The sequence below is a fragment of the Paenibacillus lemnae genome (genome assembly GCF_012933385.1).
Classification (GTDB): domain Bacteria; phylum Bacillota; class Bacilli; order Paenibacillales; family Paenibacillaceae; genus Paenibacillus_AQ; species Paenibacillus_AQ lemnae.
Genome location: NZ_JABBPN010000022.1, coordinates 1 through 57671, shown reverse-complemented (window position 1 = coordinate 57671; position 57671 = coordinate 1). Strand labels below are relative to the sequence as shown.

The window sequence follows — 57671 nt, the reverse complement described above, 5'->3', positions numbered from 1 at the left end:
CCCCTAAACAAGAAAGAGCCCTGCACTTGGTGCGGGGCTCTTTCTTTCATGTATTATTGCCAGCTTAGTCCAGCGAACGGTTACGCATATGCGGAAACAGCAGCACGTCGCGGATGGACGGTGAGTTGGTCAGCAGCATGATCAGACGATCGACACCGATGCCCAGTCCGCCGGTTGGCGGCATACCGTATTCCAAGGCGCGTAGGAAGTCCTCGTCCATTTCATGGGCCTCATCGTTCCCCTGCTCACGTTCTTTGATCTGTGATTCAAAACGCTGGCGCTGATCGATCGGATCATTCAGCTCCGAGAACGCGTTGGCATGTTCACGGGCTACGATAAACAGTTCAAAGCGATCGGTGAAGCGCGGATCCAGATCATTCTTCTTCGCGAGCGGAGAGATTTCTACCGGGTGCCCTGTCACAAACGTCGGCTGAATCAGCGTCTCTTCTACAAACTGCTCGAAAAATGCATTCAAAATATGTCCAAAAGTCATATGCTTCTCAACAGGAACCTTATGCTCCTTGGCGAGTGCATGTGCTTCTTCATTAGACATTTGCACACCGAAGTCGACTCCAGTCACTTCTTTTACCGCATCCACCATGGATACACGACGCCATTGCGGTGTAAGATCAACCTGCTGGCCCTGATAATCAATGACCTGGGTTCCCAGCACTTCTTGGGCGATATGCGCAATCAAATTCTCCGTCAATGCCATAATATCCTTGTAATCCGCATAAGCTTCATACAGTTCAATCATCGTAAACTCCGGATTATGACGCGTTGAGATCCCTTCATTACGGTATACCCGGCCGATTTCATACACCTTCTCCAGGCCGCCGACAATCAGGCGCTTCAGGTGAAGCTCAATGGCAATACGCATATACAGTTCCATATCGAGTGCATTGTGATGGGTAATAAAAGGACGTGCCGCAGCGCCGCCCGCAATAGCGTGCAGTGTCGGCGTCTCCACTTCAAGATAACCATGGGAATCCAGGTAGCGGCGCATCGACTGAATGACCCGGGAACGGGTGATGAACGTTTTCTGAACATCCGGATTGATGATCAGATCGACATAACGCTGACGGTAACGGAGTTCAACATCCTTCAAGCCGTGGAATTTCTCGGGCAGCGGATAAAGAGACTTGGAGAGCACTTCAAGGTTCTTGACCTTGACCGTCGTTTCTCCGGTTTTGGTTTTAAACAGCGTACCCTTCACTCCGATAATGTCACCCAAATCGAGAATGCTGAATGCTTCATACTTATCGGCAGGCACGGTATCCTGGCGCACATAAATCTGAATACGGCCGCTCAAGTCCTGGATATGGGCAAACGAAGCTTTTCCCATTCCGCGCTTGGCCATAATCCGGCCGGCCAGATTGACCTCAACCTGCTTCTCCTCCAGCTCTTCCTTGCTTAAGGCTTCGTATGTTTGCAGCAGTTCCCCGGCATTGTCGCTTCGCTCATACTTTCCGCCAAACGGATCGATACCGAGTTTGCGCAGCTCGTCCAGCTTGGCACGCCGGATCTGCAGAAGCTCGCTCAGTTCCTGTTCCTGCTCGTGTTGATTGTTTTCTTCCGTCATCGTAACGCTCATCTCCTTCATTCTCATCAATAGCGAAAAAAGCTCCCCGGAGGAAGCTTTCACGCACGCTGATCCAACTTACTTCTTAATATCCACAATTTTATATTGAATAACACCGGCCGGTACGCTTACATCAACGACTGAACCTTTGGCTTTGCCGATAATGGCCTTGCCGACAGGGCTCTCATTGGAGATTTTATTGTTGAGCGGATCGGACTCCGCGGTACCAACGATCGTATATTCCATCGTGTCGCCAAATTCCATATCCTCTACAATAACGGTATTTCCGACACCTACAGCGTCTGTATTAATATCATCATTATTGATAATGCGGGCATTGCGGAGTAATTTTTCCAGCGTAATGATACGGCCTTCGATAAAAGCTTGTTCGTTCTTGGCATCCTCGTACTCGGAGTTTTCACTAATATCTCCGTATCCAATAGCAACCTTGATACGCTCTGCGACTTCACGCCGTTTAACGGACTTCAGGTTCTCGAGTTCGTCTTCCAGCTTTTTCAGACCATCCTGTGTAAGAATGACTTCCTTATCGCTCATCTCAACCGATTCTCCTGTCATGTAAAAAATTTAAACCACCATACCACCATACTATATGCAAATCTCCGGGGATCAGAACTTTCCCTCCCCTGATGTCTGTACAATATCCAGGCGAATTTATACTGAGAAATTATATGGGAACCATTAAAAAAAGTCAATGAGCGTTACGGCTCCGGCTGAAAACGCTCTCCTCTGTCAGACAGATTCCAAACGTTACAGCACACAGGCCGTGCACGCACGCTATAAAATTACATGGCAGAAATGGCCTGCGGGTACGCACTTTCTACTCCCACTCCGCTTGGATCCAGATTGCGAATAAAATCATTCAGCAGACTGACCATTTCGTCACGTTTGGTTTCTTCCATAATGATATCCTTGATCCGTGCAGATCCTTTTAGGCCTTTCAGATACCAGGCCAGATGCTTTCTCATTTCACGTACAGCCACACCCTCACCCCTGAGGGCAATCAAACGGTCCATATGCAAAATGGCAATCCGGATTTTCTCATGAGCCGGCGGATCCGGCAGCAGCTTACCTGTCTTTAAATACTCCACCGTGCGGTAGAGCATCCATGGATTGCCCAATGCACCGCGTCCGATCATCACGCCGTCGCATCCTGTCTGCTCCAGCATACGCTGCGCATCTTCAGGAGTAACAACATCACCATTACCAATGACCGGAATGGATACCGCTTCCTTCACCTGCTTTATAATGTCCCAGTCTGCATGACCGGTATACAGCTGTTCACGAGTGCGCCCGTGCACACTTACAGCCTGACCGCCAGCACGCTCGACCGCCTGGGCATTTTCCACGGCATATATGTGGTCACTGTCCCATCCGGTTCGCATCTTGACCGTTACGGGTTTGTTGACCGCATCCACGACCGCAGCGACCATTTCGTAAATTTTGCTCGAATCCAGCAGCCAGCGGGCACCTGCATCCATCTTCGTCACCTTTGGAGCCGGACAACCCATGTTAATATCAATAATATCTGCATTGGTCTGCTGGTCCACAACCTTGGCTGCTTCCACCAGCGCGTCCCGGTCTCCTCCAAAAATCTGAAGGCTCAGCGGTTTCTCACGCTCATCCACGAACAGCATTTCCTGTGTACGCTTGTTGCCGTGAACAATCGCCTTCCCGCTCACCATCTCCGCACATACCAGACCGGTGCCAAATTCTTTGGCAATCAAGCGAAAAGCCGGGTTGCACACACCCGCCATCGGGGCAAGGACAACCTGGTTTTTCATCTCGATATTTCCGATTTTGAGCATCCGTAAAATCACTCCTTTGTTCGTTCGAATGGGTACTCCTGTTTCGTTGATCGATCATCTATACCATCAGCCGCGTTTGGCGAGTTCTTCAATCGTAATTCCCAACACGTCTGCAATATGGTTCAAAAGCGTCTCGTCCGCCCGGCGGTTACCCCGCTCGACCGCTCCCAGCACAGCCAGGGACACCCCGATTTTTGAGGCAAGCTCCTGCTGGGTCAGGCCTTTTAATTTCCTGAAAGCGCGGATTCGCTGGGCCAGCTGCATGTTTTCCAAAGCTGAATTCCTTCCTTTCCTTCCAGTCTTTCAAGCGCTGTCTTCACCGTAGTATGCAGACCTGAAGGTTCACTGCCGGGTACAACTTCAGCCAGCGGCATGAGCACAAATGCCCGCTCCAGCATTCGGGGATGGGGCAGTACAAGCTTTTCCGTATTCATCGTGCAGCCTTCCATCCACAATAGATCCAGATCCACCGTCCGGGGACCCCAATGAATCATTCGTTTTCGTCCCAGACGGTTCTCAATGGTCTGCATGACGGACAGCAGCTCAAGCGGCGGCAGGCTTGTCGATATGGCGGCTGCCATGTTGAGGAACATGGGCTGGTCCACATAACCTACCGGCTCTGTCTCGTATATACCGGAACAGCGCAGAACATGAATGTTCTTATGCTGATCCAGAGATTTTAAAGCTTCTATAAGTGTAGCTTCACGGTTGCCCAAATTAGCCCCTAAAGCAATATAAGCCTCTGAGAAGTCAGAGGTGGCGTGTGTGTTCATGTTCGGTCTCACTTTCTGGTCCGGTGCAGCTCGATCGTAACACCCTCGAAATGTATATCAAATGGCGGATGCGGCTTGGTTACCTTCACGGTTAGTGCAACGATACTAGTATAAGTGTGCAGCACTTCGGATGCAATATGCTCCGCTAAAGCCTCAATCAGCTTAAACTGCTTATGATGCATAATGTTCTGAACCAGTTCGTGAACTTCTGCATAATTTACCGTTTGCGTCAGATCATCACTTGTACCTGCACCGCTTAGATCAAGTTCCATTTCCAAGTCAACATAATAGCGCTGTCCCAGCTTGCGCTCCTCTTCAAATACCCCGATATAACCATAATACTCCATCCTGCGCATGATCATCTTATCCATTTCACACTGCCGCCTTTCCTGTTGTGGTTATGTTGTCGATCCCTGAATGGTTACCCTCTTCAACCCGGGTGCAGCGTACAGCATCGCATCACTCATCATGACCGTTCGTTTGATTTCTTTGACATCATGCACACGGACCAGCTGACAGCCCTGCGCAATACCGAAGGCGACCGTCGCGGCCGTACCTTCTATAACATCATCAACCGGCAAATCAAGGGCCGTGCGAATAAATTTTTTGCGGGACGTAGCGAGCAGAATAGGGTATCCCAGACCCGCCAGCTCATCCAGGGACATCATGACTTTCATGTTCTCCGTGTAATCTTTGGCAAAGCCGATGCCTGGATCCAATATAATCCGGTTTGCATTAACGCCCGCACTCCGGGCAAGATGTACGCTCTCCATCAAGTCGGATTTAACGTCCTCCATTAGATTACGATAATCGCGGTTTGACCGGTTGTGCATTAAAATAATGGGGCAGTCCAGCTCAGCCGCTACCGCCGCCATACCCGGATCAGCCTTGCATCCCCAAACATCATTGATGATATGGGCTCCGGCCATCAGTGCCTGCCTCGCTACCTCCGCTTTATAGGTATCAATGGAGAGTGGAATATGAGGCGCTTCACGATGGATTGCCTGTATAACCGGAAGAACACGCTCCAGTTCTTCGTCCGCGCTGATACTCACATGTCCGGGACGAGTAGACTCACCGCCAATATCGATCAGGTCGGCACCCTCGGCAGCGAGCTGAAGTGCATGCTGGACCGCACGGTCCGTATCGTTGAAGCGTCCCCCGTCCGAGAACGAATCCGGCGTTACATTCAAGATGCCCATAATGAGGGTGGATGTACCGAGCTTCAACTCACTATCCCCGCATTGGTAGGTCTGCTCATAGATCGTTGTCTTCATGACTCATCCTGCTTTCTTCCGGTCAGCCTGCGATAGGCATTCCGTAATTGTTCCGTTAGAGGTCCCGCTAAACCGTGCCCGACAATTACAGGACTAGCTTCTGGTGCAAGAAGGGTGGTGATTGGCATCAGCTCCTGCACGGAACCGGTAGAAAATACCTCTTGTGCGTCCAACAGATCCTGCCAGCGGTAACGTCCCTCTGATACGGTAATTCCTTGTTCCCGTGCCAGTTCCATGACGACTGCACGCGTAATCCCAGGCAGAATCCCGGTACCCAGATCCGGTGTGCACAAGATGTCATCTTTTATAAAAAACAGATTACTTACAATCCCTTCTGCCAGTTCGCCGCTCCCGGTCAGCATGCAGCCTTCAGCCTGCAGGGCACAGGCTTCGGGATAGGATTGAAGCTCTCTTTTGGCCATAATATTGTTCATGTAATGCAGGGACTTCAATCTCCATTGTGTCTCAGGCGTGTTGCGGGGTGTCTTGAGCAGCTGCAGGGCCTTACCTTGGCGGTATACAGAGTCCGGAATCTCCGGCAGCGGCTTTGCGAGTATGAGCTGCTGCGGCTCTTTGTATACACCACCCGGCAGACCCAGTACATCCGCCCCCGCTGTCACGGTAAACCGAATATATGCCTCTTGCCAGCCATTGGCTTCAAGCAGCCGGCTGATCCATGATCTGAGATGGGCTATGTCCGGCTCGTACTGGATGCCAATCAGGCGGCAGCTCTCTATCAGCCGCTCGACATGCCGGTCCAGCAGAAAAGGTGTTCCGCCATAGGTACGGAAGGTTTCAAACAGTCCCATGCCGTACAGCAGACCATGATCCATAATGGATACCGTCACCTGATCTGCCGGAATCACTTCTCCGTTGATACCAGCATAAATCATGCTTTGGCGCCTGCCTTGTTGTTCAGGAAATTACGAAGCATTTGATGTCCGTGGTCTGTAATGATGGATTCCGGATGAAACTGGACACCTTCGATAAGATATTCTTTATGTTTCAAGCCCATGATTTCGCCTTCTTCCGTCCAAGCGGTAATCTCCAGGCATTCAGGGAGACTTTCCTTCTCCACGAGCAGGGAGTGATAGCGCGTTGCGATAAACGGATCAGGAAGCCCTTGAAACACTGAGGTTCCATGATGGTGAATCGGTGAGGTTTTACCATGCATCAGGCGTTCGGCGCGGATCACTTTACCGCCGAATACCTGTCCGATCGCCTGATGTCCCAAACACACGCCAAAAATCGGAATGCTTCCCTTAAACCGCTCGATGATCTCAAGACTGATCCCTGCTTCATTGGGCGTACAAGGACCGGGGGAAATGAGAATATGATCCGGTGCCAGTGCTTCAATGCCGGCCGTATCAATCTCGTCGTTACGGAATACTTGAATATCTTCTCCCAGCTCGCCAAGGTACTGAACCAGGTTGTACGTAAATGAATCGTAATTATCAATCACCAGAATCATCGTAGATCTCCCCCTAGGTTAATGCCGCAGATGCGGTCTCTTCTTCACTGCACATGACAGCTGCAATCAATGCTTTGGCTTTGTTGTGGCATTCACGGTATTCCCGGTACGGATCAGAGTCGATCACGATACCGGCGCCTGCCTGTATATATCCAATGCCGTCCTGCACAGCCAAAGTCCGGATGATGATGTTTAATTCCATATCTCCATTATAGTCGATCCACCCCATAGAGCCTGTGTAAGGTCCCCGGGTGACCGGTTCCAGCTCTTCAATAATTTCCATGGTCCGGATTTTCGGTGCACCGGTAATGGTCCCCCCAGGAAATGTCGCAGCAATGACATCATAAGCCTGCTTGCCGCAAGCGAGCCGGCCCTCCACCTGAGATACCAAATGCATCACATGCGAATACCGTTCAATGGTCATCAATTCAGGTACATGAACCGAGCCGTAAGCCGCAATGCGTCCGATATCGTTGCGTTCCAGATCGACCAGCATAATATGCTCCGCACGTTCTTTTTCCGTATGCAGCAGCTCCGTTTCCATGGCGGCATCCTCTTCCGGGGACGCTCCCCGCCGGCGTGTTCCTGCAATCGGCCTGGCGGATACACGGTCACCAGCCAGCTTGACCAGCAGCTCTGGCGACCCGCTCGCAAGCTTGAAGTCCGGTGACGTGATATATCCCATATAGGGAGAAGGATTGAGAATCCGCAGCCATTCATACACATCCGCCGGATCTGACTTCAGACGGAGTTTGCGCCGCAGCGATAAATTCACCTGAAACACATCTCCGTTCCGGATGTATTCCTGAATGGATCTCACTGCCTGTTCAAAAGCTTCCTGGGAAAAATCGCTGTCCAGCGCATCCCATCCCGCGACATCCGGTCCCAGCAGGGACTGTGCTTTCAATCTTCGGGAAGATTGATCACAAGAGTCTCTGCCTTCATTGACCGCACTGTCCATAAAATCATCCCATCGGGAGAGCATATGGTGCAATCTGTCTTCCGCTTGATGATAGAGCCTGGTCAGTGTTTCCCTGTCAGATGGATGTTCATGATCCCATGGACTGTGTACCGCGCAATAGAGTGCCTGTTCATGGTGATCGTAGATCCAGACTTCCTCCATGCGCATCCATAGATAATCCGGAAAGCCTGCATCATCACGGGCCAAAGCCGGGAGCTGTTCCAAGGTACGGATCACGTCGTAGCCGAGAAATCCGGCACAGCCGCCTTGAAAGTCCGGCCATCCCGGGACACGCGGTGAACGATAAGGTTCCATCCACTCTTTCAGCAAATGAAGCGGTTTGCCCTGCAGCTTCTGAATGTCCCCGGTCATGAGATTTCGTACTTGCCCTGCCGTCCCCTTGCCGGTCAAGACCGATACGGGTTCCAGTCCAAGATACGTATACCTGCCGCCTTTTCCGCTTTCCAGCACAAACGAATAGGGAGAGGACGTCTGCCACGCCTTTTTCCATGTTTCAGGCAGTTCCGGGTAAACCTTGGACGACTTCGCCAAAAGCGGCAGCATGGTCCAGCCTTCCTTCACCCAATGCAGCCAATCATCTAACATCACTGTATTTTCCATGCCTGTCCTCCCTATCCGTAAAATGCGCTCTGTTGCCTGTCAGTATACTGCATCCCGGGAATCTTGAAAACCCCGCAGTGAAAGCGATGAAAAACTTTTCCTATAGAGTGTGGCTTTCTGAGAACAGCAAAGCCTCCAGTGCAAATTGCATTGGAGGCTTTGCCCGCTTATTCTAATATGTCCACCGCAGTGAATTAAGCTTCAAAATTATACAGCGGTGTGCTGAGATAACGTTCGCCGTTGCTTGGGATGATCACAACGACACGCTTGCCTTTACCGAGCTCTTTCGCAACTTTCAGAGCAGCATATACAGCAGCACCTGAAGAAATACCGGCCAGAACGCCCTCTTCTTTCGCTACACGGCGCGCAGTTTCAAATGCATCATCATTCTCGACATGGATAATTTCGTCATAAATCTCTTGGTTCAGGATTTCAGGAATGAAGTTAGCTCCAATCCCCTGGATTTTGTGAGGTCCTGGTTTTCCGCCGGCGAGAATTGGCGAAGCTGCTGGTTCAACCGCATAGATCTTCACATCCGGGAATGCCTGCTTCAGTACTTCACCAGCTCCGGAGATCGTTCCTCCTGTACCGATCCCTGCAATAAACGCGTCGAGCGAGCCTCCGACAGACTCGATCGCTTCCACGATTTCAGGTCCTGTTGTTTCACGGTGAATTTTAACATTCGCCTGGTTTCTGAACTGTTCAGCCATGAAGTAGGTCGGATTCTCACGAACCAGTTCATCCGCTTTCTTCACCGCACCGTTCATGCCTTCCGATCCTGGAGTAAGCACCAGCTCCGCTCCATAAGCACGAAGCAGGTTGCGGCGCTCCAAGCTCATGGTTTCAGGCATTACGATAACAGCCTTATAACCTTTCGCTGCGGCTACCATCGCAAGGCCGATACCGGTATTCCCGCTCGTCGCTTCTACAATCGTATCGCCAGGATTCAGTTTGCCTTCCTTCTCCGCTTCTTCTACAATACTAACCGCGATCCGGTCCTTCACGCTTGAACCCGGGTTCTGGTACTCCAGCTTCAGGTAGATTTCTGCGCTGTCCTCTTGAGCAAGACGGTTCAAGCGAACCAGCGGTGTTCCTCCGATCAATTCAGTTACATTGTTGACGACTTTAGCCATGTTAAAAGGCCTCCCTTTATAAATAATAACTGCCGTGTTCATTATGAATAATCTGTTGATTCTGGCTGTTTCTGTATTGATCTTTTATCATTTTTAATATCCGAGTAAAGCGCTGGGATTTATATTGCTATCTTAACAAGCTTACAGACCCATGTCAATACGCTAATCCTGGACCACAGCATGTAATCAAAAAAAGTGCAGCATAAAAAAGCAAGCCTTGGCAGCCGGGGAAACATTCGCTGCAAAGGCTTGCTTTATTGGCGTGCTCCCGGCGTTTCCAGTACACCGGCTACAATGCGGGCTGCATACTTATCCCGCAGCCGCTGCTCCAGTTCCGACAGCGACTCGGAGCGTTCCAGCGCCATCTGCCTGCGCACCGTTTCACGAACAAGCTGCTCATCTTCTTTTTCCGGCACCAGAATATTTCTGACATAGACGATGATGTATCCGTCTTCCAGGACAATTGGACCTGCGATATCGCCTTTACTGAGCTCGCTTACCGCCATCATCAGTTCCTCCGGCTGAAAAGGATCGTCTTCTTCAATCAAGCCCAGCCGGCCGCCGTTTTCCTTTGTGTACTCATCAATCGATAATTCTGAAGCCAGGTCAGCAAACGGCTCACCGCGCTCAAGCCGATCCATGACGTCATCCGCCAATGCCTCATCAGCCACCTTGATGATAGAGAGATCCAGCTGTTTCTTGGGACGGAACTGATCCGGGTGTTCGGCTAAATAATCGTCGATTTCAGCCTCTTCGATCTGGATGTCTGCCGTCGCTATTTTTTCAAGTTTCAGCCTGTATTCCGTTTCCGCCCGCAGCACATCTTCTGACAATCCCAGCTGCTGCTGCATTTCCTGCAGGAAAATCTCCATGGAGCCGTATGCCTGCCCCATCCGCTTCAGCTCGAGGTCAACCTCATCCATGGTCATTTCAATCCCGGCTTTTTGTGCCTCCAGATCCACCACTTGACGGTTCATCATCGTCATCAGCACTTCACTGCCGTATCTCTTCTTAAGTTCCTGATTCCATTCTTCTTCCGTTATCGCTCTGTCCTGCACCGTTGCAACGGCTGGGGAGTCGGCGTTTGAGCGTGGATCTCTCTGCTCTTTGAACAAAGCGCCCGAGAACAGCATCCAGCTCCCCAAAAACAGCAGTGCCACTGACAAGGCCATGACGGTCGTCCAAAGTGCCTTCTCTTGTCTCGTCATTGGCTGTTCATTCCAATACTTTAAGATTTGGCCCGTTGTAAAACGGCTCTCAGATCCTGCTCGTTAAAAGTATAAACTTCATTGCAAAAATGACAGGTTACCTCTGCCTTGCGGTCCTCATCAATCATCTGCTGCAGTTCACTTTCACCCATGCTAATCAGCGCGCGTTCCACCCGTTCCTGCGAACAATCACAAGAAAACCGAACCTCGGTCTCTTCCAGAATCGTCACATCCGGCAGCAGACGCTTCAGGATGTCCTCCAGATCAAGGCCTTCTTCCAGCAGTGTAGTGATCGGTGGTATGTTACCGATCGCTTTTTCAATCTCACTGATCTCATCATCGGTAATGCCAGGCAGCAGCTGGATGATAAAGCCTCCTGCATTCGCCACCGAGTAATCAGGTGAGACCAGCACACCCAGGCTTACTGCAGAATTGGTTTGCTCTGATACGGCAAAATAGTACGTAAAGTCCTCTGCCAGCTCTCCGGAAATGATCGGCACACTCCCCCGATACGGTTCCTTCAGGCCAAGATCCTTGATAACGTGAATGTAGCCCGTGCTGCCGACAGCAGCTGCGACATTCATCTTGCCGGGCCGGATATTGGTCATCTCCACATGAGGGTTATTCACATAACCTCGCACTCCTCCATGAGCATCGGCTTCGGCCGAGATAAGGCCGATGGGGCCGTCACCACGGACCTGAATGCTCAACCGCTCTTCCCCTTTCATCATGGCGCCCATCATGGCTGCAGCGGAGACCGTGCGTCCCAAAGCGGCTGTTACGACGGGAAATGTGTCATGTCTGCTCCGCAGTTCCTCCACCAGATCCGTGGTGCGCACAGCAAATGCACGGACCTTGCCGTTCATTGCCGTCCCCCGGAGGATGCGGTCTTTGTGGTTATCCATCTTACAGCCTCCTTTGTTCCTAGTGTGTATGGTTAGTTGCGTTCATAAATAATTCTTAAGCCTTCCAGTGTCAAAAGCGGATCAATCTCATCAATGCAGCCAGTCTCACCCGAGATCAGCTCGGCCAGACCGCCGGTTGCCACAACCTTGACTGTATCTGTTCCCATTTCTGCTTTAATGCGCTTCACCAGGCCTTCTACCTGTCCGGCATATCCGAAAATAATGCCAGACTGCATAGCGTGCACCGTGTTTCGTCCGATTGCCTTTTTAGGCTTCTCCAATTCGATACGGGGAAGCTTGGAAGCCCGCTGAACGAGCGCCTCAGCTGCAATGCCGATCCCCGGCACAATCGCTCCGCCGAGATAGCTGCCGCTGGCATCAATGCAGTCGAATGTCGTCGCAGTGCCGAAATCCACCACAATCAGCGGACCCTCGCCATATTTTTCTACAGCAGCCACGGCATTGACGATTCGGTCTGCACCCACTTCGCGAGGGTTCTCGTTCCGCAGATTCAGACCGGTCTTAATGCCTGGGCCAACAATTAGCGGATCTCTTTTCAAATATTTCAGGCACATCTCCTCCACCACCCGAACGAGCGGAGGAACTACGGAAGAAACGATAACACCTTCAATGTCGTTTACCGATATCTGGGACATTTGAAACAAATTATGGATCAAAACACCGTATTCATCCACCGTAGACTGGCGGGAGGTGCTGATCCGGAAATCGTGAAGCAGCTCTTTTCCTTTATAGACACCCAGCACGATATTCGTGTTGCCCACGTCAACAACGAGAATCATCCTGCCACGCTCCCTTTTTGGGCATTGAGATCCAGGCTGATATCCAGACTGCTGAATGAATACGTCAGCCGCCCTACCGAAATAACATCGACGCCGCTCTCGGCAATACCGCGTATGGTGTCCAGGTTAACATTGCCTGAAGCTTCAGTGATTACATGCGGCGCCTGAGATTTAATCATAGCTACCGCTTCCGCCATCATCTGCGGTTTCATGTTATCCAGCATGATAATGTCCGCACCAGCTTTAATGGCTTCCTGCACCTGTTCAAAATTTTCGGTTTCCACTTCAATTTTCATTGTATGAGGAATCTGCTTCCGAGCACGGGTTACGGCCTCGGTAATGCCCCCCGCTCCCTTGATATGATTGTCTTTAATCATAACAGCGTCATACAGTCCAAACCGGTGGTTTGCACCGCCGCCGACGGTCACTGCATATTTCTCCAGCATGCGGTGGCCCGGCGTCGTCTTCCGGGTATCGACCAGCCGTGTCGGCAAGCCTTCAAGGACATCCACATACGTGCGGGTTGTGGTTGCGATCCCGGACATACGCTGCAGCAAATTGAGGGCAAGCCGCTCACCCGTTAAGATCCGGTGGGTGCTTCCCTCGACCTCGGCCAGAATATCTCCTTTTTCTACCCGCTCTCCGTCCTGCACCATTGGCCTGAACAAGAGCGCGGCATCCACGATCTGAAACACGAGTTCAGCGGCAGGCATACCTGCCACGATTCCGCCTTCCTTCGCGTGAATGACCGCTTTGGATTGGTGTCCCTGGGGGATCGTATACAAGGTGGTGATATCTCCGGACCCGACATCTTCTGAAAGCCAGGACCGGATATCCACCGCCAGATTTTCATTATATCCATTAAACATCATCACTAATTTCCTCCGTCATCCCTTGATCGCGGACATGAACGATATGCTTGCGCCATACTTCATCATCCCGCTGCGGGAAGTCTTCCCGGTAATGAGCTCCCCGGCTCTCCTCACGATAAAGAGCTCCCTCAATAACTAGCAGGGAGACCGTGAGCAGATTGGCAAACTCATACTCCTCCCGACGGGTCAGCACCGACTGAAACAGCGGCAGCTGACGGTTCAGTTCCTCCAGCGCGCGAAGGAGCGTACCTCGGCTGCGTCTAAGACCCGCATACCGGACCATAACTTTTTGCAGCTTCAGTCTTCGCTCTACAATCGCCTGAGACGGAACTTCCTTTCGTTCCCAGCTGAAGGCGGTCGGCATTTGGGCTTTCGACACGGGCGGAAGCTCTCGAATTTTATCTGCGATACGCCGTCCGTATACGAGTGCCTCAGTCAGCGAGTTGCTCGCGAGGCGATTCGCGCCATGCACACCGGTTGAAGAAACTTCACCGCTGGCAAACAGCCGGGAGATACTGCTCTCTCCCTGCAGATTTGTTTTTACCCCGCCCATCATGTAGTGCGCAGCCGGAGATACCGGAATCCAGTCGCTGGTCAGGTCCAGGCCAAACTGCATGCAGGTTTGGTAGATGGTCGGAAAGCGGTGTTTGATCATATCTGAAGACTCATGCGTTATATCGAGATAGACAAACGTAGAACGGGTCTCTTCCATCTCACTGACAATCGCTCGGGCTACAATATCCCGCGGTGCGAGCTCCAAAAGCTCATGGTACCGGTGCATAAAGCGCTCACCTTTAATATTGCGCAGATAAGCACCTTCTCCGCGGACCGCCTCCGAAATCAGAAACCGGGGGGCACCCGGATAACTGAGCGCCGTCGGATGAAACTGAATAAACTCCATATCCCTTATCTCCGCGCCCGCCCGGTAAGCCATGGCCACACCATCTGCCGTAGCTACTTCCGGATTGGTTGTATATCGGTACAGCTGTCCTGCTCCGCCTGAGCATAGCACAGTCGCCTCTCCGCGTACAAACACGCGGCTGCCATCCGGCATCTGAACAACAGCTCCAAGGCACTCCTCATTCCAGGTCACTAGATCGATGACGAAATGATCATCCCATACCTCAACCTGAGGATGCTGTTCCACTTGCGAAGCAAGCGCTCTGACAATCTCATGGCCTGTGGCATCCCCGTTTGCATGAAGAATACGCCGGTGACTATGGGCTCCTTCTTTCGTCAGCGCAAGTACACCGTCTTCCTCATCAAATAGGGTACCCAAACGCATTAATTCTCTCACACCCCGAGGTCCTTCATGCACAAGTACGTCCACGGCAGACGAAGAGCATAATCCTGCACCCGCCATCAGCGTGTCTTGACGGTGATACAGCGGCGAATCCTCTTCTGCCGTCACGGCCGCGATCCCGCCCTGTGCATAACGGGTATTGCTCTCAAGCAGTGTTTTTTTGGTGATCAGCAGCACACGCCGATCCTCAGCCACATCGATGGCTGTATATAAACCGGCAATTCCGGAACCGATGACAATGACATCAGTGGAAACGACGGGAAGCTGGGTCCAGTCGATATCAATCAGGTACTGCGGTATCACGGTGGTCTCCCCTGTCTTTTAGCAAAAGAGTAGCGCCGCCTGCTATTTTACCTGCAGCATGCGCTCTAATGAAGTGCGGGCCTTCTCAGCGACGGTCGGCGGGACATAAATCTGGGGCTTCATCGTCTCCAGGCATTTGACCAGCTTCTTCAAATTGTTTACTTTCATATTCGGGCATACCAGAAACTTTGTTGCAAAATGGAAGGTTTTATCCGGACTATCTACCCGCAGCTGGTATCCGGTGCCGTCTTCTGTACCCACGATAAATTCCTTAACCGAAGATTGTTTGCAGTACTCCAGAATCGCGGTCGTGCTGCCCACAAAATCGCCCAGTTCAACGACCTCAGGCCGGCACTCCGGATGTACCACGAACTCGGCATTCGGATATTTCGCTTTCATCTCCATGACATCTTTGACGGTCAGCATATCATGCGTGTTGCAGTAACCTTCCCAAATGATCAGTTTTTTGTCCGTATGCTGCTGGACATAATGACCGAGATTCTTATCAGGCACCCATATAATTTCATCCGAATCTACGGATTGAATAACTTTTACTGCATTTGATGACGTACAGCATATATCGGTTTCGGCTTTAATCTCGGCCGATGAGTTAATATAAGTAACCACTTTCGCATTCGGATGCTGAGCTTTTAATTTTCGCAGTCCATCGACATTGACCATGTCTGCCATGGGACACCCTGCACGCTCATCCGGAATGAGAACGGTTTTATTGGGAGCCAGTATTTTAGCGCTTTCTCCCATAAAATGCACCCCGCAGAACACGATCACATCGGCATCGGTCTGTACGGCCTTTTGAGCCAGCAGAAAGGAATCCCCCCGAAAGTCAGCCACTTCCTGAATTTCGTCCCGCTGATAATAATGAGCTAAAATAATTGCATTACGTTCCTTTTTCAGTTGGTTCAGACGTTCGCGCAGTTCCCGGTTTTGTTCCGCTTTACGCTCCAGCGCTAAAGCTTCCACAAGCGACCCTCTCCCTTTATGTATTACGGCCGTATTCAGCCGCGGTAAACTTATTGACAAGCATTTCAATACCTTGTGAAAAGAAACACCTGTTAGTTAACACTTAATGTACACAAGGTTCGATGGACTGTCAATGTGATAAGAAGCACAAAAAGAACCGGAAAACAAACGATGTTCTCCGGTTCTTTCTTTTTATATGCTTATAGCGGCCTTTTTGCCTGTTTTTAGGTTAATTTGGTGCCGCCGTTGTCTGATCCGCCTGGAGGCTTGGTATCATCGGAATCCTTGCGGTCCGGTTCCTGGTCATCCATCGGATTGTTCGGAATTTCTCCCGGTGCATGATCACGCTCTTCATCATCTTTGCCTTGAATGCGCACACGTACATCTCCAATGTTATCAATGACTGGTTCGCCGCTCTCGGATGATCCGCCCTCTTCGCCTGGTTCAGTAACAATGGTGCCTGTTTCAATCAATTCCTTGATTTGATCCAGTTCCAGCGTTTCTTTCTCAAGCAGGGTATTCGCGATCAGATGAACCTCTTTCGCATGATCGGTAAGGACCTGACGGCATTTCTCGTAACATTCACTGATGAAACGCTGCATCTCCTGATCAATCAGATATGCGATCTGATCACTATAGTTCTGCTCGTGACCGATGTCCCGGCCCAGGAATACCTGCCCCTGGGAAGTGCCGAACTGCATCGGGCCGAGCTTCTCACTCATACCGTACTCTACAACCATGCTGCGAATGATGCTTGTTGCTTGCTGGAAGTCGCTGTAAGCACCGGTCCCAATCTCACCGATGAACAATTCTTCCGCCATACGCCCGCCGAGCAATCCGGTAACACGATCCAGAAGCTCCTGCTTCGTAACCAGCATCCGGTCTTCCTTCGGCAGCATAATGACATATCCGCCCGCACGTCCGCGCGGAATGATCGTAACTTTGTGAACCATATCGGCATGTTCCAAGAAATATCCCACAATGGTATGACCTGCCTCATGATAAGCGACAATGCGCTTCTCACGGTCACTGATCACGCGGCTTCGTTTCTCCGTACCCACGATGACGCGGTCAATGGCTTCATCCACCTCACGCATGGAGATGTCCTTACGATTGCGGCGCGCAGCCAGCAAGGCCGCTTCGTTCAACAGATTTTCCAGGTCCGCCCCGGTAAATCCGGTTGTCCGCTTCGCAATGACGTCCAGCTTGACGTCTTTCGTCAGCGGCTTGTTGCGTGCATGGACTTTCAGAACCTCTTCACGTCCTTTTACATCCGGACGGTCCACGGTAATCTGACGGTCAAAACGTCCTGGACGCAGCAGGGCCGGATCCAGAATATCCGGACGGTTGGTCGCTGCGACGATAATAATACCTTCGTTGGCTCCGAAGCCGTCCATTTCAACGAGAAGCTGGTTCAAAGTCTGCTCGCGCTCGTCATGGCCGCCGCCAAGACCGGCGCCGCGCTGACGTCCGACCGCATCAATCTCATCAATAAAGATAATACATGGTGCATTTTTCTTCGCATTCTCGAACAAATCCCGGACACGGGAAGCACCGACACCCACGAACATTTCCACGAAGTCGGAACCCGAGATGCTGAAGAAAGGTACGCCAGCCTCACCGGCTACTGCACGTGCCAGGAGGGTTTTACCGGTACCCGGAGGACCCACAAGCAGCACACCTTTCGGAATGCGTGCACCTACCGTGTTAAACTTGCGGGGATCTTTCAGGAAGTCAACCACTTCGACGAGTTCCTGTTTCTCTTCATCCGCACCTGCCACGTCCTGGAACGTAATTTTCTTCTTCTCTTCGTTGTACAGGCGGGCTTTGCTCTTGCCGAAGTTCATAACCTTGCCGCCGCCGCCTTGAGCCTGATTGAACAGGAAGAAGAACAGCGCGAACATGATCAAGAGCGGAATGAAGGAGGAAAGCAGCGTCAGCCAGATGCTTTGGCCTTCCATCTTCTCAATGCTGAATGCAATGCCGTTCTGTTCACTCGCAGTGACCAGTTCCTCCATTGCAGCGTCTGTTGCTGGAATATACGTCGAGAAGTCTTCAAACTTCTCCTCGCCTTTAGGCTGTTTATATTTACCGGTCACAAGGTATGCGTAACCGTCAAATTGAGCCGTGACTTCCTCAATGTTATCGGCCTTGATTTCCTGCCGCAGCTGATCATACCTAGGGGTATCGGCTACTTCATTACCGTTGGTAACAAACTGTACGATGCCCACCACGACTAAAAATAAAATCAAATAAAAACCAGAATTCCGGATGAACCGATTCATCCCCTACCTCCTCTCAAAGACACATAAGATATTTTAACACAGCCAGTATAGCCATCTCAACAAAGGTAAAGATGGCGCGGAACCCGCGAAATCGCCGCAGTCATTCAGTTGCTGTAAATCTCCGGCTTCAGGATCCCGATATAGGGGAGGTTACGGTAATGCTCGGTATAATCCAGGCCGTATCCTACAATAAAAGCATCCGGAATCACAAAGCCTTTGTAGTCTGCTTCGAGCTCCACCGTACGTCCTGTCGGCTTGTCAAACAGCGTAACCACGGATACCGATTTGGCCTTGCGGTTTTCAAGCAGTTTGATCAAATAACTGAGCGTGAGGCCGCTGTCGATAATATCTTCGACAATGAGCACGTCACGACCTTCTACAGACTGGTCCAGATCTTTGATGATTTTGACGACACCGGACGATTTCGTGGAAGCCCCGTAACTAGATACAGCCATGAAGTCCAGCTCGATCGGTACTGTGATGTTCTTAACCAAATCCGCCATAAAGATAAACGCGCCCTTGAGAACACATATTACCAAAGGATCGCGGTCTTTATAAGCTGTGCTGAGCTTCTCGCCCAATTCCTTCACTTTTGCCTGAATTTCTTCTTCACTGATGAGTATTTCTTGAATGTCATTCTGCAACCTGAGACAACCTCCTACGTGTTTATATCATGAAGACGAAAAACGGACCTAGCCCTCCTTTACGCCTTCCCCGCATCCAGTAGTCTCATACGCAGAATACGGGTAGTATGCTGCCCAACGGCAGCGTGAACAGAACGTCTTACACCCGGGATCCATAGAATGCGGCCGGTACCATCACACACCATAGGAATATCGGCACGGACGGACGGCGGGATTTTCTCATGAATGAGAATATCTTTGACTTTTTTGCTTCCGTTTAATCCCATTACCTTCATCTTGTCACCCGGCTGTCGGGAACGTATGCATAGAGGGAATTTCAGATCATCGGCGTCAAAGTAACACTCTGTATCCAAAATCCGGGCGTATCCCTTCATTTCCCGGGCATTCCCATACTCCAGCATCAGCACTTTCCCAATCTCCGTCAGCGTCAAATCCAGTTCTTCCGGAGTGTGCAGCTCGTATATGTAGTTCTTTCGTAACACAGGGGGCTGGGACGTAAAGAGCACCTTATCATATTCACGAATACAGCAGATGCCATCCCCCAGATCCAAACTCCAGGAGCTGTGGATCTCCTGCGCGATACGTAAACGAACACTTTCGATCTTGGAAAAGTCCGAGATCTCGCGCTCTGACGACAGGTAATTTAATATTAGTTTAATCAAACGCCGTTGTAAAGCGACATGTAAACCCAAAAAGGAAGGCGCGTCCACAGCGCTCCCTCGGCTTGTCTCCCGAACAAGGGAGGCATACGCATCCTTTGCAGCAAGTTCCATGTAATTGTCCTCCGCCCCGCTGACTTCGGCCAATTGAATCAGCGAAGAGGAAATCTGCGGATTGTACTTCGCCAGAAAAGGCAGCACTTCCAAACGGATCGCGTTACGATGGTACTTGGTCTGCAGATTGCTGTCGTCTACCGCATAGATGAATCCGCACTGATGGCACAGTGCGATCAAGTCCGCCTTGTTCATACGTAAGAAAGGACGGATGAGTTTCACATTTTTTTGGACCCGCTCCATTTTCATACCGGCAAGGCCTGAAGGTCCGCTTCCGCGCAGCAGCCGCATCAGGACCGTCTCGGCCTGATCGTCAGCATGGTGCGCCAGGGCGATGGCATCTGCTTTGTATTTTTCCGCCGTCGCGAATAAAAATGCATACCTTTTCTCACGCGCTGCATCCTGGGCGCCCCTGCCGCTGCTTTCCATAAAATCAGGCACATTCACCCTGGCCATCTCAAATGGAATGGACAGGCTCTCGGCGAGCGTCCTCACCATTTCTGCTTCCTGGTCTGACTCCTGCCGGAAACCATGGTGAACATGAGCACAGACAAGCTGAAGCGGCGCAGCGGTACTGCTGATATGATGGAGAACATGAAGCAGGGCCACAGAATCCGGTCCGCCCGATACGGCGACTACCACCGTGTCCCCCGGTGACCAGAGCTTGTTCTCTACAGCCGTCTGTTCCACATATTCACTCATCCGTCTCAATTCGTACCGCTCCAACATTCATTTCCCCTTTTGTGTGCGTAAGGCCTTAAGAAGATATTAACCCGATTTGACCTCATTGATTTCTAAGTTTTCAAAAACAAGTATAATGCGGCACCCGCAAACACGATTGAAAGAAAAAAAGAGCGCTGAAGCCAGCGGGGCGTCTTATTCCTTTTTCGCGGTACAGCCCGTGCATATACCCCTTTCTTCCATGCGTTCAGCGCTTCCCGTGAATTTGCGAATCCGCCCCCAAGGGCACGGCCCAGCCAGGCGGCGTAAGGCTTTAACTGCGAGCTTTTTCGCAGTACAGCCTCCAGATCCTGAACGCTCCTGATCTGAGGGAGCTGTGCCGAAGCTCCCCGAAGCGATTCTTCATCCAGCAGCTGTATACACATCACGGCAAACGAGAACAAATCATACGCCTCATCCCCGGTGCGAGAACCGGCGTTCCAGTAACCGCGGTCATACCACTCCGTGAACTGCTTCACGCTTCGCCCCGGTGCACTGACACCGCCATAGTCGATCAGCTCTACACTGCCGTAAGGCGATACCATGACATTCTCCGGCTTCAAATCTCCGAAAATATAACCAAGGCTGTGCAGCGAAGAGAGCCGCTCCAGCAGCTTCAGGCCGACCAGACCCAGCCACTCCCGGCCCCGGGCCCGGATAAACTGGTGGAGCTGAACCCCCTCAACATATCGCATGACATAAAACGCGGCTTCTCCGCTGACGCTTTTATAATCGTCGGCTTCGATGAAATACGAGCTTGGCAGCTGACGATTCAGCGCACGGAGGATATTCACTTCTGATTGCAGCTCCAGCGTATCGTAGCCGACCTTTAAGGCATAACGATCCGGATGACCACGGCGGTAAACCAGATAGACACTTCCATTCGCTCCCCTGCCTAATAACCGTTCCACAATGTACTGGTTCTTCTGCCATTTACCCGTGATTACGGTGCCGGGCGGACAGACGGTCTCAGACGACGTAGTCACCGAGCATCCCTTCCTCTTGGCCGGGAAGTTCCCGCCATGATTGATTATGTTCCAGTGTACCACAACGGTATTCATCAATCACCTTCAGAAGGGCAGGCCCTGTAGGCGTAGCACCCTTCATCTGAAGCCGGCCGAACAGGCCCCTCACACCGTCCAGATTCTCCGTCCAATCTACGTCTTTTACAAGATCTTCGCCGTGACCCCGTCCCGGAAAATGATAGACAGACAGCCGGCTGGTTCCAGCTCGGGCTTTCAGGCTGAGCATCAAATCCCGGATAGCTTCCTCCACTGCAGCAAGCTTGGGCTTCATGCTGGCACTGGCGTCGATAACCAAGGCCACCTGCAGGGGAGACGTTTCGCTGAGTTCATCTACCACTTCAACGACCTGTGCTCTCTTTTCCGGAGGAAGCTCCGTCAGTGACCCCCCGCCAAGAATCTGACGAATTTCCTTGTTCACCGCTTGTTGTATCGTCTGAACCACCGTCTTCCGGGTCATCATCTGCATGGTTCTGGCCAGCTGGGAAGTGCCCACAATTTGATGAAGGCCGCCGCCGGCTTTGGCAATCTCGCGGATTTCCAGTTCTCCCAGCTCACCGATCGTGCCATAATCCAGCACACCAATGACATTTACCGTAATTCCCTCCTGCAGCGCATGGGCTGCAGCCATCACCGGACTCGGCCCGATATTAGAGCAACCGTCCGTAATCAGTAATATTTGCTTCATACCGACTCTCCTCCCGCCGCGCAACAGCAGCTTTGTTTGCTCTCTAGTATTTCCAGATTTCAGAGAGTTCAAACGCTAGCTTACAAGAATATGGCGTAACAAAAGAGCCGGCATGAATCACGTTCTACAATGCTTGCCTTAGCAATCTGCTGGCCTCCTCTAACTAACTTACCGTTCTCGGGCGTTCCATCCGCGCAAATCCGGGCACATGAACATTAGCCCACTCCGGCTGAAAATGCTCGACCCGTCCAACCACGACCGTCATATCATCATGAATCTGATTTTGCTGATAACGGATCACTTTTTCGAGCAGAACATCTGCGATCTCCTGCGGGTCGCTGCTGTCGACCTCCTGAATCATGCGCTTCATCCAAATCTCCTTGTTAACCGCATATCCCGGCGCATCATATATACCATCTGTCATCATAATCAGCACATCCCCCGCCTGCAGCTGCAGAGACACAAAATCCACTTCAATATCCTGTATAATACCGATCGGCAGATTGCTCGCGGTTACCGGAATAACTTCATTTCCTCGCTTGATAAAGCTTGGTGTAGATCCGATCTTCATAAAGGTCGTCTGTGCCGTGTACTGATCAATCAAGGCCATATCCACCGTAGCATAAATCTCATCCGGAGACCTCAGCATCAAAATGGAATTGACCGACTTGATCGCAAGCCGCTCATCCATGCCGGACTGCAGCAGCTGTTCCAGAATGTTCAGGGCTGAGCTGCTCTCCAGCCGGGCCCGCTCGCCATTCCCCATGCCATCGCTCAGCGCAACAGCAAACGTACCATTTCCAAGCTCCACCGTACTGAAGCTGTCACCCGAGAGTAAATCTCCGCCTTTCGCCGCAGCGGCTACACCGGTCAGAATCTCGTACGTTTTGGCAGAGCCAAACCGGACGGTGGCCAGGCCATCCCTCGGATGGGTCAGGGATTCACCCACGACAGCAATATGTTCCCCGATAATATCAGACAGCATCGGTGCAATAATTTTGCGGCATTCATCATATCCTTTCGTATAGGCATGAATAATCTCAATTTCCACATGGCCTGAATCCAGACTGATAATATCAATACCTTGAACGGACAACCCTAACTGCAGAAGCGCTTCCCGGATCTGTTCCTCCTGAATATGCATCGTCTGGCTCTCCCGCTTGATTTCCCGGGCCAGATCCTCCATAACCTGTGATACGCCGGACAGCTGCTCTGCTACCAGATGACGGCTGTCGAATATCTGGCGCTTCCACTGCATATCATGTTGATAGAGATGATACTGCTGCTTGAGCACCTCCAGCACTTCTTCTTTCCTCGTGCAGAACTTGCCCCATTCCGGTGGAAGATCCTGCGCCTCCATCTTCGGATGTTCTTCTATAGAAGTCATAATGTCCGACATATACTTGTAGGTCTGATAAAATTTGGCGTCCCAGCAGTGGCTCTGTTTAAAGCAGGAAGCACACGTGCCTTGAGCCACAGCATCCATAAAGTGATTCATCTCCTCTGCCTGCTTGCCCGGGGGATGAAGGCTTTCGGTCGTTTGACCAAAGCTCTGCGAGAGCTGGCGGAACACCTGAGAAAACTGTGTGACCCGGTCTGCCGTCAAGTCCCGGACGCGCTTGGCATACTCATGCTGCGACCGGGTGTGGTCCTGGGTGCCCGGCACGTATTTGCCGATCACCTGCATGAAGCTTTTTGGTGTGATCAGAAACAGACCGATCGCTGCGCAGGTTTCCCAGGTGGAGAGCAGCACCTCTTCAGGCCGGTTGAAATAAATAGACAAAATGGTCGCCCCCAGGAGCATGCCGAGAGACACGCCGGCTTTTTTTCCCTCCCGGAGCATGCCGGCCAGCATCCCGGAGAAAGCAAGAAGGCTCATCTGTGCAAAGGCGGAAATATCCGCCAGACTGAGGATCAGGCCAGTGACCACACCAACCGATGCCCCCAGCGGCGCACCGCCAACGATGGCAAACAGTAGAATCAGATATCTGGAAAGTACATGCTCTACCGATAAATCGTGCACCGTCCATCCTACAGCCCCAGTCATCACCGAGGCCAGGAGAATGATCAGGCACAAAATTTCTTCATTCCGCAGCGCGTAATTTTTCTTGCGGAATGTAAATACCGGCACGGCCTGGATGAACACCAGGGTCAGTACGAAGCTGAGAACCGCATCCAGCGTCAGCATCATTAAGGAATACCAGGTCATTGACGGCCCGACCAGCAGGGCGAACAGATTAACGACAAAGGTAGATACAAACACCATCATCGGCGCGTAGGAGAGCTCGGCCCGTTCGTACGTTTCAAGCCCCCTCAGTATCAGATAAAAAATAGCAAGTTCCACAGGGATCATCAGCATGTTCGGATACGGGGCAAACAGGCTTCCGGCCACGATCGCAGCACCGACTGGCATCAGATAATCTCTGCGCATAAAAGCGATGACTGCAAAGAAAGCAGCAGCAAACGGTGACAGCTCGTCCAGGATTGTCGCGCGTCCAAGCAAAAAGCCCATAAAGGTTAACAGGATGACCCACTTTCTGGATGCCAGCAGATGTATCGGCCGTTTCACAAAAGACAACTGCCCGATGCGCTCACGCAAGCGGCCGCGCAAAGCTTCCGCTCCTCCTTTAGCCGACCCTGTCCCCGGAAACATAACCACATTTCTTTTATCCATCATCCTGGCACCTCATTCTTTCACGAATTTGTTTGTAGGTCCCATTATAAAAGCATGGATACAGAAAGTTTGTCAGAACACCGGACATGCCCTAAAGAAATTTCCGACAAAAAAGCCCGCCTTCGCGAAAGCTTGCACACTACGATAAATCCCTGCTGTTATTTCCATTACGCTGTTTCAATTCACTAGAAATTGGTTATATGTACTTCCTTTTGCACGGCAGATGTGAAACGAGAGAGAGCGATTTCAGGGTTATCCCGTTGTAACCTGTCGGACGCTTGGACGAACTGACAAAAAAACCGCAGAAGGAAAATTCCTTCTGCGGTTATATTTCTATATAAGAGATCGAACTACACACGTTTGGCACCGCGTCCGCCGCGTTTGCCCTCCGTATTCTTCTTTAGCGAAGATATCCGCTCCTCACTGTCTTTCAGGAAGCGTGACATTTTATCCTCAAATGAAGGCTTGTTGGCCGCAGGCTTAAACGAACGTCCACCGCGTTCACGGTTAAATCCTCCTCCACCGCCGCCTCCGAATCGTTCTCCGCCGCCGCTGCGTTCCGGTCTAGGTGCACGCGGGGGACGACTCTCCGTAGCCGGCTTGTCGACAGTCTGCTTGATCGAAAGACCGATCTTGCCGTCCTTATCGACATTGATCACCTTCACGGTAACGACATCACCAATCTTCAAATGATCGTTGACATCCTTGACGTAGTTGTCGGCGATCTCCGAGATGTGAACGAGACCCGTGACACCTCCTGACAGATCCACAAATGCTCCAAAATGCGTTATGCCTGTCACCTTGCCCTCTAACTTGGTGCCCACTTCAATTGCCATAGAATAAAATGATCCTCCCTTAAAAATATACAGTCCGATTTTAAATCTCGCTGCGGTGATTTGATTATACCCAATGACCTAAAAGAGGTCAACAGACGTATGTCATGGTGTTACAGACTTTATTTACCTTATTCCTGCGGCTGGATAATCGGAACTTCATTAGGAGGATACAACCCGAATTTCTTACGGGCGATCTGACCTATGTATTCCGGATCCTGCAGTCTCTCTACCTCGAGATTCAGCTCGTTGAGCGAGGTCTGCACGGCCTTCTGTTCGCTTTGTTTCTGTGCCAAGGTTCTGCTGGTGCTCTGAATGTTATCGTGCTGATGATATAGCGTCATTCCAGCCCACCCGACAAACAGCACCATCAAGGCAGAGTACATGGTTTTGCGCCGCTTCGCGCCCTTGCTCTTAGCTGCTGTCTTCGAGGGATCATCTTTGCGTTGTTCGGCTCTTCTGCCCATGACCTATTCCTCCTAAAACCAGCGTTTCCAGATGACTTTCATCTTGTTCCCCAGGCGCACAGCCCAAGCCGGCACCTTAAGCCGGGATGTGACAGGTGAGCTTATCCATTTCAACAAGCCCCGCACCGGCGTCAGTATTGTCCATAGCAGCCGAAGCAGGAACATGATCATTCGCCATAACAGCTTGACCATTCCTTGGAGAAGAAGAAGTATGCCTTTCACGGGTTTCCACAGCAGGGTGTTTAACAAAGTCGTCAAAACGGACAGCAATCCCTTTGCCGCCTGAATTAACATTACCACAAAACGCCTGGTTATAACACTCCATAATAAAAAATAGATCCAAACCCCTAAAAACAATCCTACAAAAACATAAAATCTTAACTGCCCGTAATTCGTAATGTACAGCATGCGAAAAACAAATAATGCCGCGGCGACCCAATACAAAAAATCAAGGACATGCTGCGACCACCGCGGGAAGCGGAGCTCGCCTGACAGCACCCGGTAGCTGTCATAGGCCAGTCCCATGGCTGCTCCGGAAAACAGCATCCAGAGCAGCGTGATCCACTGTATATGAGGGTTCATTTAAAGAGCTTGCCGAGCAGGCTTTTCGATTTGGCCTGATTTCCGGGATTCAGATAGGCAAGGGAATGAATCAATCCTTCAATGGAAAGGATCCCTTCCTCCAGACTCAGGTTTTTAATATGTAAATTTTGTCCGCGAATAGTCAGATGTCCAAGCTCGGTCTGCAGCAGAAATTCTTCACTGTCGAAGCTTTCTACATTTTTTACACCACTGATATCAAGCAGCTTGCGATTATGCATCCGCAGATCGTGCAGCTTGCCTTTCCCTGGGTCGATCATGGCATGTACCCCTCCTTTATATCAAAAGCATATGGGGACATGACTCCAATTAGAACTTGCAGGACAGAGAAAGCTGCAGCGCAAAAAAAGACATCCTCCCGCAGCGGGAGGATGTCTTCATGCCGACTGTGCGGCTACCAGCTTAACCCATTATCTTTGGCGATCGGTTCTTCCTTAACCAGGGTGTAGAGGCTTGAAGCCTCATCCTTGCGGGTCGTCTCCGCCAAGCGCTCTACCCGGACCGTGACCAGCTTCTGTCCGAACTGGACAGTAATCTCATCTCCGATCTTAACAGCACTGCTTGGCTTCGACTCACGGCCGTTAATCAGCACCCGCCCCTGCTCCGAAACATCCTTCGCCACAGTGCGGCGCTTGATCAGTCTGGATACCTTAAGGAATTTATCGAGACGCATTAGTTAACGGCTTCTTTAAGTTTGTTACCTGCTTTGAATGCAGGAACGTTGGATTCAGGAATTTCAATTGTGTTGCCGGTTTGCGGGTTACGGCCCGTACGGCCTGCACGTTTGCGGGTTTCGAAGGTACCAAAACCGATCAATTGAACTTTGTCGCCGCTTGCGAGAGCGTCTGTAATTTCACCGAGGAAACCGTTCAGTACGTTCTCCACGTCTTTTTTAGCCAATCCGCTTTTGCTGGAAATGTTGTTGATCAGGTCTGTTTTGTTCATGAGTTAAAATCCTCCCAATGTTTCGAAAAGTAATAGGTACTGCGGCTTGGCACCATATGTCCTGGAGCAGGCGCTGCAGGCGTGCCTATCAAGACTAATTCTGGATAAGCCGCCAGATTCCTGCCCCGCCGCGTTAATTTTTTAATAATTTCAAGAAAAAGTGTCACAGCGGAGGCATTTAGACCTCCGAAGAACCATTGTGGCGTTTGGCTTCCTGCCATAAAGCTTCCATGTCCTCTAGGGAAGCTTCACGAATATCGGCTCCTCTTGCAGCCAGCTGGTTCTCGATGTAACGGAAACGGGTGACAAACTTGGCGTTGGTCGCAGACAGCGCTGCTTCCGGGTCTGCTCCGATAAAACGAGCTGCATTGCTGACGGCAAACAGAAGGTCTCCGAGTTCAAGCGCCTGCTCCTGCTGCGGCAGGTTCTGTTTCACCGCATCTTTAAGCTCGGAGATCTCTTCTTCGATTTTGTCGAAAACGCCGGACAGGTCTTCCCAATCAAATCCGACCTTGGCGGCTTTTTTCTGGAGCTTGTATGCCTTCATCAAGGCAGGCAGGTCCCGCGGCACACCGTCCAGTACGGAGGAGGCCTCAGGGGTCAGTCCCTTCCTGCGCTTCTCCTCCGCTTTCATCTGCTCCCAGTTCTGCAGGGCATCTTCAGCATCTTTAGCCGAGTTCTCACCGAACACGTGCGGATGACGGAAGATCAGCTTGTCATTCAGCGTACCGATGACATCATACACCGTGAATGTGCCCAGCTCTTCCTCCATCTGCGAGTGCAGCAAAATCTGCAGCAGCAGATCACCGAGCTCCTCCTGCATATGCTCCGGGTCGTCCTCATCAATCGTCTCCAGCACCTCATACGTTTCCTCAATGAGGTTTTTGCGGATCGATTCATGGGTCTGTTCCCGGTCCCATGGGCAGCCTTCGGGACTGCGGAGGACCCCCACGATTTCATGCAGTCTGGCAAAGCTGCGGCGGCGGAGAGATTCCTCCTCGCTGCGGGGAACATAGATAAGGGATAAATTACCGTATCCCTCCACCCGGTCCAGCTCATACAGCGGGATGCGAAGAATGGTCTCTTCTCCCTCCACCCCGAGCGCATGGCCGACAATGACTTTGTAATCGTCCGGATAGACATCCATCAGGGCCAGCTTGACCTCGGATGCGGTAAACCCGTCATACACCTGGCCGATCAAGATATGGAGCTGAGGCTGAACAAGATGTCCGGACAGTCCGGATGCATCCAGCAGCTGAAAGCCTTCAATGGGATCAAATCCCAATCGGACAAAGGCTTCATCCAAAAAGCTTTCTCCGCCGAGTACATTCAGTTGTATCCCCAGTCCTGGGCAGCGTTCACGGAGCAGGCGGACGGTCGCTTCAGCGACCATGGGATGGCCCGGAACCGCATAGACGATCTCGCCTTCCTGCGCAGATGCGGCTGCAGTCAGCGAGGAAGCGATATATTCATATACCTCCGAAAAGGTCTCATGACTCTCATACACATGATCAAATGATTCCAGAAGTATGCCTGTCTCCTGGAGATAAGCAACAACCGGGTGCGATAAGGTGCGTACATATGCCTTGGCCGCGCCCTGCAGGGTCTTGATAATACCCAGGGTCAGACGGTCCGGATTGCCCGATCCCAAGCCGACCACCGTAATAACTGCGCTCATGGAGGCTACCTCCGCTCTTTCTCCGCCTGGCTTACAGCGGTAGTTTCGTTGTCTACTATATCACAATGAGGCGGACATCTCACGTAAGTCCGCGAAACCTGCGCCTGCCTTAGCGCAGCAGGCGCATCTTCCGAAGCAGGGCAGCCAGCGGCCTGCCCGCCTTCGGCAGCAGCAGAAGCTCCTCCTCCGAGAGGAGCTTCGTCAGGGCGGCGCCGGCCACAAAGGCGCCGCCTCCCGCCGCCACGCCGGCCAGGCTGGCGGCAGCGGCACTCAGGCGGCCGGGCCCTGCGGCCGCCTCCACAAGGCCGCCAGCCGCGGTAGACGCGGCCCAGGCGGCCATGGCCAGGCCCGCTGTGACCAGCGCGGGCCACAGCAGCAGGTGTGCGGGGGACAGCCGCACACCGGCATGGCGCACCAGCAGCGCGGTGTTGAGCGCTGCGGCGGCGCCATGTGCGGCGACGCCTGCGATCGCGGCGCCGGTAATGCCGAGCTGGGGCACGAGCGCTAGGTTCAGCCCCAGCTTGATCAGGGCGGCCGCCAGCAGATGCACGGCCGGCGCCCGGACGATGCCCGCTCCCTGCAGGAGAGCGGCCGTAATGACGCTGACCGTGCCGAAGGCAGCGGTAGAAGCAACCCAGCGGAGCACTGCACTGCCCTCGGCATCCTGGTACAGCATAATATTGACCGGCTCCGCTAGAACCGCAAGGCCAGCTGACGCAGCCAGGCCGAGCAGCCAGAACCAGCGCAGTGCCACCTGGCTCTGCCGCGCCGCCAGATCATACTCGCCTTTATATCTGGCTTCCGCCAGCGCCGGAATAAACAGCACGGACAGCGAAGCGGCCAGCATCGTCACCAGCTGCACTAGCGGAAGGCCGCGGTTGTAGATCCCGAACTGGGCAAGCATCCCGGCCTCCGGCAGGCCGCTGTTTCGCAGCAGCCGCGGCACAGTGAGCGAATCCACCATGCCAATCAGCGGAACCGCAAGGGCACTGAGGCATACAGGAATGGCATAGGCGCTCATGCGCCGGAGTATGGCGGCGGCGCTCAGCGCTCCCGTCCCGCTGTGATCGTGCTTCTGTGAGAAAGTCTTCCCCCCAGAAACGCCTACTGCTGCGTCTCCGGCGGCTCTGGTGTTTCTGCGCCAGTACAGACCCATCACCAGCAGCCCGGCCGCACCTCCCGCAGCGGAGCCAATAAGAGCACCGGCAGCGATGTCCTGGTCATCTGCGCCACCCTGGATCATATACAGCAGCAGTCCTATCATCACAGCGACCCGAACACTCTGCTCTGTGATTTGCGATACCGCAGTCGGCACCATGTTATGCAGCCCCTGGAAATACCCCCGCAGCAGAGACATCCAGGGAACGAACGCAAGGGCCAGGGCTGAGGCGCGGAGGGCGGGTACGACCTGCCTGCTCCCGATCCACTCACCCGCCAGCGGAGCTGTCACATACAGGACAGCTCCCAGCAGCAGTCCAAATATGACCAGAAACCAGCTGGAGATGCGGAGCAGCCGTCGGCTCTCCTGCGGACGCCCTGCCGCTTCCGCTTCCGCCACGAACTTGGACAATGCAGCTGGAAATCCGGCAGCAGCTATCGTAATGATCATCATATACAGCGGGTACACCGTATTATAAATGCCGAATACAGCATCCCCGCCCAGATTTTGGAGCGGTATTTTTTGCAGCGTTCCGATCAGCTTGGAACCGATCGCTGCTGCACTGAGGATCAGAGCTCCCTTCACGAGTCTGGATCCGGATTCACTTGCATTCATAAGCTTAACTCCAATCCCTGTTTGCCGGTATGCCGAGCATGTCATGGTCATTATACCGTGAAGTAAGGGCTGGACTCAAAACCTACAGAAACAAAAAAAACCGCCTGTTCCCCCGGCCTGTTCAGGCCGGCGGTCAGCGGGAGATTGGGTCAATTGGGAGATGATCACATCAGGTTTCTTACTGTTCCATCTGCTTGCCGAGGAATGCTGCGGCCGTTTCGGCCATTTTGATTTCCATCTGGCTCATGGTGATAGACTCGTCCTTGCTGAGCAGCACGACCGTGCCGATCGGATCTCCGCCTGTAACGATCGGTGCCGCTACGAAAGAGGAGAATTCCTCCGGGTGATCCTTGCTGATCTCATAAGTCCCCTTGTTTTCTTCCAAAACGGTTTTGCGGTTTTCCATACAGGTTTCCAGCAGATTGCCGACAGCCTTGTCCAGGTACTCTTTCTTCGAGCCCCCGGCTATCGCAATAAACGTGTCCCGGTCGGAAATGACCGTAATGTGGCCTGTGCTTTCAAACAGTGATTCCGCATATTCTTTGGCAAAATCGCCAAGCTCTCCGATAGGAGAATATTTCTTCAGGATAACTTCTCCATCCCGGTCCACAAAAATCTCCAGCGGATCACCTTCACGGATCCGAAGAGTACGTCTTATTTCCTTGGGGATGACCACACGTCCGAGGTCATCAATACGGCGAACGATTCCAGTAGCTTTCATTACACATGCTGCCCCGCTTTCTTAAGAAGATTTTTCAACTACTGATCGGTATGGGAAGAGGATGTCCCCAGCCAGGTATATAAGTGAATGTCTGACCTTAGTATTGATCCATTCCCATAACCTTATACATCTTTGCCCTGAAATGGTTGCGCGACCATGCCTGTTGAACCTGGCGCGGACGGATATCAGGGGCAAAAAATCCATAACGCCGCCTTGAACGTCATGGATTGAAGCTGTTTTACTTCCCGGTTGTATCTTTTGTATCTTCGGCCTTAGGAGCTTCTTCACCCGAGTCGGTGGAAGGCTCCGCTGGCGACTCACTTTTCGGCAGATCCATCTTCTCGATCAGCTTATCCAGGTCTGTCTTCATAAACTCGTCAACCTTTGCTGAAGCCAGCTCGCTGCGGATTGCATCCTTGCGTTCATCGGTAATTTTGTCATACGTCGTTTCCTCACGCTTTTCGACTTTCATGACATGATAACCGTGGACGGTCTCCACCGGCTCACTGATTTCATTGATCGGAAGACTGAGCGCCTTCTGTTTGAACTCATCAGCCCAGCCGCCAACTTCTGTTTTCTCGTAGAGGCCGCCATTGTCCTTCGAGCCCGGATCCTCCGAATACTCTTTGGCGACTTTGGCAAAATCCTCGCCGCCGTCCAGCTTGGCCTTTACTTCTTTAGCAAGCTTTAGCGCGTCTTCTTTCTTGCGCTCCTTGCCTTCGCTGTCCACAAAACGGATCAGTACATGACGGACGCTGGCGGTCGTGAAGTCCTGCTTATGATCCTCGAAGTCCTTCTTGATCTCATCATCCGTAACTTTGTTCTTCTGATCCTCCATCACGGTCATCACACGCTGCATGTAATCCTTCAGATCCTGCTCTGTCAGATTTTGAGCTTCCAGCGCTTTAGTGAACTGCTCTGCACCCATCATCGTTTTGTTTTTCTTGACGAGTTCATCCGCCTGGGTTTTAGCCGCTTTCTTGGCTTCTTCCCCGGCATTTTCAGACAGATATTCATAAGCTACACCCTGTCTGGCCAGGTACTGCTTGAACTCGTCCATCTGCATGAACTGGGCATATTCCGGAGACATGAACTGCATAACATTCTGTTCCAGCTGGAACTCCTTCTCCGTAAATTCTCCGCCCGTATATTTTACAATGACTTTGCTGTCGTCCTCGGCCGGCTCCTGGCTTCCTGCGGTTTTATCACCACAAGCTGCGAGAAGCGACATGGACAATACCGCAGTCATCGTCACCATGTACGTCTTCCATGACTTTTTATTTCTTGACGACATCTTGTAAATCTCCCTTCCCGTGAAATGACGCCTGTGCAGCGTCAAGAAACTCTTCCAGCAGCTTGAGCAGCTCCTGATCGGAGAGTCCCTTGCCCTTGAGACGAATGGATATCCCCGGACCCTGCTCAAATTGTACACGTCTTTCAAACTGATTTCCAATTTGCGCAAGTTTGGTCCTATGAATTAGTTTATCCTGTCCTTCATAAAACTGCAAAATCACGTCATCAGAACGCTGGGTGATGGAATCGATTCCGTACGTTCTGCCATACACTTTCAGCCTGGACACAGCAAGCAAATTGCGTACAGCTTCCGGCAGTTCGCCAAAGCGGTCCAGCAGTTCGTCTTCAAGCTCTGCCGCTTCGTCTGCCGAAGCCACCGCGGCCACTTTTTTATAGATTTCGATCTTTTGAATGCTGTCGTAAATGTAATCAGACGGTAGATAGGCATCCACACCAAGATCAATCGATGTGTTCCAGTCACGCGACGGTTCCTGTGCTTCGCCCAGCATGCTGACTTTACGTTTCTGGATCTCTTCCGCAAGCATTTGAGAGTACAAATCAAATCCGACGGATGCGATGAATCCATGCTGCTCCGCTCCCAGCAGATTACCGGCTCCGCGGATGGAAAGGTCACGCATCGCGATTTTGAAACCGGAGCCCAGCTCTGTAAATTCCTTGATGGACTGCAGACGCTTCTCTGCGACCTCGGTCAGCACCTTATCCCGCTGGTATGTGAAATAGGCATAGGCAATCCGGTTCGACCGCCCCACCCGTCCGCGAAGCTGATACAGCTGGGACAGGCCCATTTTATCCGCATCATGCACGATCAGGGTGTTAACATTCGGAATATCCACACCGGTCTCGATAATGCTGGTGCTGACCAGCACATCATGCTCGCCGTCCAGAAAATCCAGAATGGTCTTCTCAAGCTCCGTTTCACTCATCTGTCCGTGTCCGACACCTACCTTCGCTTCAGGCACCAGTTCGGATATTTGAGCTGCCATTTCCTGAATCCCCTGAACGCGGTTGTAAAGGTAATACACCTGGCCGCCGCGAGCAAGTTCCCGCTCGATTGCTTCCCGGACCAGCGTCTGGCTGTGCTCGACCACATAGGTCTGTACCGGAAAACGGTTCTCCGGCGGGGTTTCGATAACCGACAAATCCCTTACGCCCAGCATCGACATATGCAGCGTACGAGGGATTGGTGTGGCGGTAAGTGTAAGGACGTCCACGTTAGTTTTCAGACGTTTCAGCTTTTCCTTGTGTGTTACGCCAAACCGCTGCTCCTCATCCACGATCAGCAGGCCCAGATCCTTGAATACGATATCCTGGGACAGAAGACGGTGTGTTCCGATGAGGATGTCTACCGTACCCTGCTTCACCTTCTTGATCGTCTCATTCTGTTCCTTGCGGCTGCGGAAGCGGCTCAACACCTGGATGTTAATCGGATAGGTTGAGAAGCGTTCCCGGAACGTCTCATAATGCTGCTGCGCCAGGATTGTGGTCGGTACGAGGACTGCAACCTGCTTGCCCTCAATGGCCGCTTTAAAGGCGGCGCGGACTGCCACTTCGGTCTTGCCGTAACCGACATCACCGCACAGCAGGCGGTCCATGGGACGATTCTGTTCCATGTCTTTTTTAATCTCGGTAATCGCCCGCAGCTGGTCCGGTGTCTCATCATACTGGAAGATGTCCTCGAATTCCTGCTGCTCTGCCGTATCCTTCTCAAATCCGTATCCCGGTGCCGACTGGCGCTCTGCATACAGTTTGATGAGATCGTCAGCAATATCCTGTACGGAAGAGCGGACTTTATTCTTGACTCTTGTCCATTCATTGCCGCCCAGCTTGTAGATTTTCGGTTCCTTGTCCTCGGAACCGACGTATTTCTGAATCAGGTCAATCTGTTCGATCGGCACGGAAAGCTTATCACTGCCTGCATACAAAATATGCATGTAGTCCTTATGAATTCCGTTGATCTCCAGTGTCCCGATTCCCATATATTTACCTATTCCATGATTTTGATGCACAACATAGTCGCCGACCTTCAGCTCCGTATAGCTTTTGATCCGTTCGGCGTTGTCCATGTTTCGCGATGTCTTTCTTGTTTTCCGCTGTTTTTGGGAGAACATTTCCGCTTCTGTAATCACCGCAGCATGCACGGACGGCAGCTCGAAGCCGTTCTGCAGACTGCCCTCCAGCATAACCGGCTCTTCAATGCCGTAATCCAGAAGCACCCGCTTCATCCGGTCCATGCGGTCCCGCCCGCCGCCCAGCATCATGACATGGACGCCGGTTTTCTTCCAGCGTTCCATCTCGGCTTTCAGCACGTTCATCTGGCCGTGGAAATCCTGCATGCCCCGGGTGATGAAATTCACGATGTTTTGCGGCTGCATTCTCGGCACCTGGCGCAGAAAGACGGAGATCAGCAAGCTCTGATACCGCTGCTGATACACCACTTCATCGTTATCTAGTGACAGCGGCAGATTCGGCAGTGACTTTCCGTGCTGCATCAGGTGCAGATTCCACTCGGCCTCATCCCGCTCCAGCTGCCTGGCTGTCTCCAGCAGGCGGCCCGGCTCATCCAGCACCAGAATGGTGTCTTCCGCCATATAGTCATAGAGATGGGTCTTCTCCGGATACAGCAGTGAAATATACTTATACATTTCAGGAAAGTATAACTGCTCCCGCATCATCTCGGCTTCCCGGCCGAGTTCTTCCCGCAGACGCTGCTTGGCCTGACGGTCCGTCATCCGCTCCAGCTGGGTGTCCATCATTTTCAATATGCTGTCTGCGGCGCGGTTCAACCGCTCTTTATCACTTATGATCTCTTTGCACGGTGTGATGGTAACCTCCCGTACCTTGTCAATCGAGCGCTGATCTGCCGGATCGAAGGTTCGAATGGAATCGATATCTTCATCAAAAAGCTCCACCCGGTAAGCATAATCTGTTGTCATAGGATAAAAGTCGATAATTCCGCCTCTTACGCTCATTTCGCCGCGGGATTCCACCCGTTCCACACGCTCGTAGCCCAGTTCAATCATCCGGTTTAAGAAGGAGTCCAGTGACAGTGTTCCGCCGTCGTGCAGCACCATCCGGGCATCGGCCATAACCTCGGGCGCAGGCAGCAGCCGGCGCACACCTGAAAGTGGAGCCACGACAATGCCCCGGAAACCGCGGGCACAGCGGTGAAGCACATCAATCCGCTGGGCGAGGGTCTCCGGGCTGGATACGGCCGATTCGGCCGCCACAAGCTCATTCGCCGGATAGAGCAGCACTTGATCCGGAGACAAAATCTCCTGAAGATCATCCGCTATTTTTTGGGCCGAGAACATGTTGTGGGTGACGACCAGCATCGGCCGCTCCTGCTGCTGCATGATACCCGCAATCATGACCTGCCGGGAGGAACCGGCCAGCCCTGAAATCATCTGTTCCTTCATTCCGGCTGTCAGTGCAGCAGTAATGGATTTAAAATCCGTATCCTCCGAAAAAACATCAATAAGTGCTTGTAACAAAAGTGGCACCTCTCTTTATGCAAACGAAATAGATACTTATGGTCATTTGTAATCGAAAAGAAGCCTCAGCAAACTGCCAAGGCTCTGGTCGGTCTTCCTTTTTTGGAATTCCGGACGGTCATGGGTCAAGGTTTTAACGCGCCGGCTCGCTCTTACTGAAGCGGGCTGGCAAGCAGACTCAGCTCGGGATGGGCTTCCAGTGCCTCCCGGCAGTGCTCACAGGTTACCTTCACCGTAACCTCTCCGTTAAAATCATACGCTATTATATCCCTGCGTTCCTCGGGGGTCAAGGCGTCAAAACCGAGACGCGCTTCAGATATCCCTATCGAATCAATAACTCCCTGATGGGAACGACAGTGCCTGCAGATATAGTTTATCGCCATCTTATGCCTCCTGAGGGTCGTTTATACCCCCAGTATGCCCGTTTCGGGACACTTTCAGACAGCTGTGGACCGCTTGGTTATCACCATGTCATCAACCATTAAATTTCTGCATCGTCTGTTCGAACGTATGATCCAGGCTGTACTCCAGCGAATCACAGGTCGACTGAATCATTTGGCCAAGCAGCTCCTTCTCTTTCTTCGGGAACGCTCCTAGTACGTAATCCACCACGGCGTACCCCGGTTCTGGCCTGGAGATACCCATCCGCACCCGGTTAAACGTCTGTGTTCCCGTGTGCTGAATGATAGATTTGATTCCGTTGTGTCCGCCGGCACTTCCCTGATAACGCAGCCGAATCCGGCCAACCGCCGTATCCAGGTCATCATAGACGACGATCATGTCCGAAAGTTCCGCTTTATAATAATCCATATAGGCGCGGACGGCTTCACCGGACAAATTCATAAAGGTCATCGGTTTGATCAGTATCGTCTTCGTGCCGTTAATCAGTCCCTCAGCTACGACAGATTTGAATTTATTCTGGTTGAATGTCATACCATGACGGGAAGCAAGTTCGTCCAGTGCCATAAATCCGACGTTATGGCGGGTTTTTTCATAAGCTGGGCCCGGGTTACCAAGGCCGACAATCCATTTCATAATAGATTATTCCTTTCTTCCATAGTGCTGAATGCAGAATCTGCTGGATTTTCGCTTTCTTCTTGAACGTATTCTGAGTACAATATGAACAAAGACATAATAAAGTCATCGAACCTTACATAAGAAGGTGGAGCGCCATTGAATAACGACAAACAGATGTTAACGCACCACAGTCATTTTCAATATCACATGAAGCATGAAATTCCGGTACAAGTGTACGAGCAGGGGATACACATCAGTCTGGGCTGCATTACGGCCGTTGAACCGCAATTCGTTGAGATCGAAGGCATGCTATTTAACCGCAATTCGTATACCTTTATCTCGAGGCCCGGGTACTAACCCGCTCCCGCATAATATGAAAGCGTTTCCTCGTGCGAGGATTCATTCAATAAGATATCGCTATATAGCCGACAAGGGTTACATTTCCCGGACTGGAAATGTAACCCCACGGCTTGTTATTATTCGATTTCGAACAATTTGCTGATCGACAGCTCTTCATGTACGCGAATGATGGCTTCGCCCATTAATGGAGCTACAGACAATACGGTCAGCTTGCTGCTTGGATTGGGATGAGCGATCGGAATGGTATCTGTGACGATCACTTCTTTAAGCGGCGAATTTTCCAGCCGCTCCATAGCGGGTCCCGACAGGACCGGATGTGTACAGCATGCGTACACTTCCTTGACGCCGCCTTCCATCAAAGCGTTGGCACCCAGAACAATCGTGCCAGCTGTATCAATAATATCATCAATCAGGATGGCCGTTTTGCCTTCAATGTTACCGATAATATTCATGACTTCACTGACATTCGGCTCCGGACGGCGCTTATCGATAATCGCCAGCGGTGCATTGAGGAAATCTGCCAGTTTGCGGGCGCGAACCACGCCGCCGTGATCCGGGGATACCACCACCGGGTTCTCGATTTGTTTGGAACGGAAGTACTGGGCAATAATCGGAACGCCCAGCAGATGATCGACCGGGATATCAAAAAATCCCTGGATCTGCATGGCATGAAGGTCCATCGTGATTACGCGGTGTGCTCCGGCTTTCTCAATGAGGTTCGCCACAAGCTTGGCTGTAATCGGATCACGGGAACGTGCCTTGCGATCCTGTCGTGCATACCCGTAATAAGGGATCACAACATTAATGCTTTTGGCAGATGCCCGTTTCAATGCATCTACCATGACGAGCAGTTCCATCAAGTTGTCGTTGACCGGTCCGCAGGTGGACTGCACGATATATACATGGCAGCCGCGGACACTTTCGGAGAGCTTGACTTGAATTTCGCCGTCACTGAAGCTGGTTGTCAGGGATTCACCCATCGGAATACCGATATAATCGGCAATCTGTTGAGCCAGCTTGGGATTGGAGTTACAAGTGAAAATTTTTAATTTGGAATCAAGATAAGTCATAGAATAAAAACCCTCCGTGCTGGTTCAATGTGTGCTGCTGCCGATCACTGCGGCTTGGACGATGATGAATTGTTCTTTTTCGCCTGAGCGCGGGAGCGGATTTTCTCGGCATAACCCGGCTTATTCTCCTGCCGAACTCTGGCAATGGCCAGATCATTTTCCGCTACGGAATGAGTAATCGTGGATCCGGCAACAACAAATGCGCCTTTGCCCACTTTCACCGGTGCAACCAGGTTCACATTGCTTCCGATGAAGGCATCATCTTCAATTTCGGTCATCGATTTATTATAACCATCGTAGTTGACTGTAATCGCGCCGCAGCCGACATTCACATTCTTGCCTACTTTGGCGTCACCAATATAGCTCAGATGAGATACTTTAGAGCCGTCATCAATCGTGGCATTCTTCACTTCCACGAAATCGCCGACCTTCACGTTCTCTCCCAGCTTGGATCCTGGCCGAAGATATGCATACGGCCCTACGGATGTACCGGAACCTACAGATGCTTGGGACAGCACCGAATATTTCACCATTACCCCATCCGCCAAAGTCGAATCTTCAATTTCACTGTTGGGGCCGATTACACAATCACTGCCGATCACAGTCGTGCCTTTCAGCACGGTGCCCGGGTACAGGGTGGTGTCGCTTCCCACGGTCACATCAGCACCGATGTAGGTGGATGAAGGGTCGATCACGGTTACGCCATTCAGCATATGACGTTTTGCGATTCGCTTACGCATATGGTCTTCCGCTTCTGAAAGAGCAAACCGGTCATTTACGCCAATCGATTCTGCTTCATCGGCGGTTTGGTAAGCCAGCACCTTATCCCCGGCCTGTTTCATAATGCCAATGACATCGGTCAGATAATATTCCTGCTGTGCGTTCTGATTGGTTACATTCTCCAACGCCTCAAACAGCTTTGCATTGTCAAAACAATAAGTTCCTGTATTAATTTCGCATACCGCATCTTCTTCGGGACTGCAGTCCTTCTGCTCCACAATGCGCAGCACAGCGCCTTTGTCTCCCCGAATCACGCGTCCATAGCCTGCAGGATTGTCCATATCAGCCGTCAGAATGGTAGCTGCAGCCTGATTGCTTTCGTGCAGCTCCAGCAAACCCTCCAGCGTTTCTGCTGTTACGAGAGGTGTATCTCCACAGATTACAATCGTGGACCCCTGTTCCTGCCCGAGCAGCTCTTTCGCCTGCTTTACGGCATGACCAGTTCCAAGCTGCTGTTCCTGCAGTACATACTCTGCTGAGTCACCCAGATAGGATTGTACAGCTTCAGCTCCGTGTCCAACAACGACCACGGTACGTTCTGATTTCACTTGTTCAACCGTATGCAGCACATGACCCACCATCGGTTTCCCGCAGACGGGGTGCAGCACTTTATATAATTTGGATTTCATTCGTTTGCCCTGCCCAGCGGCTAAGACGATCGCTAATCTTTTCAAGGGTCCTGCCTCCTCCTCTTGAACTCACTACTGAATATATATCATTCTAGAAAAAAAGAAAAGAGAGCCATGGGTATGGCTCTCTTTTCCTCGAACCCCAATAGTAAACTTAAGCGCCTTCCTCGATAACTTCCTCTTCGGTGGCTGCACGCTCGTACTCAGCCAATACAGCGGACTGAATCTTCTCGCGGGTACCCGAGGAAATCGGATGAGCGATGTCGCGGAATTCTCCATCTGGAGTCCGCTTGCTCGGCATCGCAACGAACATACCGTTATTCCCGTCGATGACTCGAATGTCGTGAACGACAAACTCATTATCGATGGTAATGGATGCGATTGCTTTCATTCTCCCCTCAGAGTTAACGCGGCGGAGTCTGACATCCGTAATTTGCATTGTGTGTTCACCACCTTTTTCCATCAGAGACTTGGTGTATAATTCCACACAGCAAATACGAATTCCTTCTTTTCCTGGAATAAAAATGTCCTAAAATCAGGAATTTTTTTTAGAAAGTGATATTTTCGACAGACTTCGTGCCTATTCGTTTGAAAACGCTATTTTATCGACAAAAATTGCCCAGGTTACTCTTTAAAATAATTGCCGCGCTGCACTGTAATCATTTTGGTTCTCGGATCTACATCTGTCAAACAGGCCAGTGATACATAATCCTGCAGGAGTCTCTCCTGAGATCCCACAGCACCGGATTCCACCAATACGCCTACTCCGGCAACCTCAGCATTAAACTCTGCCAGCAGATCAACCATGCCTTGGATGGTACCGCCTGCTTTCATAAAATCGTCTACAATGAGCACACGCGACCTTTCCCGCAGTGCCCGCCGGGAGAGCGACATCGTATGTATGCTCTTATGGGAGCCTGAGACGTAATTGATACTTACGGCTGACCCTTCTGTCACTTGATGATCCCTGCGAACCAGGACTACCGGAAGATTAAGCTGGGCGGCCGTCGCATAAGCAAGAGGTATCCCTTTGGTTTCAACGGTCATCACGACATCAATCTCACGATCTGCATAGGCCGTTGCAATCAGCTTGCCCGCTTCATTCATCAAGGAAGGCTGGCCCAGCAAGTCGGACATATAGAGGTATCCGCCCGGAAGAATCCGGTCAGACTGCTGGAGCTTCCCGCACAGCTCCTGGACAAAAGCAAGGGCGCGCTCATGACTCAGCTTCGGTGTATACCGTACGCCTCCGGCTGCACCTGCCAATGTCTGCAGTTCACCCAATCCTTCATCCTCGAACACATCTTTGATGATGGCCAGATCCTCACTGATCGATGATTTCGCTGCCCCATAGCGTTCTGCAAAGGTGGTCAGTGGAATCAGAGTGTGCGGCTTGGACAATAAGTACTGGGTCATATCAACCAGTCGTTCACTTCGTTTTAATTTTTTCACGTAGGTTCCTCACTAAATCCGAATATTATACAGTCAATATAACACTTTCGTACGTCTTTCTACAAGGACCTATGTAACGAACCTGCTGGAGCCGTACTTATGTGAGCAGCCTGACGGCGTACACCTCTTTGCAAAAACCACGCAAACCGTTATAAATGCGGGCCACCTTGGACTCCTTGGACACAAGCCCGAAAACCGTAGGGCCGCTGCCGGACATGAGTGCTCCATCCGCTCCCAGTCTCAGCATTGCATTTTTCAGCTGCTGTACCTCCGGGTGCAGCTTCAGCGTAACCTCTTCCAGCACATTGCCCAGGTTATTGCACATTTCGGTAAAGCTCCCTGCCTGAAGCGCTGCAACCATATTTTTAGACGAGGGATGGGATGCAATGTGTTCACTTCGCAGCTTCCCGTACACTTCGCCTGTGGATACATTAATCGGCGGCTTGGCCACCAGAACCCAACACTGGGGAGGATCGGGGATCTCTGTCAGCACTTCCCCCCGCCCTGTTGCGAGCGCGGTGCCGCCTGTAATGCAGAACGGCACATCCGAGCCGAGCTCAGCCCCAAAGGACAGCATTTCCTCAAGCGGCATATTGAGGCCCCATAAACGGTTCAGGCCGCGCAGGGTGGCCGCAGCGTCGCTGCTGCCGCCCGCAAGGCCGGCAGCGACCGGTATTTTTTTATCCAGGTGGATATGCACGCCTTTACGCACCCCGTACCGGTCCTTGACCAGCTTGGCGGCCTGAAAGGCAAGATTTTTCTCATCCAGCGGTATATAGCCCGCCTGGCTTGTAATCATGATCGTATCCCGCGGCTGATCCGACATCTCCAGCCTGTCAGCCAGATCAATCATCGTCATGACCATCTCCACCTCGTGGAATCCGTCCGGTCTTTTATGCAGTACGTCCAGCATCAGATTAATTTTGGCTGGAGCTTTTTCGTATATTTTCAACACCGTTCACCTGTCCTTAGCATTTCCCTTAAGCACAACTTAACACATCAGGAGAAAAACTTCTAATGCCTTTATATTAGCAAACCGTGACGCTGAAGTCATTTATATCTAAAAAACGAAAGGACCCTCCGCATAGAAGGACCCTTTCCTTGTGTGACCTGATGAATTATTGCTGTGAACCACGTGCTGCCCGCTCTGCAAGCTCAATTGCTTTTTTGACCATGTTGCCGGCATCGCTGGCCTTAATACCGCCCCAGCCTTCTTTTTGCACAGTATCGTAAAAACCCAACTCTTTTGCCAGTTCTGTTTTCAGCTCTTCCGACATCATGCTTCTTCTTCTCCGGCTCATCGTCAAATCCGCCTCCTTGAAATGGTGTTGGGGGTACCTGTCTTAGTATGCTCCCGGTACGTCCCCTCATTCCTCCCCATTCATGGAACTTCATACAGACCTAAAAACAGCCCCCGTAACCGGAGGCTGCCTGACATGACAAAAGTTATGATTTGATATAGGTGATCTGCATCTGGCCTTCTTCGTCAAGAACGACGATTTCAACCGTCTCGGTCAATATATCTGCATAACTGTAAGATACACGTTTAAAGGTTTGCTGGTCCTGATCCAGCTTTACGATGAAAACAGAAGGGTAGGTTTCTTCCAAAACACCAGTACGCTCAACGGTCTTACGGCGACCACCGTTAGCCCGCAGCGAAATTTTTTGCCCAAGATGAGCATCCAGACTGCGTTTGATATCCAACAGCGCATTTTTAGCCATTGTCGACGACCACCTCTTTCCTTGTCCATTATACCGCCCTTTAATAACAATGTCAAATCAAAACCATTAATTATATCAGCAACAAAAATTCGTTGTCAACGATTTTTTTTGCAGCCTCCATATCATGAGCGGAGAATCGTTATTATGCGCTGAATCGACACCAATTATTCCTAAAATATGAAAGCAAACAGCTTGTCCTCATAAAAAACTGCCCTTCTCCACTCTATATGAGCAGAACAGGACAGCTTTAATCTTGATTTCAATTTTGGAATAACCTAACTGACAGAAGGTGTCACCTTCAAAGTGGATAGATCATGGAGGCCCGGCAATCCGATCCGGTGGCTCCCGCGGGTTTCAATTCCGCCGACGCCCTGGCTTCCACTGATGGTGTTATGCAGCACATCATTCATATTGATGGTTTCCCGGACAGAGGTATACGCTGCCTTGGCAGCCACATACACGGGATCCAGGGCATGAATAAGCACCCGCCCCGGTGAACTGGCAAAATTGGCCCCGGACTGCACCAGTGCTTCAAAATGCGACTGACAGGCTCCTGCAATCACGATCAGGGCATCCAGATTGCGTTCATATTGTCTCGCCGTCTGAATGGCCTTGACGAAGCTGTATGAATTTTTATAGCTCTCCAAACTGTATAAATCATAAGGCTGCGGCCGTTTCAGCACCCCGTCATGGCCGGTAATTACTACAATATCGGGGCGCACTCTGGGGAGCAGCCGGAACAGGGCATCCGCCATCGCGGACTCATGGACATGATGACCCTCCGCCGGTACACGCAGCTGTTGATAGAGCGCCATACTTTTTTTGAGATACATGGGATCTCCATCAAGATGAAGCACTTTGCCAGGCACGTCAAAGTATCCCTTGTCACTGTTCTGTCCCCATTCGTCCCGCAGATGAGCCATTCGGCGCTCACTCTGCTGCTGCCGCTCCTGCTTAAGCCGGGTCAAGGACTCGTTCGCTTTAATCTGTGCCAGCTTGGTACGTTCGCTCATTGCAGGATGCGCTGCACGCACGAGATCTGCAAGGGGCGCATCGGCCAGCAGCCGGAAATCCGTTCCCTTGATCACAGCCGTATGTGTGCGCACGTCCTCCACCCGGAACGTAATATCGCCGCCATACGATCTACGAACGACCAGGTCTCCTAAATTCATCTCAGCATCCCCCCTGCCTCTATCCTATGGGCGTATGCCGGGTTTGGTTCATGAGAACGTCAAATAAACCCAAAGCACGGGGCTGCTGGGTTTATTTTATTAAATTTTGATGTTTACCGGATACCTGCTTGCAGGAACACACGGCTGAGAACCGCGTACTCCTCCATACTCAGCGTCTCACCCCGGCGTGACGGATCGATCTCTGCCTGTTGAAGCAGTTCTTCCAGCCGTTCGCGGCCTTCTTTCGGAAAATACCGGCTTTTCAGATTGTTCGCAATCGTTTTTCGTCTTTGGACGAATGAAGCCTGCATGATTTCAAAGAAGTGGTCTTCATCCTCTACCTCCACAGCAGGCTTGTCCCGTACTTTTAAACGGATGACCGCTGACTCTACATTAGGCTGGGGAATAAACACGGTATGCGGCACTGTACACACCAGCTGGGGCTCACAGTAATACTGGACAGCAATACTCAAACTTCCATAGTCCTTGCTTCCCGGTGAAGCAGCCATCCGCTGTGCCACTTCTTTCTGGATCATGACGACGATGTTCTCCAGCGGCAGCTTCTCTTCCAGCAGCTTCATCAGGATCGGAGTCGTCACATAATAGGGAAGATTAGCCACAACACTGACGCCGGATACCCCTTCAAAATGTCTTGCAAACAGATCCTTCAAATCGACCTTCAGCACATCACCCTGCTCAACAGACACATTAGGATAAGGAGAAAGAACTTCCTCCAGAATTGGAATCAGACGCCTGTCAATTTCCACGGCTGTTACTTTGCCTGCAGTCTGGGCGAGTTTTTCCGTCAAGGCACCGATACCTGGTCCTATTTCCAATGCACCCTTATCTGGCGTTAAATGAGCAGCTGCAACAATATTGTGCAAAATATTCTGGTCGATCAGGAAATTTTGGCCCAGACTCTTTTTGAAAGAAAATCCGTGTCTCGCAATAATTTCCTTGGTCCGTTTCGGTGTAGAAATCTCTTCTGTACGCATTATTCATCGCCTCCCGCTTCCAGCACAGCCAGCGCAGCCGCAAATTCCTCTGGTGTAATCTGAAACATAGCCAGCCTCTTCATAAGCTGTTTACCGTTACAATACCCGATGCCAAGTATATTACCCAAGACCATCCGCCGGGCCGCTGCCTGGGGATGCACCATCAGGCCGGCATCCATCACATCTTCAAGGCTGATCATACTTGGCGCGCCCTCAAAAGACGTATGCACACGCGATAAGGCGGCCTGAATGGCCTCTGGCCTGGCATTCTCAACCCCGATATCCCCTTTTCTTGTTGCATCGGCTTCCGGAATGAAAGCATGCTTACAACCCGGCACCTTGGCGTCAATAATTTTGCGGATACGCTCACCCGCATGGTCCGGATCGGTCAGAATAATAACCCCGCGGCGTTCCTGAGCCAGCCGGATTTTAGAGATCACAGCGCGATTCACCGCCGAGCCTCCGGTTTCAATCGTATCGGCTTCCACAGCCCGCTTGATGGCAACCGTATCGTCTCGTCCTTCCACAACAATGACTTCCTTTATCATCTTGTTACATCTTTCCTTCCCAAAACAAAAGAAGAGGATAAATATCCTCTTCTTAGCATCTAAAAATGGTTATATAAATAGTATCGTATTTAGCATGGCAATGTAAAACAGAAATGATACTCTAGTTCAGCTCCGGTTTTACCGGACCAATGACATATACTTTGCCTCCGTTTTTGCGTCCGAAATTCAGCGCTGCGCGGAGAGAATCGTAATATACATCGATTTTATTGCCCTTGATGGCACCGCCGGTATCTTCAGCACGTCGGAAGCCAATGCCCTCGATGTATACCCACCAGCCAATCGGAATGACATTTGGATCGACAGCAATCGTGCGTCCTTCCGTTACCCGTGTTCCTGAAGCAGTCCGGGTACCGATGCCAGGCTGTTCCGATGAGTAGGCTGTCATGGAAACATTGTTCAGCACTTTTTTATATTGAAAGTCTACGCCCGCCTTGGAAGCCACATTGCTCGGTTTGGCAGCAGGTGCCTTCTTCACAGCAGCCTTTGGCTTAACAGGTGCTGCCTTTGCAGCCGTACGAGTCACTGCCGGTTTCTTAACAGCAGGCGCCTCGGTATTCTGTTTCACTTGTTCCTTCTTAACGAGTACAGGCTCTTCTTTCTCAATGACAGGCTCAGGCTTAGGCACAACTACTTTTTTGGTGCCGACAGCGATCACTTTATCCTTGGTCTTGCGCTGTACTTCCTTGGATACCACTTCTTTGGATACGAGCTTCCCATCTTGGTATACCTTCTCGATATGATGAACGATAATACCTGGTGCGCCGGCCTGAATGACCCGGTTATCCCCTTTTACCAAAGAGGGATCTGCGGTTTTGATAATCCGGAAGGAACGCTCCTCGGTTTCTTTAACTTTTTGTTTCGTGACACGAATGATACGAATATCGGTTTGCGCGGATAATTTGCTATCCAGCGAAGGACTTACTTTATCTTCACCCTGGATGGTAACTCCAGCTTCCTGAAGCACACTTTCTACAGTACCCTGGGTAGTAAATACGGTGTCGGTTTTGCCGTCTGCGGTTACTGTTACCGGAATCGCCCGGTTAATAACAATCCGATCGCCATTCTGGAGACTTCCGTTCAACGGCATGGAAACATCATCCTCCGGTTTCAGGGAGATTGCCTGCTCCTCCAGCACATCATGCAGCAAGGCTCCGTGTGTTTCCACTGTAGTCACTCGTCCGTCGACCACTAGCTGAATCTCTTTGCCCGACTTGTTATGAATAATCAGCAGTACGAGCAATGTAATCGCGATGGCGCCAAAGGCGGCCAGCATAAGGTGACGCAAAAAGTCATGCTTCCATCGTATTGCGTAAGACATGCTGGATGATTGTGAATCATGGGTCTCTTCTGGTTGAAAAACGCCCACTGCTTCATCCTCCTTCATAGTCCCGCCGTCTAGGTAACGCATGATTGCATATGACGCGACTATAGCAATTTTGGCTCACAGAGTGCTTCAAGATGAACCTGCACCCTGTGTTACTCCCCGTCTGTTCGTGCATAAGGCTGTCACCTCCCGTTTAACCATGGGTATGATGACATACTCTCCGATATTCAAAAATAAAAAAAAAGCCAGTGAAAGAGTGATAGAGACTCTTCCGTGGCTTTCCATCATTCCTAAAAACGGATTGGATGCACGAGTTTGCCCCTCTTACTAGCGCTTACGGAGTTAGCTGTCGGGTTCGGACGTAAGAGAGACGCCCTATCTCGAGTCACCCGCTCATGGCGGTTGCCCTCAAATTCACCCCAAAGACCCGAAAAAGAAATCAAATACATCGTTCCAGCCTTATGTATAGCCCTGCCAGATAACTTTGTATCGGTTCCCCCGTTCTCCGATACCGGAGATTAAGCGAGACGGATTGTAAAATCAATCGGCTGTTTTTGAATTCCAACAGCTTCTTAGTACTGAAAAGATGATACTCCCTTTACATGCAGGTTGTAAAGCAACATTCAACCACATTTTTTCAGATAAATAGTTAAATTATTGTAATAATCGTGACGTTTTTGGTTATAAAATCTTAATTAATCGAAAATGCTCACTTTTACACCGCTTTTGCTCCCGTTTTCTTTAAATACCAAATCGTTCCAGTGCATTTCGGGTCGTAATTTCACCAAGTTCTTCCAGAGACAGGTTTTTAATGTCAGCCGCCTGCTCCGCTACTAATTTCACGTGAGCTGACTCATTTCTCTTCCCGCGGAAAGGATGAGGCGTCAGGTAGGGGGCATCCGTTTCGATCAGCAGACGGTCAAGCGGCACCTTCGCGAGCACCTCTTTAGGCTGTTTCGCATTTTTGAACGTGATGGGACCGCCGAAGGAAATGTGAAAGCCCATATCCAGACATAACTTGGCCGTCTCCCAGCTTCCGGAAAACGAATGCATCACGCCTCCCACTTCTGATGCCTTCTCCTCTTTCAATATTTTAACAATATCCTCATGGGCATCCCGATTATGGATCACAATGGGCATGTTCAGTTCACGAGCCAAACCGATCTGTTTACGAAAAACCTGCTGCTGTACGTCCTTGGGAGAAGTATCCCAATGATAGTCCAGTCCGATTTCTCCGATCGCTACGACCTTTTCATGGCTGCAGAGCGAAGAAATCCATTCCAGATCATCATCTCTCATCGTAATCGCGTCCACCGGGTGCCACCCCACCGCCGCGTAAATAAAATCATAGGACTCTGCGAGCTTCATCGTTGTTGGAATGGTTTCCCGGTTAAAGCCGATATTGATCATTCGTGTCACTCCGTTATCTACCGCCCGCTGAATCACTTCCTCGCGGTCCTCGTCGAATTGCGGTGCATCCAGATGTGTATGGGTGTCGAATAGCATAAAATATCTGCTCCTCTCTTTGTCGAATATCGTATTAATCGTGCTGGAGACCCGGGGCAAGCAGATCGGCCACTTCCTTTGGCAGATTGGTCCAGGCTTTCTTCAGCTTGTCCTCCGGATAGTACAAATGATATCGTCCACGCTGAATCCCGCTGATCGAGCGCACAATATCGGATACTTCAGAGATTTCCCGCAGCCGGTCATACCGGTCTAACAGTAAAATTTGTTTATCACTCGCCGGTGAATCGGAATGAAATTCATCATAAGGAAGATCTGTTGGAAAATCAATTTCGAGATCATATTCCGGATGCAGTCCGGCATGTTCAAAGGCTTGACGGATGGAGTCGATAGTATGCAGGTCTATCGTGTCGATTTCCGCATATTTATAAAGCCTGCGATGCATGAAACGACTGCATAAATCGCGGAGAAGTTCATCCTCTTCTGTGGTCCACTGCAAAAATGCCGTCTGGATAAGCGCTTCATCCAAACGAAGGTACTGACTAACCGTAAGATTACCTTCAAATAAAGACGGGAGGGGATCCACCATAAATGCAAAATCAAAGCTCTGCTCAAACAGTTCTTTTGCCCTGCGGAATATTTGCCTTAATATAATTTCCGAGCTGCGGGTTACAGGGTGGAAATAAACCTGCCAGTACATCTGGTAACGAGACATCAGATAGTCTTCTACGGCATGCATGCCGGATTCCTTGACCACCACGCGGTCACGGTAGGGCCGCAGCATCCGAAGAATCCGGTCAATGTCGATTGTCCCGTAATTTACACCCGTATAATAGGCATCACGCAGCAAATAATCCATTCGGTCTGCATCCAGAGGGCTGGTAACCAGATTCATAACAATCGGCTTTTCATAGGTTTTATCAATCACAGCGGCTACTTTATCCGGAAACTTAGGATCATGGCTCCGCAAAATTTCATTGATACAAGTGTCGCCCAGAAGAATTTTACAGGTCCAGTCCTCGTGATTCATTTGAAAAGCTTCTTCTATAGAATGGGAGAAAGGACCGTGTCCTACGTCATGCAGAAGTGCAGCACATAGTGCGACCAGACGCTCCTCCTTCGGCCAGTCCGGATAGCCGCTTCGTTCAAACTGTGAAATAATTTTCCGTGTGATTTCATAGACACCCAGCGAATGTGAAAACCGGCTGTGCTCTGCCCCATGAAAGGTCAAATACGATGTCCCCAGCTGCCTTACACGGCGCAGACGCTGAAATTCCGGGGTGTTGATGAGACGCCAAATTAAATCATCCTGGACATGAACATAGTTATGAACGGGATCCTTGAACACTTTTTCTTCTGTAATTGGCAAATGCATCGTCTTCATCATCTCCATAATCAGACTTTTGAAAGAGCTTTCCACTACTTTTGACGCATATTGTCGCATTATGTCGAATTAGGTAAATTGTCGTCTTCCAAATCGACAAACCTTAATGTAAGCTTAAAAACACCAGACATTTGACACTTTTGTGATAAAAACAGGCTTGAACTCACTATATTTTTGTTAATAAGTGTTTTATTCTCAAAAAACAGGTTGACTGTTTTGGGAATCGTTGGTACTATTAATAACATAAAAGATAGAACTATGTCGAATAATGACTTTTTTAAATTATGGCGAGAGGGGCTTGAATCAGTTATGATGAAATCAACAGGTATTGTAAGAAAAGTAGACGAGCTAGGACGGGTTGTTATTCCTATCGAACTTCGCCGTACTTTGGGCATTGGTGAGAAAGACGCTTTGGAGATTTATGTGGACGGCGAGCGTATCATGCTTAAGAAGTATGAGCCTGCGTGCATATTCTGCGGAAACGCTGAGAATGTCACTTATTTTAAAGGCAAGATTGTGTGCCATGAATGTGTATCCGAAATTCCATCGCCTGTAGCCAACTAATATCCTCTCTTATATAGGCAATTTTACATTTTGTTAATTCGAACCTTTTTTTATATCTCCTTGAGCCTCTCTACTTGCCGGCTTCGGCATTTGAGAGGCATTTTTTTGTTTGTATTCTTTGGCGTCCTGCTCTACAGGACTTAAAGAAGGGCGTTGTAAATATCCCGCTTTGATACGCCCCGGTCGGCTGCAGCTTTTTTCATCGCATCCTTACGGGTTTCTCCCCGGCTCTCGTAATGAGCGACATGATCTTCTATGGACAGCTGCTGCCACCACGCATCCCGCTCTCGCTGCTCGTCTTCCAGATTACCTCCTTCTACCACTATGCAGTACTCACCCAGAGGCGGATGTTCATCCAGCCACTCCATACACTCTGGCAGAGTCCCCCTGACAAACTCTTCATACCTCTTGGTCAGTTCACGGGCCAGTACAACCTGACGTTCACCCAGTGCTTCATACATAAACGACAGCGTCTTCTTGATCCGGTGCGGTGATTCATAAAACAGCAGGGAGCCTGCTGAAGCTGGCAGCTCATGCAGCAGTTCCATGGCGTCTTTCTTTTCTCTGGGAAGAAATCCGATAAACGTGAAGCGTTCGGTAGATAAACCGGAGGCAATCAGAGCCGAAAGAGCAGCATTCGCTCCCGGAATCGGAATGACAGCAATTCCCTTGGCCAAAGCGAGTCTCACCAGGTCGCTTCCAGGATCCGATATGGCCGGCAGACCGGCATCGCTGACGATCGCTGCATTTTTTCCTTCTATTATATAACGTATAATCTCAGGCCCGCTGGCTGCCTTATTATGCTCATGGTAGCTGAAGAGCTGCTGTGGCTGTATGTCAAAATGAGTGAGCAGTTTTCGGGTCTGCCGGGTATCCTCTGCAGCGATAATATGACACTCCCGCAGAATGCGTATCGCACGATAGGTCATGTCTTCCAGATTGCCGATCGGTGTCGCCACCAGATACAAGGCTCCCGAGCCATCTGTCCGGGAAGCTGCGAAGCTGCTTTGAGAAGTCGCACTCATGAAGGTTCCTCTTTTCCATAATAAATTTCCATCAACTCCGGACAGTATGTCCCTTGATCGTCATACACAATCAGCGGCGGCTGCAGGCGCACCTCCGGCTTTCCGTCCCGGATGCACTCGATTAGCACCATGTTGGCCTCAAGGCCGGCACGGGGATGGACAAACCGGATCACTTTCGGTTCCAGCCGATACTTATGCATCATCACGATGATTTCAGCCAGACGGTTCGGTTTATGCACCATAGCCAGCTTTCCTCCGGACCGCAGCAGCCGGGCTCCCGCCTGAATGACCTCCTCCAGCGTACAGTGAATTTCATGCCGTGCTATAGCCTGATGAGTGTTCAGCTTCATATCACTGCCATTGAGCGGCATATAAGGTGGGTTAACGGTAATGTAGTCATACCCACCATATCCCACTTCCTGGTGCAGCTCACGCAGGTCCCCCATCCTCATCGTAATCCGCTCTTGCAGCCCGTTCATCACTATGCTTCTTTGGGCCATATCGGCTAAACGAGGCTGAATCTCGATTCCTTCGATGACAGCCTGTGTCCGTGTGGACAGAAGCAGAGGAATCACGCCATTGCCGCTGCACAGATCCAGCACCTTTCCGCGCCGGGGCAGGCGGGCAAACTGTGCAAGAAGCACAGCATCCATAGAGAAGCTGAATACTTCGTCACTTTGTATGATGCCCAGTTCATGGGTCAGCAGGTCATCCACCCGCTCGGTTGCGCGGAGTTCTGTTTCTTTTTTCATAGTAATCCCTATCCTTTGACAGCTTGATGTATAGATGGCAGCATTCGAAAAAAAGCCGTAGGCGCTGAATATCCTACGGCTTTTTATAGATCAGGTGATATTAAAATTCACTTATTCAAGAAAGACAAGCAGAATAGACAATCGCCTTCTGTCCGCAGATGTCCATAGTAGACATTACAGATATGGAAGCCCTCATGATATAAACGGGCCAGATTATCATATCCTTCTCCGACCAGGTCTTCTCCGCTACCCTGCATCGGGATGGGAGAAGGCTGCTTTCGGGATGTGGAAGGTTTATGGTCTGCCGGTTGAACTTCTCTCTTCAACACTTTACGGAGCTGTTCATTTTCCAGGCTGAGACGATGGTTGTCTTCCAGCAGTTCCTTGACGATCTGTTTCAGTTCACCCAGTTCACTGTTCATATGTCCCAATTGAGACTCCATCTCTTGAATGCGCATAAAAATGTTTTTCTTCTCCAAGATTACACCCCGAAAGTAACCGTTCTATTGGTCTACTTGACGACAACGTCATCCAGTGGAAGTTCCTTGACCTTACCGATATCAAATAATTGTACATGTACGGTCCGTTTGTTCGCATTAATTCCGACTACCTTGCCATCACCTAGAGAAGTAACGACAATCTTGCCGGTAGAAGGCAGTTCTTCCTTAACGCTCTCATAGTTATCATGCTCAAATTTCAAGCAGCACATCAATCTTCCGCACAAACCGGAAATTTTGGTCGGATTCAGTGACAAGCTCTGATCCTTGGCCATCTTGATCGATACGGGTTCAAAATCACCCAGCCAGGAGGAGCAGCACAGTACCCGGCCGCAGGGTCCCAAACCGCCGAGCATCTTGGCTTCATCGCGAACGCCGATCTGACGAAGCTCGATCCGGGTGCGGAAAATGCCCGCCAAATCCTTCACCAGCTCACGAAAATCGACACGTCCCTCTGCAGTAAAATAAAAAATGATCTTGTTGCGGTCAAAGGTGAATTCCACATCCACCAGCTTCATCTTCAGTCCGTGATCACGGATTTTATTTAAACAGGTTGTGAAGGCATCCTTCGCCGCCAGCTTGTTCTCGTCCACCACTCGGGCGTCACTATCGCCGGCAATGCGGATCACTTTCTTCAGAGGAAGCACCACATCACATTCCTGAACCTCTTTCTTCCCGATTACCACTTGTCCGTACTCAATCCCCCGGGCCGTTTCGACAATGACAAAATGTTCTTTGTCCACGGGCAGATCCAGCGGATCGAAATAATAAATCTTGCCCGCTTTCTTAAAGCGGACACCCACTACGCTGTACAAAAAATAAACCCCCTTGATTAGCCTTACCTATTGGCCGTTTGCGGGTACTACAAGTTGTCTCACTCCGGAGCCTCGCCCATACCCATTAACAATTGCTCGAGACAGAGCTGTCCGTTGACATTATAGCGTAATTTCTTCTGACACTCTGCGGCCAAATCCATGCAGGAGACCCATTGTGATGTGCTGCGGGCTGACGCATGACCGGAGATAAATTCACTCTGATCTATGAAAACGAGGCAATCCTGCCTGCCGTACTGGACATAAATCATATCTTTGAACCATAAATGGAACAAATTGAAGAGCATGTCCAAATGCTCTGAGAGTCCGGATTTGAACACCTTCTGACTCGCTGTAATCATAGCCATGCCAGAGCGGTTCAGAGACTCCTTCCCTAATTGTAACACTACGTTTCGGATTTCTGCAAACCAATTCTCATTCAAAATCGCCCTGCAGCCCTCTAATCCGGAGGCCAGATGAACGGCACAGCGGACCAATACCGCAGGATATTCCTCCTGAACAAGAATCTTTTCCATCATCCCGGGGTCCAGCTGCCGGAAAGGAACCTGCTGAGACCGGGATTGTATCGTCGGAAGCAGCGCCTGTCCGTTCTCGGCAATCAGAATGGCCACTGCAGGCATCTGCGGTTCCTCCAGAAATTTCAGAAGACTGTTGGCCGCCTGAACGGTCATTTTATCTGCATCATCAATAATATAAACTTTCGGATTGTTCTTCTCCGAACGGTATGAAAAAATCCGCTGAAGCTCGCGGATCTGGTCAATCTTTATACTGGCACCATCCGGTGAAATTCTTGTCAGGTCCGGGTGGTTGCCATGATCGACCTTGCGGCATTCCAGACAATGACCGCATGCATCATCTTCACTTTCGGTACAGAACAACGCTTTGGCAAAGGTGACGGCTGTCTCCAGCTGCCCCGCGCCTGCAGGTCCGCTAAACACATAAGCATGGCTCACCGCTTGACGCCTTAATGCGTTCTGCAGCAGCTGCTTGGCAGATTCCTGCCCCAATATATCATTAAAAGACATAAGTCCTCTCTCTTTCCAAATCATCTCTATCTTTTAAAATTCCATATTAATCAACATGCCTCGAATTTCTCCGATTTTGCCCAATAGTTCAATTTTTCCCTGTTCTGTTTCCAGCAGCTCATCCGCCATGGAGAGCAGCATGGAATCAATCGCATCAATGACGTTATACCGCTTACTCCGGCCCCGCCGGTCCCATCCTCTTGTTTCTTTCATCTTCACGCCGCGCCGTACCGTTTCTTCCAGAAATCTTTTGACCATGAAGCGGTAAGCTTTTAACTCGCGAATGGTCATCGCCCTGGCGAGACGATCGCCCTGCATCGCAATTTCACGCATTTGACGGCCCAGCTCTTCACTGGTAGCCTGTTCTCCCTGCTTATACATAATATCAGAGAAGGATTTCTGCTGGACAGGCTTGGTGCTGTTATCTGCAACCGGTAACTCGCTCTTCAAGGGCCTGAAGCCCGGATTGATCTTCAACCCCGTTCACCACCTTGTTTCTAATTATAATACCACAGCTGCTGAGCATGGTTCGTGGAGACATTAGGGTACACTTGCAGCAAACGACCCCACTATAGCAGCTCAGCAGCAGGTTTTTGCCACTTCACGTATATTAGAAATGCTCAAACCGCTCAACAGGAAGCACAAATACCGTTGCACCGCCAACCTGGACTTCAACCGGAAGCGGCAGGTAGGAATCGGTCGTACCGCTCATCGGTGTAACCGGGGTAACCAGCTGTTCACGTACTTTACAGCTGTTGCGGATCACACTCATCACGCTTTCCACCTGAGTATCGTCCACCCCGATCATAAATGTAGTATTGCCTGCTTTCAGAAATCCGCCAGTACTCGCCAGTTTGGTTGCCCGGAAATTCGCTTTGACCAGTCCTGCTGAAAGACGGTTGCTGTCCTTATCTTGTACAATCGCAACGATCATTTTCATATGCAATGTCCCTCCTTGTTATCATCGGCATTTCTACAAGCCGTATGTCTATTATTAGACATAGCCTATCAAAAACCCTTTAAAACCGTACGCTCTAACACGGAAATCATTTCCCGTTCGACCATAACCGGCGATTTTGAAGCATCAATCATCTGAATACGATCAGGATCCCTCTCAGCGACCAGACGGTAACCCTCCCGGACTTTACGGTGAAAGGCCAGGCTTTCCATATCGAGCCTGTTGAACTCCCGCTCACCATTGGCTGCAATCCGGGAAAGTCCAATCTCCGGGTCAATATCCAGCAGCAGCGTCAGATCCGGCATGCGTGAACCGATAGCAAACTGATTGAGATTCCATACTTCCTCTATCCCGATGCCGCGGCCTAATCCCTGGTAGACGAGACTGCTGTCGATGAAACGGTCGCAGATTACCGTTAGCCCTTCAGCAAGTGCGGGCTCGACCTTCTCTACAAGATGCTGCCGCCGGGCCGCTGCATACAGGAGTGCCTCCGTACGTGCATCCATACTTGTGTGACTTGGATCCAGAATGACAGATCGTATTTTCTCCGCAATCTCGATGCCTCCAGGTTCTCTGGTGAGAAGATAGGGAATGGAATGATTCTGAAAATAGGCGGACAAGCGGCCGATCATCGTTGTTTTTCCAGATCCCTCCCCTCCCTCGATGGTTATAAACAATGGTTTGCGGTTCATGGACTGACCTGCTTTCCTGAATTTTTAAACACGCGTATGGTACCCAGAGCCGGATCTTCCGGACCCTGACACTTGGCCCCTGCATCTCTTAACAGAACCAGCTGCTCAGCCTGCTGTGATGTGATGATCTCTCCCTGATAGAGCAGCGGAATGCCCGGAGGATACGGAATGATCATCTCTCCGGCGATCCTTCGTGTACATTGCTCCAGCGGGATGGACTCCATCTGGCTCCGGTCTGGCGGCGTCAGATGAAAGGAGACCGGATCTGTAAAGGGACGTGAAAGCTTACAATTGTTCCACGTGGAAACATGCTGCGATGCGGTGATCTCTGCGCTATTTCGGGTGGAGTTGTGGCTTATGGCGTCTGCTTCAGGCAATGGATGAGAGGTGCTTCTAGCAGCATCCGTCTTCTCCTCCTGCTCCAGAATATGCTGAAGTGCCCACAAGAGGTGATTGGCATTCTCCACGGTCGAGCCAATCGCAAAGAGCAGGACGACGCGCCGCTCGTCGCTCATCTCCGGCACACAGCCGCGCTCCTCCAGCGCGCGCTGGAGTGCATAGCCGCTCAGGGACCCCGTGCGGTCATATATGACCGCTTTGAAGGGGTCCTGGCGCGTGTACGCCGCCGCCGTATGGCTGTGGCGCGGCGGCAGGGCTTGTCCGCCGGGCGCTGCTGCGCCGCCAGCGGCGGTCCGGGGCTGCGGCGGCTGCAGCAGCCCGAGGCGCGGCAGCCGCTGTGCGA

The 57671-nt window shown here is 51.0% G+C and carries 60 protein-coding genes and 1 riboswitch; of the genes, 2 read left to right on the top strand and 58 right to left on the bottom strand.

Annotated elements, in window-relative coordinates; translation table 11 throughout:
- Positions 1-64: 64 nt before the first annotated feature.
- The 36 genes from lysS to pth all read right to left on the bottom strand — a co-directional run bounded on the left by lysS (position 65) and on the right by pth (position 37680).
- Positions 65-1582, bottom strand: coding sequence for a lysine--tRNA ligase (gene lysS / locus HII30_RS18630; RefSeq protein WP_169506557.1), 1518 nt, complete (start codon positions 1580-1582; stop codon positions 65-67).
- Positions 1583-1660: 78 nt separating this feature from the next.
- Complete coding sequence (greA, locus tag HII30_RS18625) at positions 1661-2137, bottom strand: transcription elongation factor GreA (protein ID WP_169506551.1); 477 nt, start codon at positions 2135-2137, stop codon at positions 1661-1663.
- A gap of 248 nt (positions 2138-2385) precedes the next feature.
- Complete coding sequence (gene dusB / locus HII30_RS18620) at positions 2386-3408, bottom strand: tRNA dihydrouridine synthase DusB (RefSeq protein WP_169506550.1); 1023 nt, start codon at positions 3406-3408, stop codon at positions 2386-2388.
- Positions 3409-3474: 66 nt separating this feature from the next.
- On the bottom strand, positions 3475-3681 hold the full coding sequence (locus HII30_RS18615; RefSeq protein WP_169506549.1) for a helix-turn-helix domain-containing protein: 207 nt from the start codon (positions 3679-3681) through the stop codon (positions 3475-3477).
- Positions 3633-4181: a 2-amino-4-hydroxy-6-hydroxymethyldihydropteridine diphosphokinase gene (gene folK / locus HII30_RS18610; protein WP_169506548.1), complete on the bottom strand. Its 549-nt coding sequence runs from the start codon at positions 4179-4181 to the stop codon at positions 3633-3635. The genes HII30_RS18615 and folK overlap by 49 nt, the downstream gene beginning before the upstream one ends.
- 8 nt (positions 4182-4189) lie before the next feature.
- Positions 4190-4552 (bottom strand): dihydroneopterin aldolase, encoded by a 363-nt coding sequence (gene folB / locus HII30_RS18605; protein ID WP_169506547.1) that lies wholly within the window; start codon positions 4550-4552, stop codon positions 4190-4192.
- Positions 4553-4579: 27 nt separating this feature from the next.
- Entirely contained in the window at positions 4580-5458 is an 879-nt protein-coding gene (gene folP, locus HII30_RS18600; protein WP_169506546.1) for a dihydropteroate synthase, read from the bottom strand.
- A complete protein-coding gene (locus HII30_RS18595; RefSeq protein ID WP_169506545.1) occupies positions 5455-6351 on the bottom strand; it encodes an aminotransferase class IV in 897 nt (298 codons plus the stop codon). Before HII30_RS18595 ends, folP begins: the two co-directional genes overlap by 4 nt.
- Positions 6348-6929 carry an aminodeoxychorismate/anthranilate synthase component II gene (pabA, locus tag HII30_RS18590; protein ID WP_169506544.1) on the bottom strand — a complete coding sequence of 194 codons (582 nt, stop codon included), beginning with the start codon at positions 6927-6929 and terminating at the stop codon, positions 6348-6350. Before pabA ends, HII30_RS18595 begins: the two co-directional genes overlap by 4 nt.
- A gap of 13 nt (positions 6930-6942) precedes the next feature.
- Positions 6943-8511 carry an anthranilate synthase component I family protein gene (locus HII30_RS18585; RefSeq protein WP_169506543.1) on the bottom strand — a complete coding sequence of 523 codons (1569 nt, stop codon included), beginning with the start codon at positions 8509-8511 and terminating at the stop codon, positions 6943-6945.
- Positions 8512-8705: 194 nt separating this feature from the next.
- On the bottom strand, positions 8706-9644 hold the full coding sequence (gene cysK / locus HII30_RS18580) for a cysteine synthase A (RefSeq protein WP_169506542.1): 939 nt from the start codon (positions 9642-9644) through the stop codon (positions 8706-8708).
- A gap of 254 nt (positions 9645-9898) precedes the next feature.
- Positions 9899-10852: a peptidyl-prolyl cis-trans isomerase gene (locus HII30_RS18575; RefSeq protein ID WP_169506541.1), complete on the bottom strand. Its 954-nt coding sequence runs from the start codon at positions 10850-10852 to the stop codon at positions 9899-9901.
- 20 nt (positions 10853-10872) lie between these two features.
- Complete coding sequence (hslO, locus tag HII30_RS18570; RefSeq protein ID WP_169506540.1) at positions 10873-11757, bottom strand: Hsp33 family molecular chaperone HslO; 885 nt, start codon at positions 11755-11757, stop codon at positions 10873-10875.
- Positions 11758-11789: 32 nt separating this feature from the next.
- Complete coding sequence (locus tag HII30_RS18565; RefSeq protein WP_169506539.1) at positions 11790-12557, bottom strand: type III pantothenate kinase; 768 nt, start codon at positions 12555-12557, stop codon at positions 11790-11792.
- Positions 12554-13429 carry a carboxylating nicotinate-nucleotide diphosphorylase gene (gene nadC, locus HII30_RS18560; protein WP_169506538.1) on the bottom strand — a complete coding sequence of 292 codons (876 nt, stop codon included), beginning with the start codon at positions 13427-13429 and terminating at the stop codon, positions 12554-12556. Before nadC ends, HII30_RS18565 begins: the two co-directional genes overlap by 4 nt.
- Entirely contained in the window at positions 13419-15035 is a 1617-nt protein-coding gene (nadB, locus tag HII30_RS18555) for an L-aspartate oxidase (protein WP_169506537.1), read from the bottom strand. The genes nadC and nadB overlap by 11 nt, the downstream gene beginning before the upstream one ends.
- Before the next feature lie 42 nt (positions 15036-15077).
- Positions 15078-16016: a quinolinate synthase NadA gene (gene nadA, locus HII30_RS18550; protein WP_169506536.1), complete on the bottom strand. Its 939-nt coding sequence runs from the start codon at positions 16014-16016 to the stop codon at positions 15078-15080.
- A gap of 224 nt (positions 16017-16240) precedes the next feature.
- Positions 16241-18301 carry an ATP-dependent zinc metalloprotease FtsH gene (ftsH, locus tag HII30_RS18545; protein ID WP_169506535.1) on the bottom strand — a complete coding sequence of 687 codons (2061 nt, stop codon included), beginning with the start codon at positions 18299-18301 and terminating at the stop codon, positions 16241-16243.
- Positions 18302-18405: 104 nt separating this feature from the next.
- Positions 18406-18945 carry a hypoxanthine phosphoribosyltransferase gene (gene hpt / locus HII30_RS18540; protein ID WP_169506534.1) on the bottom strand — a complete coding sequence of 180 codons (540 nt, stop codon included), beginning with the start codon at positions 18943-18945 and terminating at the stop codon, positions 18406-18408.
- A gap of 59 nt (positions 18946-19004) precedes the next feature.
- On the bottom strand, positions 19005-20447 hold the full coding sequence (gene tilS / locus HII30_RS18535) for a tRNA lysidine(34) synthetase TilS (RefSeq protein WP_211184679.1): 1443 nt from the start codon (positions 20445-20447) through the stop codon (positions 19005-19007).
- 65 nt (positions 20448-20512) lie between these two features.
- Entirely contained in the window at positions 20513-21424 is a 912-nt protein-coding gene (locus tag HII30_RS18530) for a serine/threonine protein kinase (RefSeq protein ID WP_343045127.1), read from the bottom strand.
- Positions 21408-22148, bottom strand: a complete 741-nt coding sequence (locus tag HII30_RS18525) for a vWA domain-containing protein (RefSeq protein WP_169506531.1) — start codon at positions 22146-22148, stop codon at positions 21408-21410. The genes HII30_RS18530 and HII30_RS18525 overlap by 17 nt, the downstream gene beginning before the upstream one ends.
- 163 nt (positions 22149-22311) lie before the next feature.
- Positions 22312-24822, bottom strand: coding sequence for a stage II sporulation protein E (gene spoIIE, locus HII30_RS18520; RefSeq protein ID WP_169506556.1), 2511 nt, complete (start codon positions 24820-24822; stop codon positions 22312-22314).
- A gap of 350 nt (positions 24823-25172) precedes the next feature.
- Positions 25173-25658 (bottom strand): S1 domain-containing RNA-binding protein, encoded by a 486-nt coding sequence (locus tag HII30_RS18515; protein ID WP_169506530.1) that lies wholly within the window; start codon positions 25656-25658, stop codon positions 25173-25175.
- Between the two features lie 128 nt (positions 25659-25786).
- Positions 25787-26122, bottom strand: coding sequence for an FtsB family cell division protein (locus HII30_RS18510; protein ID WP_169506529.1), 336 nt, complete (start codon positions 26120-26122; stop codon positions 25787-25789).
- Positions 26123-26134: 12 nt separating this feature from the next.
- The gene (gene yabQ, locus HII30_RS18505; protein WP_169506528.1) at positions 26135-26704 is read right to left on the bottom strand and encodes a spore cortex biosynthesis protein YabQ; all 570 of its coding nucleotides are present in this window, start codon (positions 26702-26704) and stop codon (positions 26135-26137) included.
- Positions 26701-26982, bottom strand: coding sequence for a sporulation protein YabP (gene yabP / locus HII30_RS18500; protein ID WP_169506527.1), 282 nt, complete (start codon positions 26980-26982; stop codon positions 26701-26703). The genes yabQ and yabP overlap by 4 nt, the downstream gene beginning before the upstream one ends.
- A 134-nt stretch (positions 26983-27116) precedes the next feature.
- A complete protein-coding gene (locus HII30_RS18495) occupies positions 27117-27395 on the bottom strand; it encodes an RNA-binding S4 domain-containing protein (protein WP_169506526.1) in 279 nt (92 codons plus the stop codon).
- Entirely contained in the window at positions 27395-27667 is a 273-nt protein-coding gene (locus HII30_RS18490) for an HU family DNA-binding protein (RefSeq protein WP_169506525.1), read from the bottom strand. Before HII30_RS18490 ends, HII30_RS18495 begins: the two co-directional genes overlap by 1 nt.
- A gap of 178 nt (positions 27668-27845) precedes the next feature.
- A complete protein-coding gene (gene yabN / locus HII30_RS18485; RefSeq protein ID WP_169506524.1) occupies positions 27846-29345 on the bottom strand; it encodes a bifunctional methyltransferase/pyrophosphohydrolase YabN in 1500 nt (499 codons plus the stop codon).
- Positions 29346-29454: 109 nt separating this feature from the next.
- Entirely contained in the window at positions 29455-31119 is a 1665-nt protein-coding gene (locus HII30_RS18480; RefSeq protein WP_169506523.1) for a polysaccharide biosynthesis protein, read from the bottom strand.
- Positions 31120-31297: 178 nt separating this feature from the next.
- Positions 31298-31840: a stage V sporulation protein T gene (gene spoVT / locus HII30_RS18475; RefSeq protein ID WP_169506522.1), complete on the bottom strand. Its 543-nt coding sequence runs from the start codon at positions 31838-31840 to the stop codon at positions 31298-31300.
- A gap of 238 nt (positions 31841-32078) precedes the next feature.
- On the bottom strand, positions 32079-33134 hold the full coding sequence (locus HII30_RS18470) for a peptidylprolyl isomerase (protein ID WP_169506521.1): 1056 nt from the start codon (positions 33132-33134) through the stop codon (positions 32079-32081).
- Positions 33118-36645, bottom strand: coding sequence for a transcription-repair coupling factor (gene mfd / locus HII30_RS18465; RefSeq protein WP_169506520.1), 3528 nt, complete (start codon positions 36643-36645; stop codon positions 33118-33120). Before mfd ends, HII30_RS18470 begins: the two co-directional genes overlap by 17 nt.
- 152 nt (positions 36646-36797) lie before the next feature.
- Positions 36798-37028 (bottom strand): anti-sigma-F factor Fin family protein, encoded by a 231-nt coding sequence (locus HII30_RS18460; protein ID WP_169506519.1) that lies wholly within the window; start codon positions 37026-37028, stop codon positions 36798-36800.
- A 91-nt stretch (positions 37029-37119) separates the two neighbouring features.
- Complete coding sequence (gene pth, locus HII30_RS18455; protein ID WP_169506518.1) at positions 37120-37680, bottom strand: aminoacyl-tRNA hydrolase; 561 nt, start codon at positions 37678-37680, stop codon at positions 37120-37122.
- A 138-nt stretch (positions 37681-37818) separates the two neighbouring features.
- On the opposite strand from pth, the gene HII30_RS18450 reads away from it, so the two are divergent.
- On the top strand, positions 37819-38019 hold the full coding sequence (locus HII30_RS18450) for a hypothetical protein (RefSeq protein ID WP_169506517.1): 201 nt from the start codon (positions 37819-37821) through the stop codon (positions 38017-38019).
- A gap of 119 nt (positions 38020-38138) precedes the next feature.
- Here HII30_RS18450 and HII30_RS18445 read toward each other — a convergent pair whose 3' ends face one another.
- The 13 genes from HII30_RS18445 to HII30_RS18385 all read right to left on the bottom strand — a co-directional run bounded on the left by HII30_RS18445 (position 38139) and on the right by HII30_RS18385 (position 50574).
- Positions 38139-39092: a ribose-phosphate diphosphokinase gene (locus HII30_RS18445; protein WP_169506516.1), complete on the bottom strand. Its 954-nt coding sequence runs from the start codon at positions 39090-39092 to the stop codon at positions 38139-38141.
- A 44-nt stretch (positions 39093-39136) separates the two neighbouring features.
- The gene (gene glmU, locus HII30_RS18440) at positions 39137-40546 is read right to left on the bottom strand and encodes a bifunctional UDP-N-acetylglucosamine diphosphorylase/glucosamine-1-phosphate N-acetyltransferase GlmU (RefSeq protein ID WP_169506515.1); all 1410 of its coding nucleotides are present in this window, start codon (positions 40544-40546) and stop codon (positions 39137-39139) included.
- Positions 40547-40655: 109 nt separating this feature from the next.
- The gene (gene spoVG, locus HII30_RS18435; protein WP_006207419.1) at positions 40656-40940 is read right to left on the bottom strand and encodes a septation regulator SpoVG; all 285 of its coding nucleotides are present in this window, start codon (positions 40938-40940) and stop codon (positions 40656-40658) included.
- A 185-nt stretch (positions 40941-41125) separates the two neighbouring features.
- Positions 41126-41953 (bottom strand): pur operon repressor, encoded by an 828-nt coding sequence (purR, locus tag HII30_RS18430; RefSeq protein ID WP_169506514.1) that lies wholly within the window; start codon positions 41951-41953, stop codon positions 41126-41128.
- 97 nt (positions 41954-42050) lie between these two features.
- Positions 42051-42905: a 4-(cytidine 5'-diphospho)-2-C-methyl-D-erythritol kinase gene (ispE, locus tag HII30_RS18425; RefSeq protein ID WP_169506555.1), complete on the bottom strand. Its 855-nt coding sequence runs from the start codon at positions 42903-42905 to the stop codon at positions 42051-42053.
- Positions 42906-43071: 166 nt separating this feature from the next.
- A complete protein-coding gene (locus HII30_RS18420; protein WP_169506513.1) occupies positions 43072-43254 on the bottom strand; it encodes a small, acid-soluble spore protein, alpha/beta type in 183 nt (60 codons plus the stop codon).
- A 145-nt stretch (positions 43255-43399) separates the two neighbouring features.
- Entirely contained in the window at positions 43400-43675 is a 276-nt protein-coding gene (veg, locus tag HII30_RS18415; RefSeq protein WP_169506512.1) for a biofilm formation stimulator Veg, read from the bottom strand.
- A 275-nt stretch (positions 43676-43950) separates the two neighbouring features.
- Positions 43951-44847: a sporulation peptidase YabG gene (gene yabG / locus HII30_RS18410; RefSeq protein ID WP_169506511.1), complete on the bottom strand. Its 897-nt coding sequence runs from the start codon at positions 44845-44847 to the stop codon at positions 43951-43953.
- 113 nt (positions 44848-44960) lie between these two features.
- Complete coding sequence (gene rsmA, locus HII30_RS18405) at positions 44961-45842, bottom strand: 16S rRNA (adenine(1518)-N(6)/adenine(1519)-N(6))-dimethyltransferase RsmA (protein WP_169506510.1); 882 nt, start codon at positions 45840-45842, stop codon at positions 44961-44963.
- On the bottom strand, positions 45842-46390 hold the full coding sequence (gene rnmV / locus HII30_RS18400; protein ID WP_169506509.1) for a ribonuclease M5: 549 nt from the start codon (positions 46388-46390) through the stop codon (positions 45842-45844). Before rnmV ends, rsmA begins: the two co-directional genes overlap by 1 nt.
- Before the next feature lie 121 nt (positions 46391-46511).
- Positions 46512-47777, bottom strand: a complete 1266-nt coding sequence (locus HII30_RS18395; protein ID WP_169506508.1) for a ubiquitin-like domain-containing protein — start codon at positions 47775-47777, stop codon at positions 46512-46514.
- A 274-nt stretch (positions 47778-48051) separates the two neighbouring features.
- Positions 48052-48270: riboswitch (cyclic di-AMP (ydaO/yuaA leader) on the bottom strand.
- 206 nt (positions 48271-48476) lie between these two features.
- Complete coding sequence (locus HII30_RS18390) at positions 48477-49241, bottom strand: TatD family hydrolase (protein WP_169506507.1); 765 nt, start codon at positions 49239-49241, stop codon at positions 48477-48479.
- 34 nt (positions 49242-49275) lie between these two features.
- Complete coding sequence (locus HII30_RS18385) at positions 49276-50574, bottom strand: HD domain-containing protein (RefSeq protein WP_169506554.1); 1299 nt, start codon at positions 50572-50574, stop codon at positions 49276-49278.
- A 318-nt stretch (positions 50575-50892) separates the two neighbouring features.
- On the opposite strand from HII30_RS18385, the gene HII30_RS18380 reads away from it, so the two are divergent.
- Entirely contained in the window at positions 50893-51147 is a 255-nt protein-coding gene (locus tag HII30_RS18380) for an AbrB/MazE/SpoVT family DNA-binding domain-containing protein (RefSeq protein ID WP_138223913.1), read from the top strand.
- Between the two features lie 140 nt (positions 51148-51287).
- Here the strand turns inward: HII30_RS18380 and rsmI are convergent, their stop codons facing one another.
- From rsmI to HII30_RS18335, 9 genes are all read right to left on the bottom strand, one after another.
- Positions 51288-52172, bottom strand: a complete 885-nt coding sequence (gene rsmI / locus HII30_RS18375) for a 16S rRNA (cytidine(1402)-2'-O)-methyltransferase (protein WP_169506506.1) — start codon at positions 52170-52172, stop codon at positions 51288-51290.
- Positions 52169-52924, bottom strand: coding sequence for a tRNA1(Val) (adenine(37)-N6)-methyltransferase (locus tag HII30_RS18370; protein WP_169506505.1), 756 nt, complete (start codon positions 52922-52924; stop codon positions 52169-52171). Before HII30_RS18370 ends, rsmI begins: the two co-directional genes overlap by 4 nt.
- Before the next feature lie 107 nt (positions 52925-53031).
- Entirely contained in the window at positions 53032-53403 is a 372-nt protein-coding gene (gene yabA / locus HII30_RS18365; RefSeq protein WP_169506504.1) for a DNA replication initiation control protein YabA, read from the bottom strand.
- Positions 53404-53435: 32 nt separating this feature from the next.
- Entirely contained in the window at positions 53436-54236 is an 801-nt protein-coding gene (locus HII30_RS18360; RefSeq protein WP_169506503.1) for a PSP1 domain-containing protein, read from the bottom strand.
- Positions 54237-54295: 59 nt separating this feature from the next.
- Positions 54296-55279, bottom strand: a complete 984-nt coding sequence (gene holB, locus HII30_RS18355) for a DNA polymerase III subunit delta' (RefSeq protein WP_169506502.1) — start codon at positions 55277-55279, stop codon at positions 54296-54298.
- Positions 55280-55312: 33 nt separating this feature from the next.
- Positions 55313-55756 (bottom strand): YaaR family protein, encoded by a 444-nt coding sequence (locus HII30_RS18350; protein ID WP_169506501.1) that lies wholly within the window; start codon positions 55754-55756, stop codon positions 55313-55315.
- 133 nt (positions 55757-55889) lie between these two features.
- Complete coding sequence (locus HII30_RS18345) at positions 55890-56219, bottom strand: cyclic-di-AMP receptor (RefSeq protein WP_169506500.1); 330 nt, start codon at positions 56217-56219, stop codon at positions 55890-55892.
- Between the two features lie 68 nt (positions 56220-56287).
- Positions 56288-56929, bottom strand: a complete 642-nt coding sequence (tmk, locus tag HII30_RS18340) for a dTMP kinase (RefSeq protein WP_169506499.1) — start codon at positions 56927-56929, stop codon at positions 56288-56290.
- Positions 56926-57671 (bottom strand): Orn/Lys/Arg family decarboxylase (locus HII30_RS18335; protein WP_484549381.1); only part of this gene is annotated, 746 nt, incomplete at its 5' end. The genes HII30_RS18335 and tmk, both read right to left, overlap by 4 nt.

Bases quoted from the DNA above. Each gene is read 5' to 3' on its own strand.
- lysS (WP_169506557.1), bottom strand. From the start codon at position 1,582: ATGACGGAAGAAAACAATCAACACGAGCAGGAACAGGAACTGAGCGAG.
- greA (WP_169506551.1), bottom strand. From the start codon at position 2,137: ATGAGCGATAAGGAAGTCATTCTTACACAGGATGGTCTGAAAAAGCTG.
- dusB (WP_169506550.1), bottom strand. From the start codon at position 3,408: ATGCTCAAAATCGGAAATATCGAGATGAAAAACCAGGTTGTCCTTGCC.
- folK (WP_169506548.1), bottom strand. From the start codon at position 4,181: ATGAACACACACGCCACCTCTGACTTCTCAGAGGCTTATATTGCTTTA.
- folB (WP_169506547.1), bottom strand. From the start codon at position 4,552: ATGGATAAGATGATCATGCGCAGGATGGAGTATTATGGTTATATCGGG.
- folP (WP_169506546.1), bottom strand. From the start codon at position 5,458: ATGAAGACAACGATCTATGAGCAGACCTACCAATGCGGGGATAGTGAG.
- HII30_RS18595 (WP_169506545.1), bottom strand. From the start codon at position 6,351: ATGATTTATGCTGGTATCAACGGAGAAGTGATTCCGGCAGATCAGGTG.
- pabA (WP_169506544.1), bottom strand. From the start codon at position 6,929: ATGATTCTGGTGATTGATAATTACGATTCATTTACGTACAACCTGGTT.
- HII30_RS18585 (WP_169506543.1), bottom strand. From the start codon at position 8,511: ATGGAAAATACAGTGATGTTAGATGATTGGCTGCATTGGGTGAAGGAA.
- cysK (WP_169506542.1), bottom strand. From the start codon at position 9,644: ATGGCTAAAGTCGTCAACAATGTAACTGAATTGATCGGAGGAACACCG.
- HII30_RS18575 (WP_169506541.1), bottom strand. From the start codon at position 10,852: ATGACGAGACAAGAGAAGGCACTTTGGACGACCGTCATGGCCTTGTCA.
- hslO (WP_169506540.1), bottom strand. From the start codon at position 11,757: ATGGATAACCACAAAGACCGCATCCTCCGGGGGACGGCAATGAACGGC.
- HII30_RS18565 (WP_169506539.1), bottom strand. From the start codon at position 12,557: ATGATTCTCGTTGTTGACGTGGGCAACACGAATATCGTGCTGGGTGTC.
- nadC (WP_169506538.1), bottom strand. From the start codon at position 13,429: ATGATGTTTAATGGATATAATGAAAATCTGGCGGTGGATATCCGGTCC.
- ftsH (WP_169506535.1), bottom strand. From the start codon at position 18,301: ATGAATCGGTTCATCCGGAATTCTGGTTTTTATTTGATTTTATTTTTA.
- tilS (WP_211184679.1), bottom strand. From the start codon at position 20,447: ATGTTGGAGCGGTACGAATTGAGACGGATGAGTGAATATGTGGAACAG.
- HII30_RS18525 (WP_169506531.1), bottom strand. From the start codon at position 22,148: ATGAAGCAAATATTACTGATTACGGACGGTTGCTCTAATATCGGGCCG.
- spoIIE (WP_169506556.1), bottom strand. From the start codon at position 24,822: ATGGATAAAAGAAATGTGGTTATGTTTCCGGGGACAGGGTCGGCTAAA.
- HII30_RS18515 (WP_169506530.1), bottom strand. From the start codon at position 25,658: ATGGCAATTGAAGTGGGCACCAAGTTAGAGGGCAAGGTGACAGGCATA.
- HII30_RS18510 (WP_169506529.1), bottom strand. From the start codon at position 26,122: ATGGGCAGAAGAGCCGAACAACGCAAAGATGATCCCTCGAAGACAGCA.
- yabQ (WP_169506528.1), bottom strand. From the start codon at position 26,704: ATGAACCCTCATATACAGTGGATCACGCTGCTCTGGATGCTGTTTTCC.
- yabP (WP_169506527.1), bottom strand. From the start codon at position 26,982: ATGATCGACCCAGGGAAAGGCAAGCTGCACGATCTGCGGATGCATAAT.
- HII30_RS18495 (WP_169506526.1), bottom strand. From the start codon at position 27,395: ATGCGTCTCGATAAATTCCTTAAGGTATCCAGACTGATCAAGCGCCGC.
- HII30_RS18490 (WP_169506525.1), bottom strand. From the start codon at position 27,667: ATGAACAAAACAGACCTGATCAACAACATTTCCAGCAAAAGCGGATTG.
- yabN (WP_169506524.1), bottom strand. From the start codon at position 29,345: ATGAGCGCAGTTATTACGGTGGTCGGCTTGGGATCGGGCAATCCGGAC.
- HII30_RS18480 (WP_169506523.1), bottom strand. From the start codon at position 31,119: ATGAATGCAAGTGAATCCGGATCCAGACTCGTGAAGGGAGCTCTGATC.
- spoVT (WP_169506522.1), bottom strand. From the start codon at position 31,840: ATGAAAGCTACTGGAATCGTTCGCCGTATTGATGACCTCGGACGTGTG.
- HII30_RS18470 (WP_169506521.1), bottom strand. From the start codon at position 33,134: ATGTCGTCAAGAAATAAAAAGTCATGGAAGACGTACATGGTGACGATG.
- HII30_RS18460 (WP_169506519.1), bottom strand. From the start codon at position 37,028: ATGGCGATAAACTATATCTGCAGGCACTGTCGTTCCCATCAGGGAGTT.
- pth (WP_169506518.1), bottom strand. From the start codon at position 37,680: ATGAAATGGATTGTCGGCCTTGGTAACCCGGGCCCAGCTTATGAAAAA.
- HII30_RS18445 (WP_169506516.1), bottom strand. From the start codon at position 39,092: ATGACTTATCTTGATTCCAAATTAAAAATTTTCACTTGTAACTCCAAT.
- spoVG (WP_006207419.1), bottom strand. From the start codon at position 40,940: ATGCAAATTACGGATGTCAGACTCCGCCGCGTTAACTCTGAGGGGAGA.
- HII30_RS18420 (WP_169506513.1), bottom strand. From the start codon at position 43,254: ATGAGCCGGAGAAGAAGAAGCATGATGTCGGAAGAGCTGAAAACAGAA.
- veg (WP_169506512.1), bottom strand. From the start codon at position 43,675: ATGGCTAAAAATGCGCTGTTGGATATCAAACGCAGTCTGGATGCTCAT.
- yabG (WP_169506511.1), bottom strand. From the start codon at position 44,847: ATGAATTTAGGAGACCTGGTCGTTCGTAGATCGTATGGCGGCGATATT.
- rsmA (WP_169506510.1), bottom strand. From the start codon at position 45,842: ATGCGTACAGAAGAGATTTCTACACCGAAACGGACCAAGGAAATTATT.
- rnmV (WP_169506509.1), bottom strand. From the start codon at position 46,390: ATGATAAAGGAAGTCATTGTTGTGGAAGGACGAGACGATACGGTTGCC.
- HII30_RS18390 (WP_169506507.1), bottom strand. From the start codon at position 49,241: ATGCTATTCGACACCCATACACATCTGGATGCACCGCAATTCGACGAG.
- HII30_RS18385 (WP_169506554.1), bottom strand. From the start codon at position 50,574: ATGCATTTGCCAATTACAGAAGAAAAAGTGTTCAAGGATCCCGTTCAT.
- HII30_RS18380 (WP_138223913.1), top strand. From the start codon at position 50,893: ATGATGAAATCAACAGGTATTGTAAGAAAAGTAGACGAGCTAGGACGG.
- rsmI (WP_169506506.1), bottom strand. From the start codon at position 52,172: ATGAGTGCGACTTCTCAAAGCAGCTTCGCAGCTTCCCGGACAGATGGC.
- HII30_RS18370 (WP_169506505.1), bottom strand. From the start codon at position 52,924: ATGAAAAAAGAAACAGAACTCCGCGCAACCGAGCGGGTGGATGACCTG.
- holB (WP_169506502.1), bottom strand. From the start codon at position 55,279: ATGTCTTTTAATGATATATTGGGGCAGGAATCTGCCAAGCAGCTGCTG.
- HII30_RS18345 (WP_169506500.1), bottom strand. From the start codon at position 56,219: ATGAAAATGATCGTTGCGATTGTACAAGATAAGGACAGCAACCGTCTT.
- tmk (WP_169506499.1), bottom strand. From the start codon at position 56,929: ATGAACCGCAAACCATTGTTTATAACCATCGAGGGAGGGGAGGGATCT.